This is a genomic window from Arthrobacter sp. ISL-28 (assembly GCF_018613875.1).
Classification (GTDB): domain Bacteria; phylum Actinomycetota; class Actinomycetes; order Actinomycetales; family Micrococcaceae; genus Arthrobacter.
Genome location: NZ_JAGGPJ010000037.1, coordinates 1 through 50241 on the forward strand (window position 1 = coordinate 1; position 50241 = coordinate 50241).

Annotated in this window: 42 protein-coding genes, 4 tRNA genes and 1 riboswitch; of the genes, 11 read left to right on the top strand and 35 right to left on the bottom strand. The window is 65.4% G+C overall.

Features of this window, described 5'->3' with window-relative positions:
* Nucleotides 1–327: 327 nt before the first annotated feature.
* Nucleotides 328–2670 (bottom strand): 5-methyltetrahydropteroyltriglutamate--homocysteine S-methyltransferase, encoded by a 2343-nt coding sequence (gene metE, locus J7E80_RS20890; RefSeq protein ID WP_215054135.1) that lies wholly within the window; start codon nucleotides 2668–2670, stop codon nucleotides 328–330.
* Nucleotides 2671–2729: 59 nt separating this feature from the next.
* On the bottom strand, nucleotides 2730–3710 hold the full coding sequence (locus J7E80_RS20895; protein WP_215054136.1) for a methylenetetrahydrofolate reductase: 981 nt from the start codon (nucleotides 3708–3710) through the stop codon (nucleotides 2730–2732).
* Between the two features lie 501 nt (nucleotides 3711–4211).
* Between J7E80_RS20895 and J7E80_RS20900 the strand changes: the two genes are divergently transcribed.
* Nucleotides 4212–4409 carry a hypothetical protein gene (locus J7E80_RS20900; protein ID WP_215054137.1) on the top strand — a complete coding sequence of 66 codons (198 nt, stop codon included), beginning with the start codon at nucleotides 4212–4214 and terminating at the stop codon, nucleotides 4407–4409.
* 21 nt (nucleotides 4410–4430) lie between these two features.
* On the opposite strand, the gene J7E80_RS20905 is transcribed toward J7E80_RS20900, so the two are convergent.
* The 5 genes from J7E80_RS20905 to J7E80_RS20925 all read right to left on the bottom strand — a co-directional run bounded on the left by J7E80_RS20905 (nucleotide 4431) and on the right by J7E80_RS20925 (nucleotide 8820).
* The gene (locus J7E80_RS20905) at nucleotides 4431–5633 is read right to left on the bottom strand and encodes an ROK family transcriptional regulator (RefSeq protein WP_215054138.1); all 1203 of its coding nucleotides are present in this window, start codon (nucleotides 5631–5633) and stop codon (nucleotides 4431–4433) included.
* Between the two features lie 176 nt (nucleotides 5634–5809).
* Nucleotides 5810–6925, bottom strand: coding sequence for a methyltransferase (locus J7E80_RS20910; RefSeq protein ID WP_215054171.1), 1116 nt, complete (start codon nucleotides 6923–6925; stop codon nucleotides 5810–5812).
* A gap of 160 nt (nucleotides 6926–7085) precedes the next feature.
* Complete coding sequence (locus tag J7E80_RS20915; RefSeq protein ID WP_215054139.1) at nucleotides 7086–8249, bottom strand: NAD(P)-binding domain-containing protein; 1164 nt, start codon at nucleotides 8247–8249, stop codon at nucleotides 7086–7088.
* Between the two features lie 21 nt (nucleotides 8250–8270).
* Nucleotides 8271–8621 (bottom strand): zinc ribbon domain-containing protein YjdM, encoded by a 351-nt coding sequence (locus J7E80_RS20920; protein WP_215054140.1) that lies wholly within the window; start codon nucleotides 8619–8621, stop codon nucleotides 8271–8273.
* Between the two features lie 123 nt (nucleotides 8622–8744).
* Nucleotides 8745–8820 (bottom strand) — tRNA-Ala (locus J7E80_RS20925).
* A 283-nt stretch (nucleotides 8821–9103) separates the two neighbouring features.
* Here J7E80_RS20925 and J7E80_RS20930 point away from each other — a divergent pair.
* Nucleotides 9104–9511, top strand: a complete 408-nt coding sequence (locus J7E80_RS20930; RefSeq protein WP_215054141.1) for a hypothetical protein — start codon at nucleotides 9104–9106, stop codon at nucleotides 9509–9511.
* A 139-nt stretch (nucleotides 9512–9650) separates the two neighbouring features.
* Here the strand turns inward: J7E80_RS20930 and J7E80_RS20935 are convergent.
* The 12 genes from J7E80_RS20935 to J7E80_RS20990 all read right to left on the bottom strand — a co-directional run bounded on the left by J7E80_RS20935 (nucleotide 9651) and on the right by J7E80_RS20990 (nucleotide 23211).
* Nucleotides 9651–9726: transfer RNA gene (locus J7E80_RS20935), tRNA-Ala, on the bottom strand.
* 142 nt (nucleotides 9727–9868) lie between these two features.
* Nucleotides 9869–10270 carry a ribosome silencing factor gene (gene rsfS / locus J7E80_RS20940; RefSeq protein WP_215054142.1) on the bottom strand — a complete coding sequence of 134 codons (402 nt, stop codon included), beginning with the start codon at nucleotides 10268–10270 and terminating at the stop codon, nucleotides 9869–9871.
* A gap of 58 nt (nucleotides 10271–10328) precedes the next feature.
* Nucleotides 10329–11756 carry a hypothetical protein gene (locus J7E80_RS20945; RefSeq protein ID WP_215054143.1) on the bottom strand — a complete coding sequence of 476 codons (1428 nt, stop codon included), beginning with the start codon at nucleotides 11754–11756 and terminating at the stop codon, nucleotides 10329–10331.
* Between the two features lie 7 nt (nucleotides 11757–11763).
* Nucleotides 11764–12435 carry a nicotinate-nucleotide adenylyltransferase gene (gene nadD, locus J7E80_RS20950; protein WP_396020826.1) on the bottom strand — a complete coding sequence of 224 codons (672 nt, stop codon included), beginning with the start codon at nucleotides 12433–12435 and terminating at the stop codon, nucleotides 11764–11766.
* Nucleotide 12436: 1 nt separating this feature from the next.
* Nucleotides 12437–12661 carry a hypothetical protein gene (locus J7E80_RS20955; RefSeq protein WP_215054144.1) on the bottom strand — a complete coding sequence of 75 codons (225 nt, stop codon included), beginning with the start codon at nucleotides 12659–12661 and terminating at the stop codon, nucleotides 12437–12439.
* Between the two features lie 97 nt (nucleotides 12662–12758).
* Nucleotides 12759–14108, bottom strand: a complete 1350-nt coding sequence (locus tag J7E80_RS20960; RefSeq protein ID WP_215054145.1) for a glutamate-5-semialdehyde dehydrogenase — start codon at nucleotides 14106–14108, stop codon at nucleotides 12759–12761.
* 26 nt (nucleotides 14109–14134) lie between these two features.
* Nucleotides 14135–15307, bottom strand: coding sequence for a glutamate 5-kinase (gene proB / locus J7E80_RS20965; RefSeq protein ID WP_251037189.1), 1173 nt, complete (start codon nucleotides 15305–15307; stop codon nucleotides 14135–14137).
* On the bottom strand, nucleotides 15297–16886 hold the full coding sequence (obgE, locus tag J7E80_RS20970; protein WP_215054147.1) for a GTPase ObgE: 1590 nt from the start codon (nucleotides 16884–16886) through the stop codon (nucleotides 15297–15299). The genes proB and obgE overlap by 11 nt, the downstream gene beginning before the upstream one ends.
* A 118-nt stretch (nucleotides 16887–17004) precedes the next feature.
* Nucleotides 17005–17268: a 50S ribosomal protein L27 gene (rpmA, locus tag J7E80_RS20975; protein ID WP_003803426.1), complete on the bottom strand. Its 264-nt coding sequence runs from the start codon at nucleotides 17266–17268 to the stop codon at nucleotides 17005–17007.
* A gap of 60 nt (nucleotides 17269–17328) precedes the next feature.
* Nucleotides 17329–17637 (bottom strand): 50S ribosomal protein L21, encoded by a 309-nt coding sequence (gene rplU / locus J7E80_RS20980; RefSeq protein ID WP_003803420.1) that lies wholly within the window; start codon nucleotides 17635–17637, stop codon nucleotides 17329–17331.
* A 330-nt stretch (nucleotides 17638–17967) separates the two neighbouring features.
* Nucleotides 17968–19479, bottom strand: coding sequence for a bifunctional hydroxymethylpyrimidine kinase/phosphomethylpyrimidine kinase (locus J7E80_RS20985; RefSeq protein ID WP_251037193.1), 1512 nt, complete (start codon nucleotides 19477–19479; stop codon nucleotides 17968–17970).
* Between the two features lie 105 nt (nucleotides 19480–19584).
* A riboswitch (TPP riboswitch) is annotated at nucleotides 19585–19682 on the bottom strand.
* 178 nt (nucleotides 19683–19860) lie between these two features.
* Nucleotides 19861–23211: an Rne/Rng family ribonuclease gene (locus tag J7E80_RS20990; protein ID WP_215054149.1), complete on the bottom strand. Its 3351-nt coding sequence runs from the start codon at nucleotides 23209–23211 to the stop codon at nucleotides 19861–19863.
* Between the two features lie 461 nt (nucleotides 23212–23672).
* Between J7E80_RS20990 and J7E80_RS20995 the strand changes: the two genes are divergently transcribed.
* Entirely contained in the window at nucleotides 23673–24356 is a 684-nt protein-coding gene (locus J7E80_RS20995; RefSeq protein ID WP_215054150.1) for a vitamin K epoxide reductase family protein, read from the top strand.
* 86 nt (nucleotides 24357–24442) lie between these two features.
* Here the strand turns inward: J7E80_RS20995 and ndk are convergent, their stop codons facing one another.
* Genes ndk through ileS form a run of 4 tightly spaced genes read right to left on the bottom strand, consistent with a single transcriptional unit; the run spans nucleotide 24443 to nucleotide 30088 of the window.
* Entirely contained in the window at nucleotides 24443–24862 is a 420-nt protein-coding gene (gene ndk / locus J7E80_RS21000) for a nucleoside-diphosphate kinase (protein ID WP_215054151.1), read from the bottom strand.
* Nucleotides 24863–24902: 40 nt separating this feature from the next.
* Nucleotides 24903–25367, bottom strand: a complete 465-nt coding sequence (locus J7E80_RS21005) for a DUF4233 domain-containing protein (protein ID WP_215054152.1) — start codon at nucleotides 25365–25367, stop codon at nucleotides 24903–24905.
* Between the two features lie 3 nt (nucleotides 25368–25370).
* Nucleotides 25371–26732, bottom strand: coding sequence for a folylpolyglutamate synthase/dihydrofolate synthase family protein (locus tag J7E80_RS21010; protein WP_215054153.1), 1362 nt, complete (start codon nucleotides 26730–26732; stop codon nucleotides 25371–25373).
* A 5-nt stretch (nucleotides 26733–26737) separates the two neighbouring features.
* A complete protein-coding gene (ileS, locus tag J7E80_RS21015; protein ID WP_215054154.1) occupies nucleotides 26738–30088 on the bottom strand; it encodes an isoleucine--tRNA ligase in 3351 nt (1116 codons plus the stop codon).
* A 417-nt stretch (nucleotides 30089–30505) separates the two neighbouring features.
* Here ileS and J7E80_RS21020 point away from each other — a divergent pair, with 417 nt between their 5' ends.
* Nucleotides 30506–31627 (top strand): endonuclease/exonuclease/phosphatase family protein, encoded by a 1122-nt coding sequence (locus J7E80_RS21020; RefSeq protein WP_215054155.1) that lies wholly within the window; start codon nucleotides 30506–30508, stop codon nucleotides 31625–31627.
* Nucleotides 31628–31647: 20 nt separating this feature from the next.
* Here the strand turns inward: J7E80_RS21020 and J7E80_RS21025 are convergent, their stop codons facing one another.
* On the bottom strand, nucleotides 31648–32409 hold the full coding sequence (locus J7E80_RS21025) for an SDR family oxidoreductase (RefSeq protein WP_215054156.1): 762 nt from the start codon (nucleotides 32407–32409) through the stop codon (nucleotides 31648–31650).
* Between the two features lie 31 nt (nucleotides 32410–32440).
* Nucleotides 32441–32809, bottom strand: a complete 369-nt coding sequence (locus J7E80_RS21030) for a DUF488 domain-containing protein (protein ID WP_215054157.1) — start codon at nucleotides 32807–32809, stop codon at nucleotides 32441–32443.
* Nucleotides 32810–32884: 75 nt separating this feature from the next.
* Between J7E80_RS21030 and valS the strand changes: the two genes are divergently transcribed.
* Nucleotides 32885–35506: a valine--tRNA ligase gene (valS, locus tag J7E80_RS21035; protein ID WP_215054158.1), complete on the top strand. Its 2622-nt coding sequence runs from the start codon at nucleotides 32885–32887 to the stop codon at nucleotides 35504–35506.
* A 414-nt stretch (nucleotides 35507–35920) separates the two neighbouring features.
* Here valS and J7E80_RS21040 read toward each other — a convergent pair whose 3' ends face one another.
* The 6 genes from J7E80_RS21040 to J7E80_RS21065 form a co-directional block, all read right to left on the bottom strand.
* Nucleotides 35921–36535, bottom strand: coding sequence for a DsbA family protein (locus J7E80_RS21040; RefSeq protein WP_215054159.1), 615 nt, complete (start codon nucleotides 36533–36535; stop codon nucleotides 35921–35923).
* 68 nt (nucleotides 36536–36603) lie between these two features.
* Nucleotides 36604–37893 carry an ATP-dependent Clp protease ATP-binding subunit ClpX gene (clpX, locus tag J7E80_RS21045; protein ID WP_215054160.1) on the bottom strand — a complete coding sequence of 430 codons (1290 nt, stop codon included), beginning with the start codon at nucleotides 37891–37893 and terminating at the stop codon, nucleotides 36604–36606.
* A 184-nt stretch (nucleotides 37894–38077) separates the two neighbouring features.
* Nucleotides 38078–38737: an ATP-dependent Clp protease proteolytic subunit gene (locus J7E80_RS21050; protein WP_215054161.1), complete on the bottom strand. Its 660-nt coding sequence runs from the start codon at nucleotides 38735–38737 to the stop codon at nucleotides 38078–38080.
* Between the two features lie 38 nt (nucleotides 38738–38775).
* Nucleotides 38776–39372, bottom strand: coding sequence for an ATP-dependent Clp protease proteolytic subunit (locus tag J7E80_RS21055; protein WP_215054173.1), 597 nt, complete (start codon nucleotides 39370–39372; stop codon nucleotides 38776–38778).
* 257 nt (nucleotides 39373–39629) lie between these two features.
* Nucleotides 39630–41012 carry a trigger factor gene (gene tig, locus J7E80_RS21060; RefSeq protein ID WP_215054162.1) on the bottom strand — a complete coding sequence of 461 codons (1383 nt, stop codon included), beginning with the start codon at nucleotides 41010–41012 and terminating at the stop codon, nucleotides 39630–39632.
* A gap of 75 nt (nucleotides 41013–41087) precedes the next feature.
* Nucleotides 41088–41162: transfer RNA gene (locus tag J7E80_RS21065), tRNA-Pro, on the bottom strand.
* 153 nt (nucleotides 41163–41315) lie between these two features.
* Between J7E80_RS21065 and J7E80_RS21070 the strand changes: the two genes are divergently transcribed.
* A tRNA-Gly gene (locus J7E80_RS21070) sits at nucleotides 41316–41389 on the top strand.
* Between the two features lie 82 nt (nucleotides 41390–41471).
* Here the strand turns inward: J7E80_RS21070 and J7E80_RS21075 are convergent.
* From J7E80_RS21075 to J7E80_RS21085, 3 genes are all read right to left on the bottom strand, one after another.
* Nucleotides 41472–42383 (bottom strand): DNA-formamidopyrimidine glycosylase family protein, encoded by a 912-nt coding sequence (locus J7E80_RS21075; RefSeq protein WP_215054163.1) that lies wholly within the window; start codon nucleotides 42381–42383, stop codon nucleotides 41472–41474.
* A complete protein-coding gene (locus tag J7E80_RS21080; protein ID WP_215054164.1) occupies nucleotides 42383–42877 on the bottom strand; it encodes a ribose-5-phosphate isomerase in 495 nt (164 codons plus the stop codon). The genes J7E80_RS21075 and J7E80_RS21080 overlap by 1 nt, the downstream gene beginning before the upstream one ends.
* A 93-nt stretch (nucleotides 42878–42970) precedes the next feature.
* Entirely contained in the window at nucleotides 42971–43987 is a 1017-nt protein-coding gene (locus tag J7E80_RS21085) for a hypothetical protein (protein WP_215054165.1), read from the bottom strand.
* Between the two features lie 135 nt (nucleotides 43988–44122).
* On the opposite strand from J7E80_RS21085, the gene pepN reads away from it, so the two are divergent.
* The 4 genes from pepN (at nucleotide 44123) to J7E80_RS21105 (ending at nucleotide 48471) form a co-directional block, all read left to right on the top strand.
* Nucleotides 44123–46675, top strand: a complete 2553-nt coding sequence (gene pepN / locus J7E80_RS21090) for an aminopeptidase N (protein WP_215054166.1) — start codon at nucleotides 44123–44125, stop codon at nucleotides 46673–46675.
* Between the two features lie 69 nt (nucleotides 46676–46744).
* The gene (locus tag J7E80_RS21095; RefSeq protein ID WP_215054167.1) at nucleotides 46745–47236 is read left to right on the top strand and encodes an OsmC family protein; all 492 of its coding nucleotides are present in this window, start codon (nucleotides 46745–46747) and stop codon (nucleotides 47234–47236) included.
* A 99-nt stretch (nucleotides 47237–47335) separates the two neighbouring features.
* On the top strand, nucleotides 47336–48007 hold the full coding sequence (locus J7E80_RS21100) for a mechanosensitive ion channel family protein (protein WP_215054168.1): 672 nt from the start codon (nucleotides 47336–47338) through the stop codon (nucleotides 48005–48007).
* 2 nt (nucleotides 48008–48009) lie between these two features.
* Nucleotides 48010–48471, top strand: coding sequence for a globin (locus tag J7E80_RS21105; protein WP_285291894.1), 462 nt, complete (start codon nucleotides 48010–48012; stop codon nucleotides 48469–48471).
* Here J7E80_RS21105 and J7E80_RS21110 read toward each other — a convergent pair.
* Complete coding sequence (locus J7E80_RS21110; RefSeq protein ID WP_215054169.1) at nucleotides 48468–49172, bottom strand: hypothetical protein; 705 nt, start codon at nucleotides 49170–49172, stop codon at nucleotides 48468–48470. The two genes, J7E80_RS21105 and J7E80_RS21110, sit on opposite strands and share 4 nt — an antisense overlap.
* Nucleotides 49173–49235: 63 nt before the next feature.
* Here J7E80_RS21110 and J7E80_RS21115 point away from each other — a divergent pair, with 63 nt between their 5' ends.
* Nucleotides 49236–50207: an acyl-CoA thioesterase II gene (locus J7E80_RS21115; RefSeq protein WP_215054170.1), complete on the top strand. Its 972-nt coding sequence runs from the start codon at nucleotides 49236–49238 to the stop codon at nucleotides 50205–50207.
* The last annotated feature ends 34 nt before the right edge of the window (nucleotides 50208–50241 follow it).

The following is a 50241-nucleotide window of genomic DNA, read 5'->3' on the forward strand; positions in this document are numbered from 1 at the left end:
CCGCCTTCCCCCCCGCCCCCCCTTCCACCGACGAAGGGTGGGTGGCCGGCGCGGAGAAAGACGGGGGCGGGGAACGAAAAATTGGTGGGGAATCCTTATTAAATCCTCCATCGATTGCCGAAAAACCCCCTTTAGGCGGGTCGAATGGGGCTTTTTCTCGGCAATCGATGAGTTAAGGGCGGCGGGGGGCGGTCACTTGGAGGTGCCCGCCCGCCGTCGTACGTGGTGCTGGCTGAACCTGCCGAACGCTCCACTGGTTGAGCTTGCCGAAACCTGGATCCCGACAAGCTCGATCAGCAGTCTCAAGCTCGATCAGCGGCTACATTCTTATTTTGCGCTTTCCAGCAGTTCTGCGCGAACCGTCTTGGTGGCCTCGACGAGGTTACGCAGGGACTCTTCGGTCTCGGCATAGCCGCGGGTCTTCAGGCCGCAGTCCGGGTTGACCCACAGCTGGCGGGACGGGACGTGCTTGACGGCGGTACTGAGCAGCTCGGTGACTTCCTGCTCGCCCGGAACGCGCGGCGAGTGGATGTCGTAAACGCCCGGGCCAACGCCGCGGCCGAAGCCGTGCGACTCGAGGTCGTGGACAACCTCCATGCGTGAGCGTGCTGCCTCAATGGAGGTCACGTCCGCGTCCAGTCCGTCGATGGCGTCGATGATGGCGCCGAACTCGGAGTAGCAGAGGTGGGTGTGGATCTGCGTCTCGTCAGCTGCACCGGCGGTGGACAGGCGGAACGAGTTCACGGACCAGTCCAGGTATGCGGCCTGGTCGGCCTTCCGCAGCGGCAGGAGTTCGCGCAGGGCGGGCTCGTCCACCTGGATGACCTTGATGCCGGCAGCTTCGAGGTCGGCGATTTCGTCACGCAGGGCGAGGGCGACCTGGTTGGCGGTTTCACCCAGCGGCTGGTCGTCGCGGACGAAGGACCAGGCGAGGATGGTGACCGGGCCGGTGAGCATGCCCTTCATCGGCTTGTTAGTGAGGGACTGGGCGTACTTGGCCCATTCGACCGTGATGGGGGCGCTGCGGGTGACGTCGCCCCAGAGGATCGATGGACGGGTGCAGCGTGAGCCGTAGGACTGGACCCAGCCGTGGACCGTAACGTCGAAGCCCTCGAGGTTCTCGGCGAAGTACTGGACCATGTCGTTGCGCTCGGGCTCGCCGTGCACCAGAACGTCGAAGCCGAGCTCTTCCTGCAGCTCAACAACGCGCTTGATCTCATCCTTCATGAGCTGCTCGTACTGCTCTGTGGTGAGGTCGCCCTTGTTGGCGCGGGCACGGGCGGTACGGATCTCCGACGTCTGCGGGAAGGAACCGATGGTGGTCGTGGGCAGCGGCGGCAGGGCGAGGGCCTTCTCCTGGGCTGCTTCTCGGACACCGTACTCGGAGCGGTTGAAGTCTGCTGAGGTCAGGGCCGCGGTGCGGGCCCGGACGTCGGCACGCTGCACGCCCTCGGCGGCGGCGCGGGAGGCGATGATGCGGGTGGCTTCGTCGATGGCCGGCTGAACGGCGGCGGCGTCGGTCAGGAGGCCTGCAAGGGTGACAACCTCAACGGCCTTCTGGTCGGCGAAGGCCAGCCAGCTGCGGAGCTGCTCGGACAGCTGCGCCTCTTCCTGAACGTCGTGCGGGACGTGCTGGGTGGAGGTTGAGGTGCTGATGGCGAGCTTGGTGACGCTCTTCTGCAGCTCGGCGATCTTGTCAGCGGAGGCCTGCAGGTCATTGCGCCAGATGTTGTGGCCGTCCACAACGCCGGCAACGAGAGTCTTGTTGCCCAGGGCGGCAAGCGCAGCGGCGGACGGAACGGCACCCTTGAAGACGTCGATGTGCAGGGCGTCGATGTTCGTTGCCGCAAGGGTTCCCAGCTGGCCGTTGAGTGCGCCGTACGGGGTGGAGACGAACAGCTGCGGGCGCTTGGCCGCGGCGGCGAGAACTTCGTAGGACCGGGCGACAGCTGCCTGGATCTCCTGCGCAGAGGTGTCCTGGTCAACCACGAGGGCGGGCTCGTCCAGCTGGACCCAGCTGGCGCCGGCAGCGGCAAGCTTCTCGAGCAGCGCGGTGTAGACGGGGAGGACGTCCTCGAGGCGGGACAGCGGGCTGAATCCGGCCGGGGCGTCGTCGGAAGCCTTGCTGAGCAGCAGGAAGGTCACCGGTCCCACAATGTAGGGGCGGGTCTCCACGCCATTGGCGAGGGCGTATTCGAACTCTTCGACGATGCGGTTGGAGGTCAGCGCGAAGTTGGTCTCCGGGCCGATTTCCGGCACGAGGTAGTGGTAATTGGTGTCGAACCACTTGGTCATTTCCAGCGGCTGCTGTTCCTTGTTGCCGCGGGCAAGGGTGAAGTAGCCGTCGATGTCGAGCTGGCCTTCGCCGTTGAGGAGGTTACCGAAACGGGCCGGAACAGCGCCGAGGTGCGCGGCGGCGTCGAGCACCTGGTCGTAGTAGGAGAACGTGCCCGGAACGGCTGCGGCCTCGGTGAGGCCCAGGCCCTGCAGGCGCTTCGCCGTGCCCAGCTGGATTTCCTTGGCGGCGGCGTCAAGGGCGGCGGCGTCGATCTTGCCGGTCCAGTAGGCTTCGACGGCCTTCTTCAGTTCGCGGCGGCGGCCGATGCGGGGGTAGCCCAGGATCGAGGCGGACGGGAACGGAGTGGTCACGGGGATGTTCTGTTCAGTCATGTGAATTTCCTTGAATGGTTGGGAAAATTTGCAGTTCGTGGTGCTGGCTGGCGGCATCGTCAGCTGGCAGTTGTCAGGTTTTCCAGCTGACGGCGGGCGATGGCATTGAGGCGGCTGGCCGAGCGGGTGGGCCTCCCCAGCGAGAGCTTGTCGAGAACCTCCAGCGCGCTCTGGTGTTCGTTGAACGTGTACAAGTGCAGGCCGGGCGCTCCGGCGTCCAGGGCAGCGTTGGCCAGGTCCACCGTGGCGCTCACACCGATGCGCATGCGCTCAGCGTCGGAATCCGCCGCGGCGAGCCGCTCGATGAGTTCCGGTGCCGGTTCGACGCCGGTCAGCTCGCCCAGGCGCTTCAGCCGCCGCAGGCTCGTGAGCGGCATGACGCCGGGAATGATGGGGATGGTGACCCCGGCGCGGCGGGCCCTCGCGATAAGGTCCGCGTACTGCTCCGTGTGGAAGAACACCTGGGTGATGGCGAAGTCGGCGCCGGAGCGCTGTTTGGCCAGCAACACCTCGACGTCGTGCGCCTCGCTCGGGGATTCCGGGTGCCTCGTGGGATAGGCTGCCACGCCGACAGCGACCTTGCCCGCGCACAGCAGGGCCGAACGCCGCTGCTCTACCCGGCGGATCAGTTCGATCAGATCCTGGGCGTAACGGAGGGAGCCGCTCACCGGCTTGCCGCTGTCCTTGGGCTGGTCGCCGCGGAGTGCCAGAATGCCGCGCACCCCGGCGTCCAGCAGCTCGCCGATGACATCCGCGAGCTCTGCAGGCGTGTTTCCCACGCAGGTCAGGTGGGCCAGCGGACGGAGCGTGGTCTCCAGGACCAGGCGATTGACAAGCTCGACGGCGGTGTCCCGGTTGGAGCCGCTGGCACCGTACGTGACAGACACGTAGTCGGGGTCGGTGGTCTCCAGCTCGCGGATAGTGGTCCAGAGCGTCTCGGCGGCTGCGGGAGAACGCGGCGGGAAGAGCTCATAGGACAGCGCGACGGGGGCCGTGTCGGAAAGATTTGGATGGGTGTCAATAAGGCTAGGTGGTGACATTTGCGTCCTTGGCTATGGGCCATTGAAGGCTGGACTGCCGTGGCGTTGCCCGTGGCAGTATGCGGTCAATGAATTGAGTTTGGGGAACACGGAACGAACTTCGGCAGGGCGCAGCCGCGACTGTTACGCCTGAATAGAAGCAAGTCCGTGAGCAAATGTCAGGCCCACATGGGGGCACCCACACCCTCCTTGGCTGCCGGCTGGCGGCATACCACAGCGGAGGATCGCTGACACGTTACCTCGGTAACTTGTATAGAACTCTAGAAGCCGCATTGGGCCTGTTCAAGTCGGGCACCGAATTAAGACGCAGTCTTACGCCCGTCCGGTTGCACCGGACAGAATATTGTTCGCTGAACCCGCCCGTACCGGCCTTTCGCAGGCCGGCTGCCACAAGATTCTACCGCCCTCCCGCAGCGCCGGGCAGGGCCCGGCGCGCCTTCGAGGGCCTTTGCGGGACCCGCGCCCCTCCCCTCGGGGCAGGAACGGGTCTATTCTTTTGCCATGATCCAGCTACCAGCCAGCTATGAGGAATATCTCGTCGGCAAAGATCCAAGGTTCGTTGACACTGTTCGCCCTGTCCTCTTGCAGTCCGCCGCTGACAAGCTTCATGGCGTCCGCGTGCTGTTCATTCCCCGCGGTCACCAGGCGCATCTTGATGACACGATTCCCTACGGAACGATCGTGGAGGACATCGACTAGGCTTCCGCCCGCCCTGGAGGATCAGCCTTCCAGCAGCAGCCGCTGGGCGCGCGGCGCGAGTGTGTGTTCCAGGACAAGGCAGGCAGCGCCCACGGCACCCACATCCTCCCCCACACCGGTGCCCACTACTTCGATGGCATGGATATTTCCGGCGTCGCTGTTCTGCCTGATCAGTTCGGGAACCTGGTCCAGGTAGCGCTTGGACAACAGACCCCAGAACGGCCCGCCGAAGACCACACGGTCAACGTCGAGGGTATTCGCAACGACCGCCGCCGCGCGGGCCACGAGCACCGCAGACTTGTCAATGATCGCCACGGCGGCACTGTTCCCCGCGTCGGCTGCCTCGCACAGCCTGGCAAATCCTTCCTGCACGGCCGGTCCGCTGGACAGGGGTCCCGCTACATCCAGGAGCCCGGCGGTCCGGGCCTCAGCCACCAGGACCTGGGGGATACAGGACGACTTTACGCAGCCGCGGAGCCCGCAGTCGCAGGGCGGGCCATCCGGGTCGACAATGATGTGGCCGATTTCGCCGGCGTTACCGGACGTGCCGCGGACCACTTCGTCATTCAGGACGATGCCGCAGCCGATGCCCGTGCCCATGTACATGAAGACGAAACTGCCGGTGCCGCTCGCGCCGCCGGCCCAGGTTTCCGCAACGGCGGCGCTGGTGACGTCCTTGTCCATGAGGACCGACATTCCCGTGGCGTCGGCCAGCGCATCGCGGAGCGGAACACGGTCCCAGCCCTTCAGCAGCGGCGGCTCCACCACCATTCCGTGGTCGTGGTCGATCGGTCCCGGCGCAGCCACCCCCAGGCCGGCAATCTTTTCCCGGTCCACACCGGACGCTTTTACCAACTGTTCGATCTCCGCGGCGATGGCGGAGATGACGATATCCGGCGCGCCGTCGTCCGGGGTCTTGATCTGCGAATGCTGAACCACCGCACCGACGAGGTCCAGCAGCACGAAAGTTGCGACGGCGGGATCCAGGTGGACGCCCACGGCGTACATCCCGGACGGGTTGAGGCGAAGGATGGTCCGCGGTTTGCCTGGCCCGCTCCCCTCTTTCCCCGCTTCGACGATGAGGCTTTGGTCCAGCAGGCGGCGGGAAATGTTCGAGATTGTCTGCGGGGACAGTCCGACGATCTGCGCCAGCTCAACGCGGCTGAGCCCTCCGGATGAGCGCCGGATCGCATCCAGGATGACTGTCAGGTTGAAGTCACCCATGCGGGGCAGGTTTGTTCCGCGCCTCGGTGAGGGCTGGCGGATCTCGGTCAATGAATCCCCTAAAGCATCGTTGGCGGGCCACTATCGATGTCTGAATGGTACGTTACCTGCGGGTATACGGGTATGTCCCACGCGCGGGCAACGGCAGGGTGGCCAAGCGCGCCCGAAGGCGGCGATTATCGGCCATGGTTTTTGACGCTGACAGCCACCGTGAATTTCGGGTTCCTGCCCTTAACGCGGGTCGGCCCCACCAGCCTTTCAAGAGCCGGCAGGTAGTGCAGATGGCTGTTGAAGACAGTCCAGAGTTCAGCGCCCGGAGCCAGTACCCGGGCAGCAGCCTCGAACATCTTGATCCCTGCCCCCGCATGCACGCTGGCACCGAGGTGAAAGGGAGGATTCAGCAGGATGAGGTCGGCGCTGCCGGCCGGCAGGGAGCTCATGGCGTCGTCCTGAAGCACCGTGATCTGGCCGGCCAGTCCGTTCGCCTTCGCCGTGGCACGTGCGGACGCCACCGCGGCCGCCGACTGGTCTGTGGCTATGACTGCCGCCTCCGGATGGGAGCGCGCATACATGGCGGCCAGAATGCCGGTCCCGCACCCCAGATCGACCGCGCGCCTTGCCCCCGGGATCTCGGGGAGGAACTCCAGCAGGAAGCGCGTTCCGATATCCAGCCTGGTGCCGGCGAAAACCGCCCCGTGCGCGCATATGTCGAGATCGAGTTCGGTGTTGTGTTCGGTGACGGGATATTGCGGGTCCGGCGCCACGGGTTTGGGCCCCGAGGCAACGAGGAGCCGGGATTTCTGCCGGGCCAGCTGCGGCTGGACGGCGTCGAAGTACCGCCCCAGCACCGCGTTCATACCGAGGGACATGTGCTTGATCCGCCCGCCGGCGAGAAGCGTGGTTCCGGGCGAGGCGTGCCGGGCCACGGCGTCGGAAATTTCCTCGAGCTCCGCGAGGGTCTTGGGAAGCTGGAGCAGAACGAGATCGGCGCCGCCCAGCAGCGCTGCGCCGAGGGGCAACTGGTCGAACGCAGTGTCTATGCCGAGGGCTGCCGCGTTGTTTCGCAGGGCATGCTCGCCCGTGATGAGGTCCTGGTGCACGCGAACACGCGCCGGCCCGGGAGACGCAATGCCGGAGAGCAGTCCCAGCGTGAGAGCCCCGTAGCGGTCCCCAATAACGGCCACGTCACTCTCAGTCGTCAGGAGGTTCGCTGCTGCCTCGAGCAGGAGCGTGTCTGTGGCGTCCCAAGCCTGCAGGTTTGCGGCCTCGACGTCCGGGTACCTCCGCAGCATGCCCAGAAGGTCGCCAAGGCTTTTCTCCGTCACGTGTTGCCGCCGCCTGTTCCTTGCCGTGTGCCTCTGCCGCTGGTCTTGCTTATGCCCAGTGGTTCTGCCCCCGACCGGGCAGGCTCCTGAGCAAACTTACCGTGAAACTGCTTCAACGGGCTGCGCGTCAACTAACCGGCTGCTCACCAACGACATTAACCTGCTGCGCCTCAAGGAGCTTCAGGAGTCCAGCAACGGCGGCCCGGCCCGCGCGGTTGGCGCCGATGGTGGACGACGACGGGCCGTAACCCACCAGATGTACGCGCGGTTCAGCGGCGACCTGGGTGCCGTTCATGGCAATCCCGCCGCCCGGTCCGCGCAAGTGCAGCGGCGCGAGGTGTTCCAACTCGGCCCGGAATCCGGTGGCCCACAGGATCACATCGGCGGCGAGGAAACTCCCATCGGCCAGCCTCACGCCGTTGGGCTCTATAGCGGTGAACATTGGGCGCCGGTCGAGGACGCCGCGTGCGGCGGCCGCCCTCAGCGATGGCGTCCACATGAGTCCGGTGGCGGCGACAACGCTCTGCGGCGGGAGCCCCTGCCGGACCCGTTCCTCCACGAGGGCGACGGCATCGTGCCCCGCCTGGCGGTCGAACTCGGCGTCCCGCCAGTCGGGTTCCCGTCGGGTGAACCAGCTCGTGGACGTCACCAGAGAGATCTCGTCCAGGAGTCCGACGGCGGAAATGCCGCCGCCCACCACGATCACGTGCAGACCGCGGAACTCGTGGGCTGAGACGTAGTCGGCCACGTGGAGCTGGCGCCCCTTGAACGTCAACTGTCCCGGATAGATCGGCCAGAACGGCCTGGTCCACGTGCCCGTGGCGTTGATGACGGCGCGCGCCGACCACTCGCCGTCGGACGTCCTGATTCTCAGCCGCCCGGCGGGATCATCGTCCTCGCGCGACACTGCGCCCACCTTGACCGGCCGCTCGATGGCCAGGCCCAGTTCGCGCTCATAGCCGGCGAAGTACCGGGTGAGGAACGCCGAGCTGGGCTCAGCCGGATCGATCTCCGGCTGCGGGATGCCGGGGAGGTCACTGATGCCGTTGACCGTAGCCATCCGAAGGCTCTTCCAGCGGTGGCGCCAGGCACCGCCGGGGCCATCCTCGGCGTCGAGCACGGCATAGGTGCGCGGGGAAGAATCCGTGCCGCCGGCCTCGGTTTCATTCCCGGCGCCGGCCCTGGCAGGCGCGGGCACAAAGCCGCGGCGGGCCAGATGGTAGGCAGCCGACAGGCCGGCTTGTCCGGCACCGATCACGACGACGTCGGCAACCCTCACGGCCGTTTCCATGGCAGTTCCTACGACCTGTCCCTAGACCTTTTTCACGACACTGGACTTCAGCTGCATGGGACCCACGCCGTCCACCTTGCAGTCGATGTCGTGGTCGCCCACGCCGTCCAGGAGGCGGATGCCGCGCACCTTGGTGCCGACTTTGATGACTGTGGAACTGCCCTTGATCTTGAGGTCCTTGACCACGGTGACGGTATCGCCGTCGGCCAGCACGTTGCCGACGGCGTCCTTGATGACGCGCTCCCCCGGCGCGTCGGCTTCAGCCGCTGTACCTGACCATTCATGGCCGCACTCGGGGCATCCGAGGAGGGCGCCCATCTCGTACGTGTGCACACTGGAACATTCAGGGCAGGGAGGAAGCGTCTCGTTCACGTCCCTATCCTAGTCGTCGCATGGGAGCGCCAGCGGCGGGGAGGCGGCGGCGGGAGGCGGCGGCAGCAGGCGGGCATGCACAAAGGGCCGCCCCGCGGGACGGCCCTTCGTTTGCGTTGTTCGTGGTGGAGCTGAGGGGACTCGAACCCCTGACCCCCTGCATGCCATGCAGGTGCGCTACCAGCTGCGCCACAGCCCCGAACTCGTTCCTGCCGGTCTTTGTGTTTCCCGGAAGCAACCTGAATAGCGTAATGCACAATCCTCCCGGAAGCGAATCGGACGGCGCGAGGGCCTTCTCGTGGTTGTGGTTCCGGTGATGTCCGCAGGGATCCGCGCTACGTGGATTTCTGAACGACCGGCGTGGAGGCATTCTTGATCCGAACCTGCGTGAGTCACTCCCGCGGCCTTGAGGTCCTTACCGGAGCATTTCAAGGAGCGGTGCAGCAGCGCCGCGGCACCCTTAGGGATCCCAGGAGACACCAGTGGCGGACGATCACCAGCTGCCCGTGCTGGACAGCGCCGCGCTGCAGTCAATGGCGGACGAGGCCGGACTCCGGACTGCCCAGACGTTTTTTGACGAGTACCTGCAGCTGCTGCCTAAGCGCGCGGCCTCGGTGATGCGGGGCCTTGCCGCTGAGGATCCCGCATCGGCCCTCGAAGCGCTCGTGAGCCTGAGAGTCACATCCGCCATTGCGGGAGCCCTGAGACTCGAAGGATACTGCCGGAAGGTCGAACAGGCGCTGAGGCGCGGACACAAGCCGGACCCGGCCGCTGTGAAAGCCGTACTGTTCGCGAACATCCGGCTGCTCGTTCGGGAGGCCGCACGGCAGGGCCATCTGCCCGCCCAGCAACCGAACGGTCCTGCATCCGGCGAAGGGACGCCCGGCTGATGCCACCGGCTAAGGGCACCATGTTCTCAAGCCCTGACATCCGAGGATTGGGGGCGGACATGGGCTGAGGGAGGCTATGGTTTAGGTGCCGAACCAAAAAAACCGCTAGAACCAGGCCTTGACTGGTTCCAGCGGTTGTTGGTGGAGCTGAGGGGACTCGAACCCCTGACCCCCTGCATGCCATGCAGGTGCGCTACCAGCTGCGCCACAGCCCCGAAATTTTCGCCGCTCCGGCACCTTCGGCTTCCGCCTCGGGGCCCGTCCTTCTGTCCGGATCTCTCCGAAGCAACTCAAATATCTTAGAACAGCGATTCCGAAAATTCCAAATCGGGCATATTCGACACTGTCCGGCTCCGTCTACTCCGATTCTGAGGTCGCGGGCGCCTTGGCAGAGGTGTCGTCGCCCAGCTGCAGGTCGACCATGGGGCAGTCTTTCCAAAGCCGCTCGAGGGCATAGAAGACGCGGTCCTCCTCGTGCTGGACATGGATCACAACATCGGAGTAGTCCAGCAGGACCCAGCGGCCGGCCGAGCGGCCTTCACGGCGCACGGGACGGAGGTCCTGCTTGATGAGCTCCTCTTCAATGCCGTCCACGATGGCGTTGACCTGGCGTTCGCTGGGGGCGGAGGCAATCAGGAAAACGTCCGCCAGCGCCAGGCGTTCGCTGACGTCCAGGGCGACGATGTCCTGGGCAATCTTGTCCGCCGCGGCCCTCGCTGCGTGTCGGGCTGTGGCGATGGATGAATCAGATGCAGTCACGGGACTCCTTGAGTGGGGTAAAACGTAGTGGTGTAAAACCTGATGTGAAGTGCTGACGTCAGCCAGAAAGACCGCTGATGATCATGATGATGCCGGTGATCAGAGCGATGGCACCGAGGGCCAGCACCCCCAACTGGAGGAGCCTGAGCCGGTGCGCCCGGGCAAGGCCGGCGGTGGCGGCATCCAGCGGTTCCAGCCCATAGGCGGATTTCGCTGCCACCGGCGGCAGCCCTGCCAACTCCTCATTCGTCTCGGTGTCCCAGGCTTTGCCCTCATGGCTGGCTGGTTCGGATGCGGCTCGGGCCGCTGCCTCTGCCCGGGCGATCACCCGGGCGCGTCCGGACGACGGCGTGCTGCCGCCTGGCCGGGCAGCCTTGGCTGGGCGGGTGCCCCGCGAGGGTATGCGCGGTCCCGGGTTGGTTACCACCGGAACATAGGAAGTGGCCGGACGCTTCATGACGGGGCGGTCCACACCCGGCACCTGGACAAACTCCAGAGGCGTCACCATGGCAAGGTTGCTGGCTGTGGAGGGACCGTCCTGCGGCTGCTGCGGGGTGTTCTTTTCGGCCAGTTTCTGTTTGGCCAGGGCCCGCTTGTTGAGTATGGCCGCACGCTCGGCAAGGGCGATCTGCTGGGCCAGGATCTCAGGGTCCACGGCTTCGGGGTCCGTTGCCGCGATGTGCTCCATCTTGGCGATCTGGTTCTTGGCCTGCTCGGCGATGAGGGCACGGGCCCCAAGTGCCTGCTCGACGGTCATGCCATGGGGCAGCCCGTCGTCTTCGGACGCCATGGCCGATTTCGGCGCCGTCTGGGGCGGCGCTGGTGCCTCGGCCGGTGCATGCGGGTGGGCTGGGACGGCGGCCGGCGACTGAGGCTGGGCGGGCGCCTTAGGCTTCGCCGGCGCCTTGGCCGCTGCGTGCGGCTGACCGGACGCCTGTGCTTGCGGGTGGCCGGATGCTGGTTGCGCGGGGCCATTGTCTTGGGCAGGAGCGGAAGCCGTGCCGGCCGGCGGGACCACGGGAATGGCTGAGGTAACGGCCTGTTCCAGCTGCATCAGCCTGAGCTGGCGGCGCGTGGGTGGACCGCCTCCGGACAGCTGGCCTTCCTTTTCCGCCAGCTCCTTGATGGTGCGGAGCGCAGCACGGTCCCTCGCCCTGATCTGGGACGAGCGTTCGGCTGCTGAGCTGGCCGGAACGGAATCGACAGGCCCGGGCGCTACCCGGCGGATACGCCCCGACGCCGTGTCACCGGTGCGTGCAGGCTCTGGCTTGCGGGAATCCGCGGGTAGCTTGGGGGCCGGTTGCTTCGAAACTGGCTGTGTCCTGGCCGGTGGCTTCGAGGCAGGCTGCTTCGTGGTTGGTTGTTTTGTGGCAGGAGCTACCTCACCGGCACCCGTGGCGCTGGCGTCCCGGGTCTTTTCCTGGGCTTCATCTCTGGCCCTCCGTAGTTCACGGCGGCTGCGGATGGGTGGCTGTTCCTGACTCATCTAAAACTCATTCAGTGCTGGCGGGATTGTCTGTCTCGGTAAGCGCGGAGCTGGTCTGCTCGCCGGCCGGTGCGGCGTAAAGCCCGTATTTCGCGATGTACTGAACCACGCCGTCCGGCACCAGATACCACACCGGATTGTGCGCGGCAACGCGCGCACGGCAGTCCGTTGAGGAAATGGCCATGGCCGGGACCGTGAGGAGGCTGACATCTTTGCGGCCCATGCCGTCCAATTCGTGTCCCGGACGGGTGACCCCCACGAAGTGGGCCAGGGACCAGAGTTCGTCAATGTCTTTCCACGACAAAATTTGGGCCAGAGCGTCCGCGCCGGTGATAAAGAACAAGTCAGCGTCCGGCCGCTGGGTCCGCAGGTCGCGGAGGGTGTCGATGGTGTAGGTGGGACCGGGACGGTCCACATCAACCCGGCTGACCGTGAAGCGCGGATTCGAGGCCGTGGCAATCACCGTCATGAGATACCGGTGCTCCGGCTCGCTGACCTTCTTACTCGACTTCTGCCACGGCTGGCCGGTCGGGACGAATACGACCTCGTCAAGTCCGAATTTGGCGGCTACTTCGCTGGCGGCAACGAGGTGGCCGTGATGGATGGGATCAAATGTCCCACCCATCACGCCCAGCCGCAGCCGGCGTTGCTGGCCGCCGTGGTGCAATGCGGCAGAAATCTTAGTGGCCCTGGCCGTGATCGTGCTTGTTGGGGTGCTGGCGGTGCGGATCCGCGTGCTCGTCAACCGCGGCGTGCCGGTTGCCCAGGTTCGTGTAGGACCACGTGACGAACATCAGCACCAACAGGATGGCGAAAATCCCAATGCCAAAGACCCACGGTTCTGCCCACAACGGAGCCCGTTCTTCATGATGTGCGGCTGACGCGGCGATCTGCTGGAGCAGCATTTTCTCCCCTAGGACTGAAAGGATGACGACGGCGGAAATTCCCGCCGTTCCGGACTTCTGTACTATGTTACCGCGTTGCTAGCGGCGGTTCGGCGGGCTAGCCGCGGACTTGGCCCTCGCCCTGCACGATCCATTTAGTGGTCGTGAGTTCGGTGAGGCCCATCGGACCGCGTGCGTGCAGCTTCTGCGTGGAGATGCCAACTTCGGCACCCAAACCCAGCTCCCCGCCGTCGGTAAAGCGGGTCGAGGCGTTGACGATGACCGCTGCCGAGTCAATTTCCGCGATGAAGCGTTCAGCGTTTGCCAGGTCATTGGTGAGAATGGCCTCGGTGTGCCCCGACGTCCAGGTGCGGATGTGCTTCACGGCTTCATCCAGGCTGTCCACCATGGCGACGGCCAGGTCCAGGTCCATGTACTCGGTGGCCCAGTCCTCATCGGTGGCCGGCACAGACTCGACGGACGCGGGAAGCGCGGCCCGGATCCGGTCATCGGCATGCAGCCGCACGCCGGCCTTGCTGAGGGCCTCAGCCACTGCCGGAAGTACGGCGGAGCCGGAGTGGACCAGCAGCGTTTCCACCGTGTTGCAGACACTCGGCCGCTGGGTCTTGGCGTTAAGGAGGATCTCCACGGCCATGTCCTCGCTGGCGGACTCGTCGATGAAGATGTGGACGTTGCCCTCGCCGGTTTCGATGACCGGCACAGAGGAATTGTTCACGACCGTCTGGATCAGTTCACGGCCGCCCCGGGGAATCAGCACGTCAACACGACCGCGGGCACGCATGAGCACATTGGCACCTTCACGTCCGTACTGGTCAACAGTCTGGACGGCGTCCGCCGGCAGGCCCACGGACTCGAGGGCCTCGCGCAGTACGCCGATCAGGGCCTCGTTGGTGGCAGCCGCCGCGGTGCCGCCGCGCAGGATCACGGCATTGCCGCTCTTCAGCGCGAGACCGGCGATATCAACCGTCACGTTGGGGCGTGCTTCGTAGATGGCCGCGACTACGCCCATGGGGACGTTGATCTGGCGCAGACGCAGGCCGTTCGGCAGGGTCTGGCCGCGGACAACATTGCCGACGGGGTCGGGCAGGCCGGCAAGGTTCTCGAGGGCGCCGGCGAGGGCGTCGATCCGCGCGTCGTTCAGGGTCAGGCGGTCCAGGAGTGCTGCCGAAGTTCCGTTCGCGCGGCCCGCTTCCACGTCCTTGACGTTGGCGGCAAGAATCTCGGCCTTGCGCTCCTGGAGGGCGCTTCCGATGGCACGGAGGCCCTGATCCTTCAAGGCGCGGTTGGCGCGGGACATGCTGCGTGCCGCCAGGCGGGAGCGGTCGGCGATCGCGTACACGGCCGCTTCGACCTCGGCCGGCGAAGTCTGGGTGTTTTCCGGCATGGAAGGGACCTGCGTAGCGTCGGTGGATGTCTCTGCTGCTTGGTTCATCAGTGCCTCAGTCATCATTCAATTCTAGGCGAGCCGGCCCGTTAGACCAGCACCAGGTCGTCAACGTGAACAACCTCACGGTCAAACCCGCGTCCCAGGGCCTCCCCCAGCTCCACAGTGGAGCGGCCCAGCATTTGCGGCAACTCGTTGGCTGAGTAGTTGACCAGGCCGCGCGCAATGATCGTGCCGTCGGCCGAGACCATTTCCACGGCATCGCCGGATTCAAAAGTGCCTTCGACGGCCGTAATGCCCGCCGGGAGGAGCGAGGTGCGGTTGTCGCGCACAGCCTTGACGGCGCCGTCGTCAAGAACCAGCCGGCCCTGCACATGCGCGAGGTGGGCGAGCCACATCATGCGGACGGACTTGCGTCCGCTGTTGACCGAGAACCAGGTTCCCACGTCTTCCCCGGCCAGGGCCGCGGCCGCATTGGCCGTGGACGTCACGAGCGCGGGGATGCCGGAATCTGCAGCCATCGTGGCCGCTTCGACTTTCGTCTGCATGCCACCGGTTCCCACTCCGGCCTTGCCGGGGCTGCCGATGGTCACCCCCTCGAGGTCCTGTGGACCATCGACCTGCGCGATCCGCTTGGCCCCCTTGGAGGGCGGGCCGTCATAAAGGGAGTCGACGTCGGAAAGCAGCACCAGCGCATCGGCACGGACCAGGTGGGCCACGAGGGCCGAGAGCCGGTCGTTGTCACCGAAGCGGATCTTGTGCGTGGCAACGGTGTCATTTTCATTGACGACCGGCACAACACCAAGGTTCAGCAGACGGTTCAATGCCCGGAACGCATTCTGGTGATGGCTTCGCCGCATGAGGTCATCGGCCGTCAGCAGCACCTGGCTGACCGTCACGCCGTGCGCGCCGAAGGCCTGGGTGTAGCGGGCCATAAGAAGCCCCTGGCCTACACTCGCGGCCGCCTGCTGGGTGGCAAGGTCACGCGGGCGCTTTGTGAGGCCCAGCGGTGCGAGACCAGCCGAGATGGCGCCCGAGGAAACCAGGATAATTTCGGTGCCCGCGTTGCATTTGGCTGCCAGCGCATCCGAGAGTTCGGTCAGCGCCTCTTCCGAGATTCCGCCTTTGATGCTGGTGAGCGACGACGATCCGACCTTGACCACGATGCGGCGTGCCCTGGCGAGCAGCCTTCGGTCGTCGGTTCTGGGTTCCTCGATGACTATTGCGGAATTATCGGTCACGTGTGCGGGTTCACTCCTCATTATCGCTGTTCAGCCCACTCTCCTTGAGGGGCCGTGCGGCACGGCGCCCACTGACCGACTCCGTCCAGATGCCGGCCTTGCGCTCCGCCTCAAGCTCGGCACGGGCGGCGGCCTTGGCCTCGCGGCGCTCCACCTGCTCGTCCCGCTTCTGGCCACGGGTAGGCCGGTCTCCGATGTCCGCGAAACGGACGTCGGTGCCGCGCGGCGACGCCAGCAGTTCGGCGCCTGCCATCATGGTCGGCTCCCAGTCGAACACCACGCCGTCGTCTTCACCGATCACTACGGTGTCGCCGGGCTTGGCGCCCTGCTTGAACAGCTCGGTTTCGACACCCAGCTTGGCGAGGCGGTCCGCGAGGTAGCCGATGGCTTCCTCGTTGGTGAAGTCGGTCTGCTTGACCCAGCGCACGGGCTTCTCGCCCAGCACGCGGAACAGCGGTTCCAGGTTCTTTTCCTCGCGGCGGATCTTGAAGCCGGCTTCGTTGACTGCGCGCGGGCGGAGCACCGGAGCATGCACCTTGGGCGGCGTGGCGGCCACCCTTTCACGGGCGGCCTTGACGATCTCGGCCATGGCAAATCCAAGCTGCCGGAGGCCCTCATGGCTCGTGGCCGAAACCTCGAACACGCGGTAGCCCCTGGACTCCAGCTCCGGGCGGACGAACTCAGCCATATCCTTGCCATCGGGCAGGTCGACCTTGTTCAAGGCAACCAGCCGGGGCCGGTGGTTCAGTGGAACAACCTCGCCGTCGTTGCCGGCATAGCTCATGTCAACGGCATACTTTTCGAGCTCGGCTTCGATGATTGCGAGGTCGGAGAGTGGATCTCTGTCAGATTCCAGCGTACCGCAGTCCAAAACGTGCACCAAAGCTGCACAACGTTCGACGTGTCGCAGGAAATTGTGGCCAAGGCCCTTGCCTTCGCTGGCGCCTTCAATGAGTCCGGGCACGTCTGCAATGGTGAACCGCACATCGCCTGCCTGAACCACGCCGAGGTTCGGGATGAGCGTGGTAAACGGGTAGTCGGCAATTTTGGGCCGTGCGGCGGACATCGCTGCAATCAGGCTGGACTTGCCTGCAGACGGGAATCCGACCAGGGCAATGTCGGCGATGGACTTCAGTTCCAGCACGATGTCGCGGGACTCGCCCTCGATACCCAGCAGGGCAAAGCCGGGGGCGCGGCGTTTTTGCGAGGAGAGCGCGGCGTTGCCCAGCCCGCCCTGGCCGCCGGCGGCCGCGATGTATTCGGTGCCCTCACCCACGAGGTCTGCGAGGACTTTGCCGTCCTTCGTCTTGACGACAGTGCCGTCCGGGACGGGCAGGATCAGCGTTTCGCCGTTCTTGCCGCCGCGCCAGTCACCCATGCCCGGGCCGCCGTTGGTCGCGTGCCGGTGCGGGGCGTGGTGGTAGTCCAGCAGCGTCGTGGTCTGGGAGTCCACCCGGAGGATGACGTCGCCGCCGTCGCCGCCGTTGCCGCCGTCGGGTCCGCCCAGGGGCTTGAACTTCTCACGGTGGACGGAGACACAGCCGTGGCCGCCGGTACCGCCGGATACGTGCAGTACTACCCGGTCTACAAAGCTCGCCACGGTGAATCTCCTCTGTTGCTTAATCCGGCCGTATTGAACGTCCAAATTGATTGTAATGCGGTTAAAAGAACAGTGGAGCGGGCCATCATGGCCCGCTCCACCGGTTCAGATTTGGTTGTTACTCTGCAGCTGCAGCAGCAACGATGTTCACGACTCGACGGCCGCGGCGGGTGCCGAATTCAACAGCGCCTGCCTGCAGTGCGAACAGGGTGTCGTCGCCGCCACGGCCAACGCCTGCACCGGGGTGGAAGTGGGTGCCGCGCTGGCGGACGATGATCTCGCCTGCGGAAACTACCTGGCCGCCGAAGCGCTTGACGCCGAGGTACTGGGCGTTGGAGTCACGACCGTTGCGAGTGGAGCTCGCGCCTTTTTTATGTGCCATTTGGAATGCCTGCCTTTAAATTCTGGGGAATCTGCTGAAAACCTGAACAGTAACCAGTGGTTACTTGATACCGGTGATCTTGACCTTGGTCAGTTCCTGACGGTGACCCTGGCGCTTCTTGTAACCGGTCTTGTTCTTGAACTTCTGGATGACGATCTTCGGACCACGAAGGTCCTGGAGGATCTCAGCCGTAACCGTTACCTTGGCCAGGTCCGCAGCTGCGGAGGTGACTTTGTCGCCGTCTACCAGGAGCAGTGCGGGCAGCTCAATGGTGCTGCCAGCTCCACCGGCGACGCGGTTCAGGGTAACGAAGTCTCCAACGGAAACCTTCTCTTGGCGGCCGCCTGCGCGGACAATCGCGTACACCACTTGGGAACTCACTTCTCTCGACGTCTATTACTAAATTTGCGTGCGGAACCTGGGTCCAATGTGTTGGTCTGGCTCTCGCTGTGCCTCAACGCCGTGGACTCCCCGGGGGAATCCGTGAGCTATCCCAAGAACAATTCCGATTGGACGGTTCCGGGGTCATAACCCAAGTGTTGGCGTAAGCACCGAAGATCTAGAATACGCTAATTTTGCCTTCGGCCGCAAATGAGGCTGGTTTCGGCGGGTTGTCCGTGATAAGCACCACAAGGGCTTTCGCACCGACCTGCCGTCACCGTGCGCGTCCATCTTACCGGCCCCTGTGCCCGCTCCCGTTCAGCCGTGGCGGCGCGGCGCGTCGAAGAACTCCACCTCGTACCGGCAGGACTGGCGGAAGGCCGTGAGCATGTGGCCGCGCTCCGCCTCGGACGCGGCGAACCCGGCGCTGTCCGCGATGCCGATGGCCTTCCGGGTGGCTGCGGCGAAGTCCTCGTCGGCGTAGGTGCGCAGCCACTCCGCGTACGGATGTCCTTCGGGTGCGCCGGCGGCGAGGAATTCGGCATGCAGCGTCTCCCCCACTTCGGCATAGAGCCAGAAGCACGGAAGCACCGCGGCCACCAGCACGGCATAGCTTCCGGAGGCGGAGGCAGCCAGGAGGTGGTCCACATACGCTTTCGTGACCGGGCCGAGTTCCGGCTGCACCGTTCGGGTGCTGAGCCAGCTACGGTGGAGCTCCGATTCGACCTCGAGGCACTGCTGCGCGGAACGGGCCCAAAAGAGCTGCTCGGCCTCGGTGGGGGCGAGGGCGCTGGCCCGCGCCAGGACACGTGAATAACCGTTGAGGTAAATGGCATCCTGGGCGAGGTAATACGCGAACTCGCTTTCCGGCAGCGTTCCTTCCGCCAGGCCGCGGATAAAGCCCAGGCCGTAAATCTCCTCGAGGTCGGCTGCGGCCTCAGCGTGAAGCAGGTCGGCAAAGGAACCGTCGGCGCTACCGGGGGCAGCTACTGCGAGGCTTCCCGTTGGCAGGTGGTGGAAGTGGTGGACCGGACCGTTGCCGCGTCCCACCTCAAGCTGCCCGGAGGTGCGGAGGGCCTCTTCCAGCCAGGGCTTGACCGTGCGCAGCGACAGTTCCCAGTCCCCCAGGCGGGCCTGCACAGTGGCCATGGCCGAGGACAGGGAGCATCCTGTGCCGTGGCTGTTGTTCGTAGGCACGCGTTCACCGTCCACCACAACGACGTCCGCCGACAGCACGCCGCCGGTGTTCACGAGGGCGTCCGGGCAGTCAGCACCGTCCAGGTGGCCGCCCTTGACGAGGATGGTGGCGCCGGTTTCGGCCGCCAGCCGTTTTCCCTGCTCCAGCGCGTCGGACCAGCTGGCCGCTTCCGGCTCCCCGAGCAGCATTCCCAGCTCCGCAAGGTTGGGGGTGATCAGGTCCGCCAGCGGCAGGAGCGCCCGCAGCGCCGCCTCGGCTGACTCCTGCAGCAGCCGGTCCCCGCTGGTTGCCACCATGACAGGGTCAAGAACGACGACGCCGGGACGCACCTTTTCCAGCCAGCTCCGGACGGCGGCAATCACCTTTTCGTCGCCCAGCATGCCTATTTTCACCGCGTCCACAGCGATGTCGTCGCTGACTGCCGTCAGCTGCGCGGTGAGGAATTCTGCGGGAGGAACGTGGACGGCGCTGACTCCGAGGGTGTTTTGGGCAGTCAGCGCCGTGACGGCAGCCATTCCATAGCCCCCGTTGGCGGCGATGCTTTTCAGGTCCGCCTGGATGCCGGCACCGCCCGAAGGGTCCGAGCCGGCGATGGCCAGGACGCGGGGAATATCCCGTTGGGTCGGGGCCATGCGGCCCTCGGCGGACGGGGATGGTGCCGGAGCGGGAAGGGCGGATGTAGTGGAGACGGCGGCTGTAACGGTGGAATCAGCTGCAACAGAAGTCAGGACAGATGCTGAAGACAAAGGAGACATCCCTTCGCCGGTGCTAACCGGTCAGGTTCAACGGGTTTGGATCTCAGCCGGCACCTTGCTCGGCACCCCGTGTCAGTCCCCCAGCCTAGCCGCTTGCCGACTGTCCGGCACTGCGTTTCATTTTGCGACAGGCACGCCCGGACTTCCTGCGGGAAAGGCACCCCGGCATTCCGGCGCTGTTAAAAACCGACGGGCCGGCGCTGCGCTTGCAGCGCCGGCCCGTCAACATCAGGTCAGCACGGACGGAATCCGGTCAGCTCACAGCTCGGACGCCGGTACTCCAACGCCGAGAATGATCGGTTCGCTGGCTGGCTTCCGGGCGGCAGCCTTGACTGCTTCCGGCGCCTTGGCTTCATGCGAGTGTCCGGTCGCTGCTGCCGGAGCCGTCTCGTGGTGTTCCACCGACGTCTCGTTGGCGGCGCCCTGGGCCCGGCTGGCGCTGCGGTTGCGGCGCGGCCGGCGGGTTCGGGTCTGGACCGCCGAGTGGTCTGCGAAGCGGTCGGCGTCGCCGTCCGCTGCCGGGGCGGGACGCGTGACGGCAGGTGCGGGCGCAGGTTCAGCGGCAGGCGTCTCCACTGCAGCGGGCGCCTGCGCCGCCGTCGTATCTTTTCCAGCGGGGGCAGCAGGCTCACCGAGGTGAGCGAACGCTTCCTCGAGCCGGTCAAGGGTCAGCGCGGGCTTTTCGGAGGCCGGCTCGCCGGCGTGCTCCACGAACGGAAGCACCACTTTCTCGCCGCCGAACGTCAGCACGGCCCCGGGACGGCCCGGAATGCTTTCCGTCTCCGGAGTGCGGTGCACTGCCGGACCTTCCGGAGCTGAAGCCGCCGGTGCAGCGGCAGGACGCCCCGCATCACCGGAAGCGGCGTGGTGGGCAGCATCGTCGTGCAGATGGGCTGCGTGTGCCGCGGCCGCGATGTTGGCGAGTGCTGCCCGCGTTGCCTCAGCCTTGGCAAGGCGCTCGGCATCTGTGGGCTCGTGGTGGACAACAGCCGGAGCGGTCGGCGCAGCTTCAGGAAGGGCCTGTCCGCTCTTGCCGCGGCGACGCTTCCGGTCGGTCCGTGCCGGCGGCTGGACCTCGGCACGGTGCACATGGTGCTCCGCGGCCACGATGTTGGCACGGCGGTGTTCGACGGGTTCGTCGTGGGTGACGACGCCGCGGCCTGCACAGACCTCGCACTGCTCGCCGAAGACTTCCAGCAGGCCCGTGCCCATGCGCTTGCGGGTCATCTGCACGAGGCCCAGCGAGGTCACTTCCGCCACTTGGTGCTTGGTGCGGTCGCGGCCCAGGCACTCCACCATGCGGCGCAGCACGAGGTCCCGGTTCGATTCGAGCACCATGTCAATGAAGTCGATCACGATGATGCCGCCGATGTCCCGCAGGCGCAGCTGGCGGACGACTTCCTCCGCCGCTTCGAGGTTGTTCTTGGTGACGGTCTCCTCGAGGTTGCCGCCGCTGCCGGTGAACTTTCCGGTGTTGACGTCCACCACGGTCATGGCTTCAGTACGGTCGATCACGAGGGAACCGCCAGAGGGCAGGAAGACCTTGCGGTCCAGCGCCTTGTGGATCTGCTCGTCAATGCGCCAGGCCGAGAAGATGTCCTGGTCCTTGGTCCACTTCTCGAGCCGCCCCACGAGGTCGGGCGCCACGTAGGTCACGTAGGCCTCGATGGTGTCCCACGCCTCATCGCCGGAGACGATCAACTTGGAGAAGTCCTCGTTGAAGACGTCGCGGACCACCTTAATGGTCAGGTCAGGTTCGCCATAGAGCAGCTCGGGAGCGAGGACCTTGGTGGACTTCGCCTGGCTTTCAATGCCCTCCCATTGCGCACGGAGGCGGTTTATGTCATGCGTGAGCTCTTCCTCAGACGCACCTTCGGCCGCGGTGCGGACGATAACGCCTGCATCCTCCGGCAGCCGGTCCTTGAGGATCCGCTTCAGGCGGTTGCGTTCGACGTCGGGAAGCTTGCGGGAAATGCCGGTCATGGAACCGCCGGGCACGTACACGAGGTAGCGTCCGGGCAGGGAAATCTGGCTGGTGAGCCGTGCACCCTTGTGACCCACGGGGTCCTTGGTGACCTGAACCAGAACGGAATCCCCGGACTTCAGGGCGTTTTCGATCCGGCGCTGCTTGCCTTCGAGGTTGACTGCTTCCCAGTTCACTTCACCGGCGTAGAGCACGGCGTTGCGGCCGCGTCCGATGTCAACGAAGGCCGCTTCCATGGACGGCAGCACGTTCTGGACCTTGCCCAGGTAGACGTTGCCGATCAGGGAGTCCTGCTGCGTCTTGGACACGAAGTGCTCGGCCAGCACGCCATCTTCCAGGACACCGATCTGGATTCTGTCGTCGCGCTGGCGCACGATCATCTGGCGGTCCACCGATTCACGGCGTGCCAGGAACTCGGCCTCGGTGATGACGGTGCGGCGGCGGCCGGTGTCGCGGGATTCGCGGCGGCGCTGCTTCTTCGCTTCGAGCCTGGTGGAGCCCTTGACGCTGGTCACCCGGTTGTTGACGGCGGGCTCGCTGGAGACGCGGGGAGCGCGGACACGCGTCACGGTGTTGGGGGGATCGTCGTCTCCCCCGCCGGTGAGCTCAAGGTCCTGGTCGCCACGGCGGCGGCGGCGCCGGCGGCGCGAGGTGACGCCTTCTTCGGGCTGGCCGGCGTTCTCTTCCTCGGTCTCTTCGGCTGCGTCAGATCCTTCGGCCTCGACGTCGGAGTCCGCGCGGTCGGTGATGTCACGGTCAGCGCGGGTCCGGCCGCGGCGTCCGCGGCTGCGGCGCCGGCGGCGTCCGCCGTCGTCCAGTTCGCCCTCCTCCTCGGCCTCGGCCTCGCCGTCCTCCGCTGCGGCGGGTGCCGCGGGCGGACGGATCACGGTGTTAAGGTCCGGGGCCTGGAAGATGATCGAGGTGACTGATGCGGGTTCCAGGAACAGCGAGCCGGCCGGAGCGGCCTGTGCCGGTTCCTCCTCGGTCTCAGCTTCCTCGGCGGTCTCGGCTTGGGCGGCCTCCGCGGCGGCTGTCTCCGCCTGGATGTCCTCAACGCGTGTTTCTTCGACCCGTGTTTCCACAGCCGGCGTCTCAGCGGAGGTTTCGTCTGCTGCGGCAGCCGTGGTGTCCGCGGCCGGCGCCTCTGTGGTCGCTGCGGCCGCTGGCTCGACAGTCTTCGGCTTGGCAACCCGGCGGCGACGTACCGGCTTGGGCTCGGCTTCGACGGCGGCCTCAGCGGGAGCGGCAGCTTCCGGGGCGGCTGAGCCCACGCCGGGTTCTGCCTCGTCTGCAAAGGCGGGCAGCGGCTCTTCCGCAACCTTCTTGCGGGAACGCGTGCGCCGCACCGGTGCTTTGGCCTCCGCCACGGCGGCTTCCACTGCGGTTACGTCCGAATGGGCGGCGTCCACCGGCTCCGACACAAGTGGTTCAGCCGACAACGCGGGTTCGCCGACGACGGGTTCCTGCAGCTCCGGTTCCGGAAGCGAAACCTCGGGCTCCGGTTCCTTTACCTTGGGCGCTGCCTTGCGCCGGGTCCTGGTGGCCTTCTTGGGAGCCTCCGCGGCTACCGTTTCCTCATTGGCAGCCGGATCTTCATTAACGGCAATTACCTGGTCATTATCCATATGTGGCAACACTCCTGCCCCTGACATGCCGCCACATCCGGCACCCATTGGGGCACATATTGTCAAAACCCTCAGGCGTTGACAGAAGTCAATTGGATACCCTCAGGTTCGCACCGGCAGTGGGGTGCGGCAGCCCTGAAAGGCCGGTGGAAATGCTACTGGAACCCGCTGTTTCTGCAATCCACAGCCAGGTGCCGTCCAATGGATCGCGGGAGGCCGGATTTCCGATATCCGGGCCTACACTGCTTCTCACTGGCGGTCTTGGGAACAAGTCACCGGACCAGAGCCCGAATGTGGTTCGTGCTCCAGCCACGTTCATTCTCTCACACCGCCCTTAAAAAACGCCGTAATTGTGTGACAAGCCGGTCAAGCCATCCGGGAACAACTGGCGGCCCAAGCTTGCACCCAGTCTGCGGCGATACAATCTGGGCAGGAGCACCCCAGACAAAGGACCCAGCCCCATGCCCAGCATCTCGTCTTCCACCGGCACGGATTCCGGAGAGGCTTACGACGAAGAGTTTGAACGAACTCCCGCAGCAGCCGAAGCTGCCCTGCCGGCCATGACCCGGGACCGACCCTTCGGGTGGCTGCTGGTTATCACCGGCATTGTGGGGTGGCTTGCTTCGGGAATCCTCGTGCTGGAGAAGCTCGAGGTGCTCAAGGACCCGAACCACACCACGGTCTGCGACGTGAATCCCTGGATCTCATGCGGCCAGGTGATGCAGACTCCCCAAAGCTCGGCCTTCGGCTTCCCGAACATGTTTATCGGCATCGTGGCGTTCGCCGTCATCATCACGGTCGGCATGGCGCTGCTGTCCGGGGCCAGGTTCGCACGCTGGTACTGGCTCGGCCTGCAGGCGGGCGTTACGCTCGGCTTTGCTTTCGTCGTGTGGCTTTGGTTCCAGGCGCTCTACGAGATTCGGATCCTCTGCCCGTTCTGCATGGTGGTCTGGGCGGCCATGATCCCGCTCTTTGTCTGGGTGACGGTGCGCAATGTCGTTCGCGGGGCCATTCCGGCGCCTGCCGGCCTGGCCAAGGTCGTTGGCGACGCCGGCTGGATCATCACGGCGCTGCTCTACGTGGCCGTAATCGCCACCATCTTCTTCGCCTTCATCCAGGTGTTCATCGGCACCTCGGGATTCTGAGCCAAAGAAAAAGCGCGAACTGGCAGCTAATGCCCTCAAAAGCTGATTTTGAGGGTGTTAGCTGCTAGTTCGCGCTTAGGCGCTGCCTAGGCCTGGAACCAGATCTTGATTTCGCGCTCGGCCGAGTCCACGGAGTCGGAGCCGTGGACAAGGTTCTGCTGGACCTTCACGCCCCAATCACGGCCGAAGTCGCCGCGGATGGTTCCGGGAGCCGCCGTCGTCGGGTCGGTGGTGCCGGCCAACGAGCGGAAGCCCTCGATCACACGGTGGCCCTCGAAGATCGCGGCGACCACGGGGCCGCTGAGCATGAACTCCACCAGCGGCTCGTAGAACGGCTTGCCCGCGTGCTCTTCGTAATGCTGCTCGAGCAGCTCCCGGGTGGCGTTGACCTTCTTGAGCTCGGCCAGGATGTAGCCCTTGGCTTCGACGCGGCCGAGGATTTCGCCGGTCAGGTTCCGGGTGACGCCGTCGGGCTTGATCAGGACGAGAGTGCGCTCAATGCTCACAGCTGCTCCAATGCGGTTGGTTGTGGGTTTCCGGGTAAGTCTACGGGTTCTGGACGGTGCCTTCATCGCTGGGCCCGTCCGGATGCGCGGCTTCCCATTCGGCCTGTTCCCGGGCCCTTTGCGCGGCTTCCCTGTCGATCCGGATGCCGGTACGGATGCCGTACCACCAGGAGAGGGCGAACAGCGCCCCGACGAGGAACATCATGGGCTCCACGAAGCCGGCAAGGATGAGCACCAGCTGCAGTATCCAGCCAAGCCCCACGCCCCATGGCTTCGACAGCACGGCGCAGGCCAGGACCAGGACCACGCTCAGTCCGATGCCCACGGAGAGAATCAGCACCGGGGACAACTCGTCGCGGCGCAGTCCGAAAACGGCCAGCGTGGCGAAGAACGCCACGAACGCTTCCAGCAGCAGGACCGTGGAGGCGAACATGATTTTGGTGGACCGGCGTTTTTTCGGCATCCCCGGCCGCCATTCACGCTGGGCTTTCGTCAACCTGGCCATGCGTCAGGCCCCCGTCTTCCCGAGCAGGATGCGGGCGTCAGCCACCAGGGTGATGGAGCCCGTCACCAGCACACCGCCGGCCAGGTCCTCGTTGGCTTCCGCACGCTCCACGGCCCACTCGATGGCGTCGTCCAGTTTCTCGGCGATGTGGATGTTCTCCTCACCAAAGCCGAGGTCGACGGCGAGCTCCGCCAGTTCCGCAGCGGGCACCGCCCGCGGGGAGTTGGACTGGGTGAAGCAGAATTCCTCGGCCAGCCCGCCGAGGGACTCCTTGAGCTGGCGGAGAATCTCTTCGGCGTCCTTTTCCTTGAGGACACCGACCACCACGACGATCTTGCTGAAGCTGAAGGCTTCCTCGATGGCTTCGGCCGAAACGCGGATGCCCTCCGGGTTGTGCGCAGCGTCCACGATGATGGTGGGCGCGGTGCGGACCACCTCGAGGCGGCCCGGGGACGTGACCGTGGCGAAGGCTTCCTGCAGCACCTCGGCGTCGAGCTCCTTCTCGCCTCCGCCGAGGAAGGCCTCCAGAGCGGCAATGGCCACGGCGGCGTTCTCAGCCTGGTGGGCGCCGTGGAGGGGAACCATGATCTCCGGGTAGCGTCCTGCGATGCCCTGGATGGCCACCACCTGTCCGCCGACCGCTACCTGCCGGGACTCAACGCCGAACTCCACGCCTTCGAAGCGGAAAGGCGCCTGGACTTCCTTGGCCTTTTCCAGCAGCACCTGGGCAGCATCCACGGGCTGGGCAGCGCTGATGAGGAAGCCGCCGGGCTTGATGATGCCGGCCTTCTCGTGGGCGATGTCCTCCGTGGTGTCGCCCAGCAGGTCGGTGTGGTCCAGGGAAATCGGCGTGACGACGGCCACTTGGCCGTCACCCACGTTGGTGGCGTCGGTGATGCCGCCGAGCCCCACCTCCATGACCGCCACATTAACCGGCTGGTCCGCGAAGACCGCGAAGGCGAGGATGGTAAGGCATTCGAAGTAGGTCAGTTTGGGCTGGCCCTCGGCGAGGAGTTCGTTGTCCACGATCTCCAGGTACGGCCGGATCTCGTCCCAGATGCGGACAAACGTCTCGTCCGACACCGGTGCGCCGTCCACACTGATCCGCTCTGTGACCTTGGACAGGTGCGGGCTGGTGTAGCGGCCGGTGCTGAGGCCGTGGGCCCGGAGCCCGGCCTCGATCATCCGTGCCGTGGACGTTTTGCCGTTGGTGCCAGTGACGTGGATGATCGGGAACGCCTTGTTCGGCTCCCCCAGCACGTCCATCGCCCGGAACAGCGGCGCGAGGCGGGGTTCCATCTTGTTTTCCGGCGCCCGGCCCAGCAGCTCGGCGTAGACGCTCTCCACGGAGAATTCGTCGGTCATATGTTTCAGGCCTCTGCTTTTTCGACGGTGACTTTTTCGACACCGATAAGGGGTTCCCCGGAGTCGGCAGGAACGGTGTCCAGCTCCAGTGTCAGGGTTTCGGTTTTGACGAGTTCGGCGTTGGCCAGCAGGGCGTCCAGCACGCTCTGCACGGCGGTGACCGAGGTCCGGATCCGGTCGCTCACGTTGAGTCCGGCGTCCTTTCGTGCCTGCTGGATGGAGCGGACCATGTCCCGCGCCAGCCCTTCGGCCTCGAGTTCGGGCGTGACCTCGGTATTGAGCACCACGAAGCCGCCGCCGGGCAAGACCGCGACGGAGGCCGAACCGCCGTCGGACTCGGCAACCACGGTCTCCAGCGTGTATTCCTGCGGCTCCAGCTCAAGCCCGCCGGCGGTCACCACACCGGCATCGGAGACGGACCAGTCACCGGACTTGGAGCCCTTGATGGCGAGCTGGACGTTCTTGCCGAGGCGCGGGCCCGCGGCCCGGGCGTTCACCACGAGCTTCTGTTCGATGCCGAATTCCTCCGGGGAGGCGCTGGCGGCGTCAAGGAGACGCACGGAGCGCAGGTTCAGCTCATCGGCGACGACGGCGGCGAACCCGTTCAGTGCATCTGCGCCGGGTGCCACGACAGTGAGTTCCTGCAGCGGCAGGCGCACGCGCAGGTTCGCTGCCTTGCGCAGGGAGGATCCGGTGGAGCAGATCTGCTGCACGCGGTCCATCGCTTCCACGAGCCCGGGGTTGGCCGGGAACAGCTCGGCGTCCGGCCAGTCGGCCAGGTGCACGGAGCGACCGCCGGTGAGGCCGCGCCAGATCTCCTCGGACACCAGCGGCAGCAGCGAGGCGGACACGCGGCAGACAGCCTCGAGCGCGGTGTAGAGCGCGTCGAAGGCGTCGACATTCTCGTCGAAGAAGCGCTGGCGGCTGCGGCGCACGTACCAGTTGGTGAGCATGTCCAGGTAGCTGCGGAGTTCATCGCAGGCCCCGGAGATGTCGTAGCTGTCCAGCTGGGCGGTCATGTTGCGGACCAGGTCCCCGGTATTGGCCAGCAGGTACTGGTCCAGGGTGTCGGAGTAGCCACCGTAGCGCAGTTTCGCGTCATAGCCGGCGCCGCCGTTCGAGGCGTTGGTATACAGCGTGAAGAAGCTGTACACATTCCACAGCGGCAGGATGACCTGCCGGACGCCGTCGCGGATTCCCTGTTCGGTGACCACAAGGTTGCCGCCGCGCAGGATGGGGCTGGACATGAGGAACCAGCGCATCGCGTCGGAGCCGTCGCGGTCCAGGACCTCAGACACGTCCGGGTAGTTCCGCAGGCTCTTAGACATCTTCTGCCCGTCCGAACCCAGCACGATGCCGTGGCTGATGACGTTGCGGAAGGCGGGACGGTCGAACAGTGCCGTGGACAGGATGTGCAGCATGTAGAACCAGCCGCGCGTCTGACCGATGTACTCCACAATGAAGTCCGCGGGGTTGTGGGTGTTGAACCACGCCTCGTTCTGGAACGGGTAGTGGACCTGGCCGTACGGCATGGAGCCGGAGTCAAACCAGACGTCCAGCACGTCCTCCACGCGGCGCATGACGGACTGGCCCTCTTCGGGCGTCCGCGGGTCGTCCGGGTTGGGCCGGGTCAGTTCGTCGATGAACGGCCGGTGCAGGTCGACTTGGCCGTCCTTGTTCAGCGGCAGGCGGCCGAAGTCGGCCTCAATCTCGGCGAGCGAGCCGTAGACATCCGTCCGCGGGTACTCGGGATCCGTGGACTGCCAGACAGGGATGGGACTGCCCCAGTAGCGGTTCCGGCTGATGGACCAGTCACGGGCGTTTTCCAGCCACTTGCCGAACTGGCCGTCCTTGACGTTCCCGGGGATCCAGTTAATCTCCTGGTTCAGTTCGGACATCCGGTCCCGGAACTTGGTGACCTCCACGTACCAGGAGGAGACGGCGCGGTAGATCAGCGGGTTGCGGCAGCGCCAGCAGTGCGGGTAGCTGTGCTCGTAGCTGGCCTGGCGGACCAGGCGTCCCTGGGCACGCAGCACCTGGGTGATGGGCTTGTTGGCCTCGAAGACCTGCAGGCCGGCGATGTCGTGGAGATCGCCGTGCTTGAACAGCGGCAGGAACTTGGCGCCCTCGTCCACGGACAGGACCACCGGGATTCCGGCTTCCTCACAGATCTTCTGGTCATCCTCACCGTAGGCGGGCGACTGGTGGACGATGCCAGTGCCGTCCGTGGTGGTGACGTAGTCGGCCACGAGGACTTGCCAGGCGTTCTGGGTGCCAAACTTTTCGGTGTCGCTGAAGTCGTGCCACAGCGGCTCGTACTTCAGGCCGGCAAGCTCGGCGCCGGTGTGGGTCGACGTAACAGCGGCGGCCGCGGCAGCCGCATCGTCGTATCCGAGGTCCTTCGCATAGGTGCCGAGCAGGTCTTCGGCGAGCAGGAAGCTGCCGGTGACCGGCGCTTCCGGGGAGGCAGCCTTGATGCCGTTGGGGCCGGCCGGCAGCACTGCGTAGGAGATAGCGGGCCCGACGGCGAGAGCAGCGTTGGTAGGCAGCGTCCAGGGGGTGGTGGTCCAGGCAAGCGCCTGGACGCCGTGCAACGGGCCAGGCTGCGCCACGCCAAATTCGTCTTCCGTAGAATCCGCATCGATGATGGGGAACGTCACCGTGACAGTCTGGTCCTGGCGGTTCTTGTAGACGTCGTCATCCATGCGCAGTTCATGGTTGGACAGCGGCGTCTCGTCCTTCCAGCAGTACGGCAGCACGCGGTAGCCGTTGTAGGTCAGGCCCTTCTCGTGCAGCTGCTTGAAGGCCCAGAGCACGGACTCCATGTACTCGACGTTGAGCGTCTTGTAGTCGTTGTCGAAGTCCACCCAGCGGGCCTGGCGGGTGACGTACGCCTGCCATTCGTTGGCGTACTTCATCACGGAGGCGCGGCAGGCATCGTTGAACTTATCGATGCCCATGGCCTCAATCTGGGTCTTGTCCGTCATGCCCAGCTGTTTCATGGCCTCCAGCTCGGCGGGCAGGCCGTGGGTGTCCCAGCCGAAGCGGCGCTCCACGCGCTTGCCGCGCTGGGTCTGGTAGCGGCCCACAAGGTCCTTGGCGTAGCCGGTCAGCAGGTGGCCGTAGTGCGGAAGCCCGTTGGCGAAGGGCGGGCCGTCGTAGAAGACGAACTCATTGCTGCCAGGGGCGCCGCCGGGAAGGTCTGCGCTGCGCTGGTCGATGCTCGCCTGGAAGGTGCCGTCCTCGTCCCAGTATTTGAGGATCCGTTCCTCGATCTCCGGAAACTTCACGGAGGCAGACACGCCGGAGGTGTTGGCGCCTGACGGTGCAGCAGAGGCCTTGGGGTAGTAAGTCATCTCGACATCCTGGGTTGAGCTGGTGAACAAGTGGATCATTCAGGATGCGAGGACGGCCCGTACGCCGCTGCCCAGTTTCACTTTCCAGTGTCGCTGGCCAACGTTGCCGGCACCGCGGTACCACCTCACTTACCGGCACTGGGACTGGCCCCCGAAGGAGCTGTTCCGACGCCGGCCGCTCATTACTGCTATGACGGGCTTACCCGTCCGGTTCTACTGGCCCTGGTGCAGGGTGGGTCTGGATGATCAGTCCACTGCTGCGGGGCGTTCTTCCGGAAGCTCACCGGTGATGGCCGGGTCAAAGCCGTTGGATCCAGTCTAACGGCTGTGCCCGCGGACGCCATAACCGGTCAGGGCCCGCGGAACAGGCAAAACGAAACGGGCGCCAAGGGCCCTTTCCTGCCTAGACTCGGTCCCATGACCGTCTCCCCGGGCTCCTCTGGAACGAAACAAGCCGGGACCATCGCCTGGCGGCTGCTGGCGATCGCCGTCCTGGTCCCCGTGGCGACCCTGTCGATCTTTCGGGCGGTCCCGGCGCACTGGCCGACGCCGGTGGTCCAGGTGCTGTCCTTCACCCCGTGGCTGGTGGTTCCGGCAGTCTTCGCGCTGGGTCTGGCCCTGGCCGGCCGCCGCATCTTGGTCACGACGGTGGCCGCGCTGCTGCTCGCCGCCCAGCTGTTCTGGCTGTTCCCTCTGGACACCGGCCGCCCCACTCCAGTTCCGGCCGGCTCCGGCACTGCGCTGACGGCCATGAACATCAACTCGCAATTCGGCGAGGCGGATGCAGCGGAAATCGTCCGGCTGGTCCGCGAGGAGGGGGTGGGCCTGCTCACGGTCCAGGAACACACCCAAGCCTTTGAGGACCGGCTGGCTGACGAGGGACTGGGGACCCTGCTGCCTCACAGGGCCAGCAGCCCCACGGACGATGGCGCCGGCAGCGCAATCTATTCCCTACATCCTCTGCGGTCTTTGGGAATGGTGCCGGACACGCCGTTCCAGATGCCGACCGTCCGGCTGACCGTTGAGGATGACGGCCGGACAAGCATCCTGGAGGTGACGAACGTGCACGCGCTTCCGCCGGTTGACGTACGGATCGCACAGTGGCGCAGCGATCTCGCGGCCCTGGGACGTTTGGCCGGACAGGATGCGCCTGCCCGGCCAACCGGCCTTGCCGCACAGGGAGGCCCCGCAACAGAGGCTTCCCCCATGCGGCCGGTGAACCGACTCCTGATTGGCGATTTCAACGCCACCTACGACCACTCCGAGTTCCGCGCACTGCTCGACGGCGGGGACCGCGGTTCAGGCGGTTCACGTGATTCAGCCGGTTCAGGCAGCCGGAAGATGGTCGACGTGGGGACGGCGGCCGGGCTGCGGCTGCTCCCCACCTGGCCGATGGAGGGCGTGCCGCTGCCGGGGATCACCATCGACCATCTCGTCACGAGCCCGCAGATCGCGAGCACCGGCTATGCAGTGCACCGGATCACAGGAACAGACCACGCGGCGGTGTTGGCCACGCTCAGCATCCCTGCGGCGGACTAGGCGGGAGGAGCCGCCAGTGTTCACCCCCGCTTGCGGATCAGCTTGTGGTTGGCCGCCTGCGCGACGGGCCGCATCACGATCTGATCCAGGTTCACATGGTGCGGCGCGCACACGGCATAGCGCACCACGTCCGCGACGTCAGCCGCCGTCAGCGGTTTCTCGACACCCTCATAGACCTTTTGGGCAGCTTGGGCGTCGCCTAGCCGGTTCAGGGCAAACTCCTCGGTAAACACCAGCCCTGGTGCAACCTCGATCACGCGGAGGTTGTTTTCGGCCTCCTCCAGGCGGAGAGCGTTGGTGATGGCGTGCTGGGCGAACTTGGCGGCGTTGTATCCGGCGCCGCCTTCGTACGCCACGAGTCCTGCCGTGGAGGTCAGGTTCAGGACGGTGCCCTCGCCGTGTTCACGCAGCATGGGGAGGAACGCACGGGTGATCTTCATGGTTCCGAGGACGTTCACGCGGTACATCCAGTCCCAGTCGTCGGTCTGGGCCTGGCCCACGGGGTCTGCGCCGCGGGCGCCGCCGGCGATGTTGATGAGGGTGTCGATGCCGCCGGCCGCCGTTACCTCGGCCAGGAGCCTGGCCACATCGGCGTCTTCGACGATGTCAGCGGGAATGCCGACGGCGCCTGTCTCCGCTTCCAGCGCGGCCAGCCTCTCCTGGCGGCGGGCGACAGCATAAACGGTCCACCCTTCGGTCCTCAGCGCCCGGACGGTGGCCTCGCCGATGCCGGTGCTGGCACCCGTGACGACAGCTGCTTTGTTCTTCGATACCTCAGTCATGGGACCACCCTAACGGCATTCAGAGGAGGCCTCAGCCCTGCCTCCCCTGCAGGAACTCCAGCAGGACCCGGGCGTGGTTCACTTCCGGATCCCTCGCTCCGTAAAGCAGCGTCACCTTGCCGTGGCGGGCGGCCAGATCCAGGAGCCGGTCCACGGCAGGGTTCTGCTCCAGCTCGGCCTCATACCGCCCCCGGAAGTCAGCAAAACGCTCCTGCATGTGGGCGAATTCCTGCCGGAGCGGCGCAGACGGCGCGATTTCCTTGAGCCACAGCTCAAGGTGGGCGCGTTCCTTGCTGACCCCGCGCGGCCAGAGCCTGTCCACCAAAACCCGGCAGCCGTCGTCGTCCGCGGCGTCCTCATAGATGCGCTTGGTCACGAAAGTGCCGGCTGCCTCGTCCATAAGCGGCATGCTACTCCAGGCGTCCGGGACGTCACCGCTGCAAGATCCGGCGGCGGCTCATGAAACAATTGCTCCATGGCTGAAGCACATCAGGGTACAGACACGCCCACCACCGCCCCTATCAACGTTCCGGACAAGCCCGCCCTCGAAGGGCTCGAAGCTGCCCTGACGCAGCGCTGGCTCGCCGAAGGGACCTACAAGTTCAACCCGGACACGACCCGGGAGCAGGTCTACTCGATCGACACGCCCCCGCCCACCGCGTCCGGTTCGCTGCACGTGGGCCACATGTTCTCGTTCACGCACACCGACGTCCTGGCCCGCTATCAGCGCATGATCGGCAAGAACGTGTTCTACCCCATGGGCTGGGACGACAACGGCCTCCCCACCGAGCGCCGCGTCCAGAACTACTACGGCGTGCGGTGCGATCCGGCCATCCCCTATGACCCCGACTACAGCCCGCCGGCGCAGCCCGCCAAGAACCAGCGCGATTTCGACGTCGTCTCGCGCCGGAACTTCATCGAACTGTGTGAGGAACTCGCGGTCGAGGACGAAAAAGTCTTCGAGGGCCTCTTCCAGACCCTTGGCCTGTCGGTTGACTGGCAGCTGACCTACCGAACCATCGACGACGTCTCCCGCGAAGTCTCCCAGCGCGCCTTCCTGAAGAACCTGGCCGACGGCGACGCCTACATGGCCGAGGCACCCACCCTGTGGGACGTGACGTTCCGCACGGCCGTGGCCCAGGCGGAGCTTGAGGACCGCGAGGTTGCCGGGGCCTACTACCGCTACCCGTTCTTCACCGAAAACGGCGAGAAGATCTACGTCGAGACCACACGCCCCGAGCTGCTGGCCGCCTGCGCCGCCCTCGTGGCCAACCCCGACGACGAACGGTACCAGCCGCTGTTCGGCAAGACGGTCACGTCTCCCCTCTTCGGCGTCGAGCTTGAAGTCAAGGCCCACGCACTGGCGAAGGCCGATAAAGGCTCCGGCATCGCCATGGTGTGCACGTTCGGTGACCTGACCGACGTCACCTGGTGGCGTGAACTGCAGCTGCCCACCCGCGCCATTGTGGGCCGCGACGGCCGCATCATCGGCGAAACCCCCGAGTGGATCACCACCAACGAAGGCCGCGAAGCCTTCGCCGCGATCGCCGGCAAGACCGTCTTCAGCGCCAAGGAAGCAGTGGTGGAACTCCTCACGGCGGCCGGGCTGCTGGACGGTGAGCCGAAGAAGATCATGCACCCGGTGAACTTCTTCGAAAAGGGCGACAAGCCCCTCGAGGTAGTGACGTCCCGCCAGTGGTACATCCGCAACGGCGGCCGGGACGAGGACCGCCGCGAACGCCTGATCCGCCGCGGCCACGAGATCGAATTCCACCCGTCCTTCATGCGCTCGCGCTACGAAAACTGGATTTCCGGCCTGAACGGCGACTGGCTGGTGTCCCGGCAGCGCTTCTTCGGCGTGCCCGTGCCCGTCTGGTACCCGCTGGACTCGGACGGAAACCCGGACTACGAGGCGCCCATCCTGCCCTCCGACGAGCAGCTCCCGGTGGACCCGGCCGCGGACTCGGCGCCCGGCTACGAGGAGGCGCAGCGCGATGTCCCCGGCGGCTTCACCGGCGATGCGGACGTCCTGGATACCTGGGCGACATCCTCCCTGACGCCGCAGATCGTGGGCGGCTGGAGCCGGGACGAGGAACTCTTCGCCAAGGTCTTCCCGTTCGACCTGCGCCCGCAGGGCCACGACATCATCCGCACCTGGCTGTTCTCCTCCGCCGTGCGCGCTGATTCGCTGCAGTACACCGCTCCGTGGAAGCATGCGGCTATCTCCGGCTGGATCCTGGACCCGGACCGCAAGAAGATGTCCAAGTCCAAGGGCAACGTGGTTGTGCCCACCGACGTCCTCAACGAGTTCGGCTCCGACGCCGTGCGCTACTGGGCCACCTCGGCCAAGCTGGGCGCCGATACAGCCTACGAAATCGCGCAGATGAAGATCGGCCGGCGCCTGGCCATCAAGCTCCTGAACGCTTCCAAGTTCGTCCTGAACCTGGGCGCCACGGAGAACTCGGTGGTGACTGGCGACCATTCCGTGCTGACCAACCCGCTGGACCGCGCCGTCCTGGCCCAGCTCTCCGAGGTGGTGGCCCAGTCCACCAAGGCGTTTGAGAACTACGACTACGCCCGGGCGCTCCAGATCACGGAGAGCTTCTTCTGGCAGTTCACGGACGACTACGTCGAGCTCATCAAGGACCGCGCGTACGGTGCCGCCGGGGAATCGGAGCAGGCCTCAGTCCTGGCGGCCCTTGCCACGAGCCTGGACACCCTGCTGCGGCTCTTCGCGCCGTTCCTGCCGTTCGCCACCGAGGAAGTCTGGAGCTGGTGGCGCACCGGCTCAGTACACCGTGCCGAGTGGCCGTCAGACCTGCAGGTTGCTGACGGCGACACCACGCTGCTCGCGACCGTGGGCCTGGCCCTCAGCGGCATCCGGAAGGCCAAGTCCGAGGCCAAGGTCAAGCAGCGCACCGAGGTCCTTTCGGCGACCATCAGGGCCACCGAGTCCCTGACGACGCAGCTCAAGGCCGGCCTGGCGGATCTGAAGGCGGCATCCAACGCCCGCGAGCTTACACTTGCGGCGGGCGAGGGCGAACTGACCGTCAGCGACGTGGTGCTGGTGCCTGCCGAGGAGACCGCGCCGGCCTAGGCGGCCAGGTTCTTCGAGGCCCGGTTAAATTTGGGCAGCCCGGCTGTTTTGGGCAAATTGTTTTTGGGCAAAGGGGAAGCCCCATCAGCTTTTTGCGGTTGGTGGGGCTTCGACTTTTCGGCTGTCTGGTGACATCTTTGACAGTCTGGCAAGATCCTCAGAAATTTCAGGTCTTCCTACCTTGTCACTGGTAGCCTGCTTCTAACTTTGCCGAAGGCTGCGTTAGATGCATGTCACTGAATCCTTGGTTCTTGCGTCCCACTTCTTTCGAAGTGGGTAAGAACTATTGTTGTCCCCCTCATATGGATGCGCAAGGGCCCCGGCAGAACTACTCTGATGTAGTTCTCCGGGGCTCTTATGGCGCTGCTGGTGGCCGGCGGACGGGGCGGGTCCGATGGGCCCTGGCCTGTGGCGTCAGTCGAAGGCTGGCTTCTCCGTACGGCTGCGCTTGATCTCGAAGAAGTGCGGGAATGACGCCAGGGTAACCGTGGCATCCCACAGCCGGCCGGCCTCCTCGCCGCGCGGAATGCGGGTGAGGACCGGGCCGAAGAACGCAGTGCCGTTGAACGCCACCACCGGCGTCCCGACATCCTGGCCCACCAGGGAGATGCCCTGCTCGTGGCTGGCCCGCAGCTGGGGGTCGAACGCGTCGGACTCAGCAGCCTCGGCCAGTTCGGCCGGCAGGCCGCACTCGGCGAGGGCCTTGGCGATGACGATCGAGAAGTCCTTCTGGCCGCCGTCGTGGATCTGAGTGCCCATCGCGTCGTACAGCGCCTTGACCACGTGGTCACCGTGCTGCTCCTGGGCGGCGATGATTACCCTGACCGGCCCCCAGGCCTTGTCCATTGCCTCGCGGTAGCCGGGGTCCAGGTCCCGGCCCTCGTTCAGCACGGAAAGGCTCATGACGTGCCACTCGGTGGTGATGTCACGGACGGCTTCCACTTCGCCGACCCAGCGCGAAGTGATCCATGCGAAGGGGCACAGGGGGTCGAACCAGAAGTCGGCCTTGTTGGAGCGGGTTTCAGGCACAGCTAGTCTCCTCGAAAAAGTCGTGGGGCGTGGCGCAGTCCGCGGCACGCTTAATCGACAGCGAAGAACTAGGCAGATTTATTCCGGCGCTTGGCCACAACGTCATGCGTGATCATGGTGGGCTGCGCCTTCTTGGTCACAACATCCGCCGTGATCACCACGCTGGCGATGTCATCGCGGCTGGGGAGATCGAACATCACCGGCAGGAGGACTTCCTCCATGATGGCGCGGAGCCCGCGGGCACCGGTCCCCCGCTCAAGCGCCTGGTCTGCGATCACCTCCAGGGCGTCGTCAGCGAACACGAGCTCAACTCCGTCCAGCTGGAACATCTTCTGGTACTGCTTCACCAGGGCGTTCTTCGGGGTGGAGAGAATCTGGATCAGCGCCGGCCGGTCCAGGTTCGAGACCGTGGTGATCACGGGGAGGCGGCCGATAAATTCCGGGATGAGGCCGAATTTCAGCAGGTCCTCCGGCATCACCTCGCCGTAGGAATCGGTGGTGTTCTTGACCTCGTTCAGGGGCGCTCCGAACCCGATGCCCTTGCGCCCGGACCGGGAGCCGATGATTTCCTCCAGGCCGGCGAAGGCGCCTGCAACGATGAACAGCACGTTGGTGGTGTCGATCTGGATGAATTCCTGGTGCGGATGCTTGCGGCCGCCCTGCGGCGGAACTGAGGCGACAGTGCCCTCAAGGATCTTGAGCAGTGCCTGCTGCACGCCTTCACCCGAGACGTCCCGGGTGATTGACGGGTTCTCGCTCTTGCGGGATATCTTATCGATCTCGTCGATGTAGATGATGCCCTGTTCGGCCTTCTTAACGTCGTAGTCTGCTGCTTGGATGAGCTTCAGAAGGATGTTTTCGACGTCCTCGCCCACGTACCCGGCTTCAGTCAGGGCGGTCGCATCGGCAACGGCAAACGGGACGTTGAGCCGGCGGGCCAGGGTCTGCGCCAGGTAGGTCTTGCCGCAGCCGGTAGGGCCGATCAGGAGGATGTTGGACTTGGAGATCTCGACGTCATCGTGGTGGACGCCGTCCGCGAGGCTGCCGCTCTTGGGAGCGTGGCCGGCCTGGATCCGTTTGTAGTGGTTGTAGACGGCGACGGCGAGGGAACGTTTGGCGGGCTCCTGGCCAATGACGTATTCCTGCAGGAAGTCGAAGATCTCGCGGGGCTTGGGCAGTTCAAAACTGCCGAGATCGGCTACTTCCGCGAGTTCTTCTTCAATGATCTCGTTACAGAGTTCAATGCACTCATCGCAGATATAGACGCCGGGCCCGGCAATGAGCTTGCGCACCTGCTTCTGGCTCTTTCCGCAGAAAGAGCACTTGAGCAAATCCGTGCTCTCGCCAATCCGAGCCATATGTGAACCCCTTAGTATCTTGCTGCGACTACAGCTTTGCACCGGTTGCTTGAAGCACGGTCATCCTTTGCAGTCCGGCCGTGATTACATCCACTCTAGGTCACAATCTGCCCGAGAGGTGGAAACCGGACGCCGGTGCCGTCCAAAAAAATCTGAACCGCACCGGCGCCGGGGACAGCTGCTCCTACCTGGCAATCGCCTGGGGCTTGATCTTGCGGGAGTCGAGCACCTGGTCGATCAGGCCGTAGTTCATCGCCTCTGCCGCGGTGAGGATCTTGTCCCGCTCGATGTCGTTGTTCACCTGTTCCGGGGTCCGTCCGGAGTGCTTGGCCAGAGTGTCCTCCAGCCACGAGCGCATCCGCATGACCTCAGCCGCCTGAATCTCCAGGTCGGACGCCTGGCCGCCCTGGCCACCTGACAGCGAGGGCTGGTGGATCAGTACGCGTGCGTTGGGCAGGGCAAGCCGCTTGCCCGGCGTTCCTGCGGCGAGCAGCACGGCCGCGGCACTGGCGGCCTGGCCGAGGCACACGGTCTGGATTTCCGGCCGGATGTACGTCATGGTGTCGTAAATCGCGGTCATGGCCGTGAAGGAGCCGCCCGGCGAGTTGATGTAGAGCGTGATGTCGCGGTCCGGGTCCGTGGATTCCAGCACGAGCAGCTGCGCCATGATGTCATCGGCGGAAGCGTCGTCGACCTGCACACCGAGGAAGATGATGCGGTCCTCGAACAGCTTGGTGTAGGGGTCCTGGCGTTTGAAGCCGTACGGCGTGCGCTCTTCGAACTGGGGCAGCACGTAGCGGCTGGTCGGTAGGTTGCCGGCAGTCGAGCCGAAATTGTAGTTCATGTTCTTACTCCTGGATTCAGTTCGCTCAGCGTGCCGGTTTAGCTCTGGGCCGTTCCGCCACCGCCGGCTACCGAGCCGGCGTGTGCGGAGATCTTGTCAAAGAAGCCGTATTCCAGTGCTTCGATTGCGGTGAACCACTTGTCACGGTCGTTGTCCCTGAGGATGGTGTCCACCGTCTGGCCGGTCTGCTCGGCCGTCAGCTCGGCCATGACTTTCTTCATGTGCAGGATCAGTTCGGCCTGGATCTTGATGTCCGAAGCCGTGCCGCCGATGCCGCCGGACGGCTGGTGCATCAGGATGCGGGCGTTCGGAGTGGCATAGCGCTTGCCCTTGGTCCCGGAGGACAGCAGGAACTGGCCCATCGAGGCAGCAAGCCCGGTAGCCACGGTGACGACGTCGTTGGGGATGAACTGCATGGTGTCGTAGATCGCCATGCCCGCCGTCACGGAGCCGCCGGGAGAGTTGATGTAAAGGTAGATGTCCTTGTTCGGGTCCTCTGCGGACAGGAGCAGCAGCTGGGAGCAGATGGCGTTCGCGTTTTCGTCGCGGACCTCGGAGCCAAGCCAGATGATGCGCTCTTTCAGCAGTCGGTTGTAGATGTAGTTGTCCTGGGCTGCCGGATCGACAGTTGCCATGCGGGGCGCCCCTGCTTGCTGTGACATGTGTACTTACCTCTCGCTGGTGACGGTGACATCACTGAACTTCACTACTTGGACACTAACCGCTTTCGCAGCCGTTTTGTTCGTCTGAATCGCACTGTTCGCTGACGGCGCACCACTGCCGCAGGCCGCCGCCGTGGCCCCTTCCGCCACCCAAAACTCTTAAACGGAGCAGCCCCCGGATCCATGGATCCGGGGGCTGCCGTCACGCTGGCAGAACGGTGCTGCAGCGACTAGAACTTCGCAGCTGCGGGATCGTCGCTGGGGACAACCTCGGCGGCCTCTTCCGCGGCTTCTGCCTCGGCGGCCTCGGCTTCTTCCTGGCCGGCAGGGCGGACGAAGTCGCTGAGGTCAACCTTGTTGCCCTCGGAGTCCGTGACCTCCGCCTGACCGAGGACGACGGCCAGTGCCTTGCGGCGGCGGACCTCGGAAACCATCATGGGGACCTGGCCGCTCTGATCGATGATCTGGGCAAACTGGTTCGGGTCCATGCCGTACTGGCTGGCCGTGGTGACGATGTAGTCGATCAGCTCGTTCTGGCTGACGCCGACTTCTTCCTTTTCAGCGATGGCGTCGAGGATGATTTCGTTCTGGAAGGCGCGTTCGGTGTTGGCCTTGACCTCCGCGCGGTGCTCCTCGGTGTCGTGCTCGCCCTCACCGTGGGAGTTCTCAGCCTTGAAGTGGGTCTCCATCTGCTCTTCGACGACGGATTCCGGAACGGGAACCTCGATGAGCTCAACGAGCTTGTCCAGGACCTTGTCGCGGGCTTCGACGCCCTGCTCCACGATCTTGGAGTCGGCTGCCTGCTTGGCGAGGTCCTCGCGCAGCTCAGCCAGTGTGTCGAATTCCGATGCCAGCTGGGCGAAGTCGTCGTTTGCCTCGGGAAGCTCGCGCTCCTTGACGGACTTGACCACTACCTTGACCTGGGCGGCTTCGCCGGCGTGGTCGCCACCAACGAGGGTGGTGTCGAAGATGGCGTCCTCATCGGCGCTCAGGCCGGTGACTGCCTCATCCATGCCCTCGAGCATGGTGCCGGCGCCGACCTGGTAGGACAGGCCCGAAGCGGAGTCAACCTCGGCACCGTCGATCGTTGCCGTGATGTCGATGGTCAGGAAGTCGCCGTCGGCCGCCGGGCGGTCCACGGACTTCAGCGTGCCGAAGCGGCCGCGCAGCTCATCGAGAGCCTTGTCCACGTCGGCTTCAGAGGACTGGGCGGAAGCCACCTCGACCTTGAGGCCTGCGTAGTCCGGGAGTTCAATCTCCGGGCGGACATCAACCTCGGCGTGGAACTTGAGTTCGCCGTCAGTTGCGGAAGGATCCGGAACCTCGGTGATCTCAACCTCGGGACGGCTCAGGGGGCGGATGCCCGATTCCTGCACAGCGGCCTGGTACCACCCGTTGAGGCCTTCGTTGATGGCGGTCTCCAGCACGTAGCCGCGGCCGACGCGCTGGTCGATCAGCTTGGAGGGAACCTTGCCCTTGCGGAAGCCAGGGACCTGGATCTGGGAAGCAACAGTCTTGTATGCCTCTTCGATGCTGGGCTTCAATTCCTCAAAGGGGACCTCAACATTGAGCTTGACCCGCGTGGGGGTGAGGTTCTCGACAGCGCTCTTCACAGTCTAAGTACTCCTGGTTTTGTTGGATGGGGTTAACGCGATTCTCTGCCCGAGCCATGGGCCCGGGCCACAGAGTCGGGGTGACAGGATTTGAACCTGCGACTTCCTGCTCCCAAAGCAGGTGCTCTAGCCAAGCTGAGCTACACCCCGTAATGCACAGGACAGTCTACGTTCATACCTGCCGGGTTTGCACATTTGACACGTGGGGCATGAATTAGGTTTAGTTATATCCGGCTTCAACAGCCAGCCCGAAGATCCGCAGTTGCGACCCAGCGGCCCATACGCCGCGCACTGCCTTCCCTCGGGGACGTAGCTTAATGGTAAAGCCTCAGTCTTCCAAACTGATTACGCGGGTTCGATTCCCGTCGTCCCCTCCACGAAAGGGGCCCCTCTGCGAGGGGCCCCTTTTCATCGCCCCGCTTTTCGATGCATGACTTTTTCATCGCGGCGACGCCAGGCTCAGGCCGGACGTTGGCATGACGGGCACCAGTAAAGTTTGCGGGCAGCGTGCTCGGCCAGGGCCACGGCCGTGCCGCAGATGCGGCAGGGCTGCCCGTGGCGGCGGTAAACGAAATGCGCGTCCTCGGCGGGCGGCAGCGAACTCCTATCGCCCCAGAAAGCCGCCGTCGTGGTGACGATCCTGCCGTCGCGGACGCCGTCGGCCATCACCGCCGCCGTGTCATCCCAGAGGAGGCCCGTCGCCTCCGCCGTGAGTTCCCGGCCGGGAAGCATGGGGTCGATGCGCTGGCGGAAGAGGACTTCAGCCCGGTAGACATTTCCGACGCCGGCGATCACCTTTTGGTCCATCAGCAGCGAGGCCAGCGGGGTCCTGCGGGCGGTAATCCGCCGGATGAAGTCGGCACGGCTGTTATGCAGCGGATCAGGAGTGCGCAGCGGGTCAGGACCGAGCCGCCGCAGGACCGCCTCGGCCTCGGCCTCGGTGATGGCAGCGCAGGTGGTGGCACCGCGCAGGTCGGCCCAGCCGTGGTCGCCGACCAGGCGGACCCGCACAGCGCCCACCGGCTCTGGCGGGCCGGCATAACGAGTGTCGCCGTCGGGCACGGCAATGCCGGGCACTTCGCGCTCCCCCACCTTGCGCGGCGCCCCGATGCTGGAGGCGCCGCGGAACTCGCGGTCGCCGCCGAAGTCCCAGGCGCCGTACAGGCCAAGATGGACGTGCAGCACCATTCCGTGCTCAAAATGCAGGAACAGATGCTTGCCGTGCGCATCCGAGTCCACCAGCGTGTGGCCGTCCAGCAGTGCCGCGCCGGCCGCGAAACGTCCCTGCGGACTGGAGACGGCTAACCGCTCGCCGGCGAAGACGTCCCCGAACTGGCGGGCGAGCCGGCGGATGGAATGCCCCTCGGGCACTACTCGACAACCTCGCCGGTGGTTTCGTAGGCTGCGATCTTGCCGATCCGGCGGATGTGGCGTTCGTCGTTGCTGAAGGGCTCCTGCAGAAACGCCTCGATGAGGGCGGTGGCCTCGTCAACGCTGTGCTGCCGTCCTCCCACCGCCACGACGTTCGCGTCATTGTGCTGGCGTGCCAGGACGGCGGTGGAGTGGTTCCAGGCGAGGGCGGCACGGGCGCCCTTGACCTTGTTGGCAGCGATCTGCTCGCCGTTCCCGGAACCTCCCAGCACGATGCCCAGCGCGTGCACGCCGGCCTGCTGGTCCGCCACGACGGCGAGTGCTGCATTGATGCAGAACGACGGGTAGTCATCCAGTGCGTCGTATTCCTTGGGCCCATGGTCCACCACGTCGTAGCCCTTGGCTGAGAGGTGGCTGACCAGGTGGGCGCTCAGCTCCATCCCTGCGTGGTCGGTGGCGATGTGGACCCGCGGGAATGCAGGAGTTGTGGTCACGGTAGCTTCCGTTCAATCATGAGCACCGGGGCGCGGCCGGGCTGGTACAGGTCAAATCAACAGATCCAAGAGTACTAGGTGCATCTTCCCGGGCTAGGAGTCTGCGTCGCCCTGGGAAGGAGAAGGGCCTTCCCCCCGTGCCCGCGCGGCCACCCGCGTGAGTACTTCCGCGAGGCGCTCCGCCGATGCCGAGTTCCCGCCGCTCACCGCCAGGCGGTGGCCATCGGTCTTGCGCACGACGACGGCGGGCCCGCTGCTCACGAGCACGGCTGCTGTTCCGCCGTGGTTGCGGTAGCCCCAGCCGCCATAGTCGGCCGCCCGGACGTCCGCCGGAGCGGCAGCCGAGATGGCCGCCGCGGGCACGTCCACCACCCGAAGTACCCCGGCAACGAAAACCCTGAGTCCGCTGCGGTCCGCCGTGACACGCGCGAACAGAAAGGCCGCACCGATGATGGCTGCGGCAACGAGCAGGGCACCCAGCCAGGGAACGGCAATGGAAATGAGTAAGGCTGGGAACAGGCTCGCAATGCCGATCATGACAAAGACGGAGCTGCGGGCGTGAACCCATAATCTGATCGAGTCGGTGGCCAGCTCGGGATCAAGTTCCAGTTCCAGGGCCTGCTGCAGGGCGCGGTCATCTTCCGGCGTCCACTGCTGGTCCGCCTTGAAAACGAATCCCATGATGACGCCAAGCGAGAGAGCGGCCCCGCTCCCCATGGCCAGCACGATGAGGTCCACTTCGGAATCCCGGGCGTCGGCCACACCGGCCTGGCCCACCAGGCCCGCCGCGAGCACGCTCGTCACGAACAGGCTCACCGTCAGGCCCGCGCCCATCATGATGCGCCGCATCACCGTGGGACGCGAAACGGGGACGGCCTGCAGGAGCACAAGCCACCCGGTCAGGACGATCATGGCGGCCCCGCCCCCCACATAGGCGGCAAACGGCGCAAAACTGGCGCCGCCGCCGTCGTCCCACCGGACTGCCAGAGGATCCGGAAGATCGGGCCGCAGCAACATGGCGCTCACCGCGAAAGCGACCGCCAGCAGTATGGGAAACCCTATTGCGAAGCGCAGCGCCTTGATGTCCACCGATTCGAGGAACTTTCCCATGCGTTAACGCTACCCCCGCAGCCTCGCTGCCGGGGACCGGGAAAGTGATCCAGGCAACTTGCCAAAGACCCGGGAAATGAAAGAATGGCTTCACAGTAACGACCACCACCCTCCGGAGGCACAATCTTGCCTGGCATGAACCTGACGCGCGCCGAAGCACGCGAACGCGCCGATCTGATCAACGTCGATTCCTACCATGTCACCCTGGACCTGACCAGGGGCGAGAACGTCTTCGGTTCCACCACCACGGTAAATTTCAGCGCCGCGGCCGGATCCTCCACGTTCATCGACGCCGTGACGGACGCCGTTCACAGCGTGACGCTGAATGGCCGGGAACTGGACCCTTTCGAGGTTTCGGACGGCATCCGCATCCAGCTCCCGGACCTTGCTGGGCAGAACGAGCTCACAGTAGTGGCCGACGCTCCCTATATGAACACCGGCGAGGGGCTGCACCGCTTTGTTGACCCGGTGGACGGTGAGGTTTACCTGTACACCCAGTTCGAGGTGCCGGACGCGCGCCGCATGTTCGCCGTCTTCGAGCAGCCGGACCTCAAGGCCACGTTCAAGTTCACGGTGACGGCGCCGTCACACTGGGACATTGTCTCGAATTCCCCCACCCCGTCGCCGGTGTCGACATCCCCCGGACCAGAGGGTGCTGCCCGTTCCATCTGGGAGTTCGCCCCCACGCCGCCACTCTCTTCCTATGTCACCGCGCTGATCGCCGGCCCCTATCAGTCGGTGCGCAGCGATGTGACGGGCTCCGACGGCCGTGTCATTCCGCTCGGAGTGTTCGCCCGGAAGTCGCTCATGCAGTACCTGGACGCGGACAACATCTTCGAACTGACCCGCCAGGGCTTCGAATTCTTCGAGGCGCAGTTCGGCTGCCCCTACCCGTTTGAAAAGTATGACCAGCTCTTCGTGCCGGAATTCAACGCCGGCGCCATGGAAAACGCCGGGGCCGTGACCATCCTGGAAGGCTACGTTTTCCGCGGCAAGGTTCCCGAAGCACAGGTGGAGCGCCGCGCCATCACGGTCCTGCACGAACTGGCGCATATGTGGTTTGGCGACTTGGTGACGATGCGCTGGTGGAACGACCTCTGGCTCAACGAATCCTTTGCGGAGTACATGTCCCACCTCGCCGCCGTGGAGAATACTAAGTTCCAGAGCGCCTGGACCACCTTCGCCTCAGTGGAGAAATCCTGGGCCTACCGCCAGGACCAGCTACCCACGACCCACCCGATTTTCGCCGAGATCAATGACCTCCAGGACGTGGAGGTCAACTTCGACGGCATCACCTACGCCAAGGGCGCCTCCGTGCTGCGCCAGCTCGTGGCCTGGGTGGGGCCTGAGCAGTTCATGTCCGGGGTCCGCGAATACTTCGCCAAGCACGCCTGGCGCAACACGGAGCTGGGCGATCTCATGATCGAGCTGGAGAAGGCCAGCGGACGGGACCTGGACCAGTGGGGACACCTCTGGCTGGAAACGGCAGGGGTGAACACTCTCGAGCCCGAGCTGACCCTTGATGCGGACGGCACCATTTCCGGGTTCGCCATCCTCCAGTCGGCCGTAGCCGAGCAGCCGACCCTCCGGCCGCACCGGCTCGCCGTAGGGTTCTATGACGTCACGGACGAGGGAAAGCTCGAGCGCGTCCACCGTGAGGAGCTCGACGTCGACGGCCAACGCACCGACGTGCCGGCGCTCGCCGGGCTGCGGCAGCCGGACCTCATCCTGCTCAACGACGACGATCTCGCCTACGCCAAGGTGCGGCTTGATGAGAAGTCGCTGGCCACTGCCAAGTCGCATCTGAAGGACTTCCGGGAGAGCCTCCCCCGCACGTTGGTCTGGGGTTCGGCCTGGGACGCCGCCCGCGACGGCGAGACCCCGGCGCGCGGCTACGTGGACCTGATCCTGGCCAACATCGCCGCTGAAAGCGACTCGTCGGTGATCCTGGTCCAGCTGCGCCAGCTGGCTACCACGCTGACCTTCTATGTGGCCGAGGAACACCGAGAAGCCACCATGGTGGCGGCCGGAGACCGGCTCTGGGATCTCGCCTCGGCGGTGCCCGGGGGTTCGGATGCCCAGCTGCAGTTCGTGAAGTCGTACGCGCTGCTGGCCCGGAGTGGACAGCAGCTGGACACCGTTGCCGGGCTTTTGGAGGGCTCCGTCACGCTGCCCGGGCTGACGGTGGACCAGGACCTGCGCTGGGAACTTGTGGCATCCCTCGTGGTCGGCGGACGGGCCGGGCAGGAGCAGATCGACGCCGAGCTTGCACGGGACAACACCTCCAGCGGGCAGAATGCGGCCGCGCTGGCAGAGGCCGCCATCCCCACGCCCGAGGCCAAGGCAGCGGCCTGGGAGTCAATCGTGGTCACAGGCGAGCTTTCCAACGCCATCCAGGCTTCGGCCGTCGCCGGCTTCACGAGGGTGCTGGACACCGCCCTGCTCGAGCCGTACTCGGAGAAGTACTTCCAGGCGGTTCCGGGGATCGTTGCTGAGCGCACTCACGCGCTCGCCCAGCAGATCGTCGTCGGGCTGTACCCGGCGCAGTTGACCACACAGGCGACCGTGGACCGGACGGACGACTTCCTTGCGGCGCTTCCGGAGGACAGCGCGGCGCTGCGCCGCATGATGCTGGAAAACCGAGACGGCGTTGCGAGGGCGCTGCGGGCACGCGCGGCTGATATCTAGGAGCAGGCATGTAGGTATAGCGGGCGCCCGGCACCGCGGGCGCCCGTCACCGGCGTCTAAACTGGCGGCATGGCCCTTGACGAGCACCACTATTCGCTGACTGTTCGCTGGACCGGCAACTTGGGAAGCGGCACGTCGTCCTACCGGGAGTACTCCCGGGACCACGATGTCGAAATTCCCGGGCTGCCGGTCCTCAAGGGCTCCGCCGACCCCACGTTCCATGGAGACCGCTCGCGGTACAACCCGGAACAGCTGCTGCTCACGGCGCTCGCGCAGTGCCACATGCTGTCCTTCCTGCACGTGGCGGTGCGGCACGGCGTCGTCGTCCAGTCCTATGAGGACCATGCCACAGGCACAATGCGGCTCAACCGGGATGGCAGCGGCCAGTTCGAGAGCGTGACCCTCCGGCCGCAGGTGACGGTGGCTGAGCCGGTCCCCGCAGATCTTGCCGAGGAGATGCACCGGCAGGCCAACGCGGTGTGTTTCATCGCCCGCAGCGTAAATTTCCCCGTGATGCACGCTCCTGTTACCACAGCGGCCGGAAGCAAGCCACCGGCATAATCCCGCTACCCTTAAAAGGGAACAGAGCCCACACCGCCGCGCGGACGCCGGCGGAACCATCCGGCTGGCGCCGGAGAGCAACAAGGAGCATCCCTACAGATGTACAGCATGTTTACAACGCCTTCCGCCTCGTTGGAACCCGACGGGTTCAATGTCGCCGGAATCGCGATCAGCCTCGGCGCTGGCGTCCTCCTGTGGCTGCTGGCGAGCTTCCTGATCTCCCGGATCACCAAGCGGGTCGCCAGCGGAACAACGCTTTTCAAGAAGCCGCATTTCCGGTGGGTCGCTCCCGCGCTGCGTGCCCTGGACCATGAACGGCGGGTTCAGCGGGCCAACACCATCGGGTCGCTGCTGAACAGCGTGATCGGCGTGGTCCTCGCCGTCATCACCAGCATCTATGTGCTCAAGAACCTCGACGTCGATGTGGCACCGCTGCTGACCAGCGTCGGTATTCTCGGTATCGCCATCGGCTTTGGCGCCCAGCAGCTCATCCGCGACTTCCTGGCCGGCATCTTCATCACCATCGAGGACCAGTACGGGATCGGCGACATCATTGAAACCAGCGAAGTCGTGGGCGTCGTGGAGTCGATCGGGCTGCGGATCACGCGCGTCAGGGACGAGAACGGCGCCATCTGGTACCTGCGCAACGGCGAAATCCTCCGGGTGGGCAACCGTTCGCAGGGCAATTATGTGGCTCCCGTGGAGGAGCCGGACGCCGGGCCGCTCGAAGCTGAAGCACAGCACGGACCGCAGCAAAAGGCCGGAGAATAGCCATGACCCTGCCCACTCCCTCTGAACCCAATGCGCCCCGGCAGCTGATGCGCAATGATCCTTTCAGCCAGCCCGGGTACACCGACAACTTCTACGACGCCGTGGGTGGCCACGAGACCTTCGTGAAGCTCATCGATGTGTTCTATGACGGCGTGGCGACCGACCCGCTGTTGCGGCCGATGTATCCCGAGGAGGACCTCGGCCCGGCAAAGCGGCGGTTCCTGATGTTCCTGGAACAGTACTGGGGCGGGCCCACTACCTACGGCGAGGAACGCGGCCATCCCCGGCTGCGCATGCGCCACATGCCGTTCCAGGTGACGCCGGAGGCCAAGGACCGCTGGCTGCACCACATGCGCGCGGCCGTGGATTCGCTGGAGCTTCCTCCGCTGTACGAGGGCACCCTGTGGGATTACATGGAGCGGGCCGCGCTCTCCATGGTCAACAGCCCGTCGTCCGCTTCCTAGTTTCCCGCGGAGTTTCGGCTGCCGGCTTCCGTCGGTGCTGACAGCAGGCCGGCACCTGTCCTGGCCAGGACGTGCCCGCGGCTGCCGCTGAGGCGGAACCAGCGACCTGCCCGGTAGAGGCGCTGTTCGTCGTCGCCCAGGAAGCCTAGTGCGAGTGCGGCGAAGGCGGCGCCGGCGGGAAGCCCGGAGCGGCCTTCCAGTTCGCGGCCCCAGACTGCAGCGCGGGCGTTGTTCACGATGAGGGCACCCGGCTTGTCCGGTACGATTCCGGCCACCTCGCCGATGCCCGCCTCGGCGGCCGCCCGCAGCTCGCTGTCGGGAACGGAGCCGATCAGCTCCCAGCCGGCCCGCGGGGCGCCGACGCCCGCCCAGGATTCGGTGACGGTCGACGGCGGGAGCGGCAGCTCGGCGTCGTTCTCCCCTGCCCGGGCCAGCCGGTCGAGGACTGCAGCCAGCGGCACCGTGACGTCCGTGGTGGACGGTTCGGCCAGACCCATGGTTCGGAGTCCAAGGATGGTGGGCGTGGATTCTCCCAGGATCCGGGGCCGGAGCACACAGACGTAGGCGGCCAGGACCGGGCCGGCGGCCTGAAGGCGGATGGCGCCGTCGTCAATGGCTTTGGCGCGGGTGGCGTAGGTGCGGAGATCGGCAAGATCCCGGGGGTCCGCGAAGCGGAAAGACTGGGTGAGGAGATCAGACACATCTAAAACACTACCGGCTGGGGCTCGGTTGAGCGCTGCCGGGCCGACGTCTAGAGTCAAACCATGACTGAAGCGGACGCCGGATTGCAGGAATTACCCACGAACGACCCCACTACGTCCCTGATCGAGCTGCTGGATCTCGGCGAACTTGAGGGTGCCCGCACCGATGAGGACATCTTCATGGGCCCATCCCAGCGTCAGCCGCACCAGCGGGTCTTTGGCGGCCAGGTGCTGGCGCAGTCCCTCATTGCAGGAATGCGAACCGTGGAGGCAGACCGGACGGTGCATTCAATGCACGCTTATTTTCTCCGGCCCGGCGACGCAGACGCGCCCATCACATTCGGGGTGCAGCGGCTGCGGGACGGCCGGTCATTCTCGGCACGCCGGGTCCATGCATACCAGGAGGGCAAGCCGATCCTGTCCATGATCGCCTCGTTCCAGGCCGGGGACGAGGGCATCGAGCACCAGTCCGAGATGCCGGCCGGAATCCCGGATCCGGAGTCCCTCCCCAGCACCGCCGACCTGCTGGGCAAGTTCGACCACCCCGTGGCGCGGCACTGGGCCTATGAACGGCCGTTCGACATCCGACACGTGGATCCCGCCCTCTACGTCGCAGCCACCGGCAAGAAGGAAGCCCGCAATGCCGTCTGGATGAAGACCTTCAGCCGCATGCCGGACGACGCCAATACCCACCGGGCTGCTTTGGCCTACGCCAGCGACTACACGCTGCTTGAATCAATCCTGCGCAAGCACGGGCTGAGCTGGATCACGCCGGGAATGAGCGTTGCCAGTCTGGACCACGCGATGTGGTGGCACCGGCCGGTGCGGGTGGACGAGTGGCTGCTCTATGTGCAGGAATCGCCCAGCGCCCAGGGTGCCCGAGGGCTTGCCACCGGGAAGATCTTCAACCGCGACGGCCTGCATGTGGCGTCCGTGGCCCAGGAAGGCATGGTCCGGGTGCCCACCGATCTGAAGAGCAAGGTGGCGGGTGCCTTCCAGACCAAAGTCCTGCAGCATCAGATGCGCAAGGGCTGAGCGGGACTAGCCCCAATGCCGTTTACTTAGGTGT

Excerpts from the sequence above, each read along its gene's own strand:
- metE (WP_215054135.1), bottom strand. The coding sequence starts at position 2,670 with ATGACTGAACAGAACATCCCCGTGACCACTCCGTTCCCGTCCGCCTCG.
- J7E80_RS20895 (WP_215054136.1), bottom strand. The coding sequence starts at position 3,710 with ATGTCACCACCTAGCCTTATTGACACCCATCCAAATCTTTCCGACACG.
- J7E80_RS20900 (WP_215054137.1), top strand. The coding sequence starts at position 4,212 with ATGATCCAGCTACCAGCCAGCTATGAGGAATATCTCGTCGGCAAAGAT.
- J7E80_RS20905 (WP_215054138.1), bottom strand. The coding sequence starts at position 5,633 with ATGGGTGACTTCAACCTGACAGTCATCCTGGATGCGATCCGGCGCTCA.
- J7E80_RS20910 (WP_215054171.1), bottom strand. The coding sequence starts at position 6,925 with ATGCTGCGGAGGTACCCGGACGTCGAGGCCGCAAACCTGCAGGCTTGG.
- J7E80_RS20915 (WP_215054139.1), bottom strand. The coding sequence starts at position 8,249 with ATGGAAACGGCCGTGAGGGTTGCCGACGTCGTCGTGATCGGTGCCGGA.
- J7E80_RS20945 (WP_215054143.1), bottom strand. The coding sequence starts at position 11,756 with ATGAGTCAGGAACAGCCACCCATCCGCAGCCGCCGTGAACTACGGAGG.
- J7E80_RS20955 (WP_215054144.1), bottom strand. The coding sequence starts at position 12,661 with ATGCTGCTCCAGCAGATCGCCGCGTCAGCCGCACATCATGAAGAACGG.
- J7E80_RS20960 (WP_215054145.1), bottom strand. The coding sequence starts at position 14,108 with ATGACTGAGGCACTGATGAACCAAGCAGCAGAGACATCCACCGACGCT.
- proB (WP_251037189.1), bottom strand. The coding sequence starts at position 15,307 with ATGAGGAGTGAACCCGCACACGTGACCGATAATTCCGCAATAGTCATC.
- rpmA (WP_003803426.1), bottom strand. The coding sequence starts at position 17,268 with ATGGCACATAAAAAAGGCGCGAGCTCCACTCGCAACGGTCGTGACTCC.
- J7E80_RS20985 (WP_251037193.1), bottom strand. The coding sequence starts at position 19,479 with ATGGCCCCGACCCAACGGGATATTCCCCGCGTCCTGGCCATCGCCGGC.
- J7E80_RS20990 (WP_215054149.1), bottom strand. The coding sequence starts at position 23,211 with ATGGATAATGACCAGGTAATTGCCGTTAATGAAGATCCGGCTGCCAAT.
- J7E80_RS20995 (WP_215054150.1), top strand. The coding sequence starts at position 23,673 with ATGCCCAGCATCTCGTCTTCCACCGGCACGGATTCCGGAGAGGCTTAC.
- J7E80_RS21005 (WP_215054152.1), bottom strand. The coding sequence starts at position 25,367 with ATGGCCAGGTTGACGAAAGCCCAGCGTGAATGGCGGCCGGGGATGCCG.
- J7E80_RS21010 (WP_215054153.1), bottom strand. The coding sequence starts at position 26,732 with ATGACCGACGAATTCTCCGTGGAGAGCGTCTACGCCGAGCTGCTGGGC.
- ileS (WP_215054154.1), bottom strand. The coding sequence starts at position 30,088 with ATGACTTACTACCCCAAGGCCTCTGCTGCACCGTCAGGCGCCAACACC.
- J7E80_RS21020 (WP_215054155.1), top strand. The coding sequence starts at position 30,506 with ATGACCGTCTCCCCGGGCTCCTCTGGAACGAAACAAGCCGGGACCATC.
- J7E80_RS21025 (WP_215054156.1), bottom strand. The coding sequence starts at position 32,409 with ATGACTGAGGTATCGAAGAACAAAGCAGCTGTCGTCACGGGTGCCAGC.
- J7E80_RS21030 (WP_215054157.1), bottom strand. The coding sequence starts at position 32,809 with ATGGACGAGGCAGCCGGCACTTTCGTGACCAAGCGCATCTATGAGGAC.
- valS (WP_215054158.1), top strand. The coding sequence starts at position 32,885 with ATGGCTGAAGCACATCAGGGTACAGACACGCCCACCACCGCCCCTATC.
- clpX (WP_215054160.1), bottom strand. The coding sequence starts at position 37,893 with ATGGCTCGGATTGGCGAGAGCACGGATTTGCTCAAGTGCTCTTTCTGC.
- J7E80_RS21050 (WP_215054161.1), bottom strand. The coding sequence starts at position 38,737 with ATGAACTACAATTTCGGCTCGACTGCCGGCAACCTACCGACCAGCCGC.
- J7E80_RS21055 (WP_215054173.1), bottom strand. The coding sequence starts at position 39,372 with ATGGCAACTGTCGATCCGGCAGCCCAGGACAACTACATCTACAACCGA.
- J7E80_RS21085 (WP_215054165.1), bottom strand. The coding sequence starts at position 43,987 with ATGGGAAAGTTCCTCGAATCGGTGGACATCAAGGCGCTGCGCTTCGCA.
- pepN (WP_215054166.1), top strand. The coding sequence starts at position 44,123 with ATGAACCTGACGCGCGCCGAAGCACGCGAACGCGCCGATCTGATCAAC.
- J7E80_RS21095 (WP_215054167.1), top strand. The coding sequence starts at position 46,745 with ATGGCCCTTGACGAGCACCACTATTCGCTGACTGTTCGCTGGACCGGC.
- J7E80_RS21100 (WP_215054168.1), top strand. The coding sequence starts at position 47,336 with ATGTACAGCATGTTTACAACGCCTTCCGCCTCGTTGGAACCCGACGGG.
- J7E80_RS21105 (WP_285291894.1), top strand. The coding sequence starts at position 48,010 with ATGACCCTGCCCACTCCCTCTGAACCCAATGCGCCCCGGCAGCTGATG.
- J7E80_RS21115 (WP_215054170.1), top strand. The coding sequence starts at position 49,236 with ATGACTGAAGCGGACGCCGGATTGCAGGAATTACCCACGAACGACCCC.